The organism is Aminobacter sp. P4_D5 (assembly GCF_056401815.1).
This window is the reverse complement of sequence record NZ_JBFUIP010000004.1, coordinates 1-57,671: the sequence shown is the minus strand read 5'-3', so window position 1 is coordinate 57,671 and position 57,671 is coordinate 1. Positions and strand designations below refer to the sequence as shown.

Genomic DNA, 57,671 nt, shown 5'->3' with positions numbered 1-57,671 from the left:
GCTGTCGGCATCGGCATGCCTGCGGCGGGTGCAATTGCTGGAGCAGGAAGGCGTGATCCGTGGCTATACCGCGATCATCGGCAACGCCGCCGCCGACGAGGGCATCGCCGTCATCGTCCAGATCACGCTGGAGCGGCAGACCGAGGAATATTTCAACCGCTTCGAGCTTGCGGTGCGGCGCTATCCCGAGATCAAGGAGTGCTACCTGATGACCGGCGACTCTGATTATTTCTTGCGCGTAGAGGTGGCGAGTGCCGCCGATTTCGAGCGCGTGCACAAGGAGATTCTGTCGGCGCTGCCGGGGCTCGCTCGCATCCATTCGAGCTTTTCGATCCGCAACATCTTGCAGTCGAAGCGGCCGAAGACGTCGTGAAGAAAAGCCGACGCCCTTTTGGGCGCCGGCTTGAATGCCGCCTAGACGGCTGCCTGGGTCACGAATTTGGTGACCAGATAGGCCTCGAGCGCTTCCGATCCGCCTTCCGAGCCATAGCCGCTGTCCTTGATGCCGCCGAACGGCGTTTCCGGCAGCGCCAGGCCCAGATGATTGATCGTCAGCATGCCGGTCTCGATCTCGGCGCCGAGGTCCGTCACCGTCTTGTTCGACTTGGTGAAGGCATAGGCCGCAAGCCCGTAGGGCAGGCGGTTGGCCTCAGTCACGACATCGTCGAAGCTCTTGAACGGCACAACCAAAGCGACCGGGCCGAAGGGCTCCTCGTTCATSRYGCGCATGTCGGTGCGCAGGCCTGACAGCACCGTCGGCTCGAAATAGGAGCCTTTGTTGCCGATGCGCTTGCCGCCGGTCTCGATCTTGGCGCCGTCGGCGACGGCTTCATTGATCAGCTTTTCGACGGCTTCCAGACGGCGTTCGTTGACCAGCGGGCCCATGCGGCTGCTGGCGTCGAGACCATCGCCGACCTTCACCGCCTTGGCATGTTCGACGAACTTGCCGAGGAAGCGGTCGTAGGAGCCTTCCTGGATCAGGAAGCGCGTCGGCGACACGCAGACCTGGCCGCCATTGCGGAATTTCGAGGCGGCGAGCGTTGCTGCTGCGGCATCGATGTCGGCGTCGTCGAACACCATCGCCGGCGCATGGCCACCGAGTTCCATCGTCGCACGCTTCATATGCGTGCCGGCAAGGGCTGCCAGATGTTTGCCGACCGGCACCGAACCGGTGAACGACACCTTGCGGATCACCGGATGCGGCACGAGATACCCCGAAATTTCAGGCGGATTGCCATAGACAAGATTGAGCACGCCGTCGGGCAGGCCGGCATCCCTGAAGATGTCGCCGAGGCAAGCTGGCGAGGCAGGCGTTTCTTCCGGCGGCTTGACGATGATCGAGCAACCGGTGGCGAGAGCCGCGCCGATCTTGCGCACCGCCTGCGACACCGGGAAGTTCCACGGCGTGAACRCCGCCACCGGGCCGACAGGCTCTTTGACGACGAGCTGCTGGATACCCGGAGCGCGGGCCGGAATGACGCGGCCATAGGTGCGGCGGCCTTCTTCGGCGAACCAGTCGAACAGGTCGGCCGAGGACAGTATCTCCATCTTGGCTTCGCCGACCGGCTTGCCCTGTTCCTGCGTCATCAGCGCTGCGATCGCGTCGGCGCGTTCGCGCATCAGCTCTGCGGCGCGACGCAACACTTTGCTGCGCTCGAACGGCGAGACCTTGCGCCACACCTTGAAGCCGCGTTCGGCGGCGGCGAGTGCCCGGTCGAGGTCGCCCTTGCCGGCCGAAGCGACCTTGCCGATCACCTCGTTGGTCGCGGGATTATAGACGTCGATGGTCTTGCCGCCTTCAGCAGCCGTCCATTTGCCGTCGATGAACAGTTTCACTTCCGGGTACATTTTGTGTCCTTGCTGAGTCGTCGTGAGGATTGGGCGGGGGCTTGCGTCGGTGCTGGCCTAGACGCGAGTCTGGGAGGCTTGGCTAGAGATAGGTTGGCGCAAGTCTTTGTGCCACCAGTTCAGCGATCGCCAGCGACGAGGTCAGTCCCGGGCTTTCGATGCCGAACAGGTTGACCAGGTTTTTGACGCCATGGCTTTCCGGACCCTGGATGACGAAGTCGGCCGCAGGCTCGCCGGGGGCCGAGAGCTTGGGGCGGATTCCGCTATAGGTCGGGCTCAAGCTGCCGTCGGCGAGGTCGGGCCAGTATTTGCGGATCTCGCCATAGAAATGGTCGGCGCGACGAGGATTGACCGCGTAGTCCTTTTCTTCGATCCACTCGACGTCGGGGCCGAAGCGCATGCCACCATTGAGGTCGATTGTCAGGTGCACGCCAAGCCCGCCCGGCTCGGGCACCGGATAGATCAGCCTGGAAAAGGCTCGTTTGCCTGTGACCGAGAAATAATTGCCGCGCGCCATCAGAAGCTTTGGCACGAATTGCGGATTGAGGCCGTCGAGCCTGCTGGCGAGTGCGTTCGCGCCGAGCCCGGCTGCGTTGACGAAATGGCGAGCAGCGATCTCGTAGTCGCTGCCGGTGCTGCGGTCATGCGTTTGCAGCACGAAACGATCAGCTTCGACCCGTCCCGACACGATCTCGGTGTTGAGGCTCAGATATGAGCCACACTCCTCGGCCTCGCCGAGCAGCGCCAGCATCAACGCGTGGCTGTCGACGATGCCGGTCGAGGGCGACAGCACGGCGGCAGTGCACGTCAGCCTCGGCTCCATGGCAGTCGCTTCGGCAGCGCTCAGCATGACGAGGTCATCGACGCCGCACGCTTTGGCTTTGTCGATGATGCCTGCAAGCATCGCCACCTGCTCGGGCAGCGTCGCCACGATTAGCTTGCCACAACGCTTGTGCGGGATGTTGCGTTCGTCGGCATAGGCATAGAGCTTCGCCCGGCCTTCGACACAGAGCTTCGCCTTCAGGCTGCCGGCGGGGTAATAGATACCGGCGTGGATCACCTCCGAGTTGCGCGAGCTGGTCTCGGTGCCGATGGCATCTGCCGCCTCGATGATAACAGTTTCCATGCCAAGCCGGCTAAGTTCGCGCGCAACGGCAAGGCCGATGACTCCGGCGCCGGCGATGATGCAGTCTACCGTGTCCATCTCAGGCGGCACTCCCGGCCGGCTTCAGAGCGGCGAGCTGGTCGATGATGAATGAGCTTGCGCCCCTGATATCGTCGACGATGGCGCGTTCGGCCTTGTCGGCGTCGCGGGCTTCGATGGCGGCGAGGATCACATGATGCTGGTCGATCATCGCCCGTCCGCCGTGCTCGTACGACGCCGCGATCATCGGCCCCATCTGCAGCCACAGCCGGTTGAGGATGCCGCGCAGCACCGTCATGTTGGCGATCTGGGCAAGGGCGAAATGGAAGGTCTGGTTGAGTTCGAGCGCTGTCGCCCAGTCCTGGGAGGCGATTGCCTGTTCGTTGCGCATTATCAGGTCGCGCAGGCGGGCTATGTCCTTGGCCTCGGCCTTGAGTGCTGCCTCGCGGGCGGCCAACCCCTCGAGCTTCATCCTGATCTGGCGGATTTCGAGATAGCGCTCCAGCGTCATCACAGGCACGCGCACCTCGCGCGCCGATTTCTGCACAAGCGCCTCGTCCTGGATCAGCCGCAGGATGGCGTCGCGCACCGGTGTCACGGAGGTGCCGAGCGATTGCGCGAGATCGCGAATGGTCAGCCGGGCGTCTGGCGCAAAGCGCCCCTTGATCAGCGCGTCAGACAGCTGGGCGTAGACAATCTCGCCGAGATTGTCGTGTTCCACCACCTGTAGGCCGAAATTCTCGTTCATCGCTGCCCGATCCTGCCGACAGGCGTGGCCTGCTTGCGGGCCTGCGCTGGCCCTTGACAGTCCTGTGTCGGAAAAACATGATGCATCAAACAGCAAAATTCGGATTTTGCAAGAGCGGCCATGGACTGGCCGGATCGATTGAACGCGGATAGCAAGCACGCCCGCGAAAGCCACCCGAGCAGAGGAACTCATCATGGACAGCCAGCCCAATTCGCCCGAGGCGCGCGACAAGAAATACCACATGCACGCCTACACCAATGCCCGCCGGCATCAGGAAGTCGGCCCGCTGATCATCGAAAAAGGCGACGGCATCTATGTCGAGGACATTTCGGGCAAGCGCTACATCGAGGCGATGTCGGGCCTGTGGAGCGTCGGCGTCGGCTTCTCCGAGCAGCGCCTTGTCGATGCCGCAACCAAGCAGATGTCCAAGCTGCCCTTCTACCACAACTTCACCCACAAGGGTCACTCGCCACTGATCGACCTGGCTGAGAAGCTGGTCACCATGGCGCCGGTGCCGATGAGCAAGGCGTTCTTCACCAATTCCGGATCCGAGGCCAATGACACGGCCATGAAGATGATCTGGTTCCGCTCCAATGCGCTCGGCCAGCCGCAGCGCAAGAAGATCATCTCCCGCAAGCGTGCCTATCACGGCGTCACCATCGCTTCGGCCAGCCTCACCGGCCTGCCCAACAACCACCTGTCCTTCGACCTGCCGATCGCCAACGTGTTGCACACCTCGTCGCCGCACCACTGGCGCGAGGCGCTGCCAGGCGAAACGGAGCAGGAATTCTCGACGCGGTTGGCTGACGATCTCGAAAAGCTGATCCTGGCCGAAGGCCCCGAGACCATTGCCGCCTTCTTTGGCGAACCGGTCATGGGTGCGGGTGGCGTCGTCGTGCCGCCGGCCGGCTACTGGGAGAAGATCCAGGCCGTTCTGCAGAAATACGACATTCTGCTCGTCGCCGACGAAGTCATCTGCGGTTTCGGCCGCACCGGCAAGATGTTCGGCACCGAAACCTACGCCATGAAGCCCGACATCATGGTCATGTCGAAGCAGATCTCGTCGTCCTACCTGCCGATTTCGGCCATGCTGATCAATGACAAGGTGTTCGAGCCGATCGCCGACGAGAGCAACCGTATCGGCACTTTCGGCCATGGCTTCACCGCTGGCGGCCACCCAGTCGCTGCGGCCGTCGCGATCGAAAATATCAACATCATCGAAGAGCGCAACCTGGTCGACAACGCCCGCGAAGTCGGCGCCCACATGCAAAAGCGTCTGGGCGAACTGACCTCGCACGATCTCATCGGCGAAGTCCGCGGTGTCGCGCTGATCGGCGCCATCGAATTGGTCACCGACAAGGCGACCAAGGCGCCATGGGGCAACGCCGGCGCGCTCGGCGGCCTCGTCAACGGCATCCTGCAGCAGAACGGCGTCATCTCCCGCAACATGGGCGACGCGCTGGCCTTCTGCCCGCCGCTGATCATCAACGAAAAGCAGGTCGACACCATCTTTGATGCGGTCGAACTGTCGCTCGATCAGGCAGCCAAGCAGATCAAGGCCTGATCTCAGGCCACCAAATCAAAACGCCCGCCGGAGCGATCCGGCGGGCGTTTTCGTTCTGTCGGACTACAAAGTGCTCAGACGTGTTGGCCGCCATTGATGTGGATTTCGGAGCCGGTGACGTAGGACGCCTGGCCCGAGCACAAGAAATAGATGATGTCCGCGACCTCGGAGGTCAGGCCCAGCCGGCGCATCGGGATGGTCTCGACGATCTTGTCGGTGCCGGGTGACAGGATCGCTGTGTCGATCTCGCCGGGCGCGATCGCATTGACGCGGATGCCGTGCGGGCCGAAGTCGGCCGCCATCTCGCGCGTCAGCGCGCCAAGTGCCGCCTTGGACGTCGCATAGGCAGTGCCGGCGAAAGGATGAACGCGGGTTCCAGCGATCGAGGTCACGTTGACCACCGAACCTTTTGCCGCCGCCAGTTCCTTGAACAGGCCGCGCGCGAGCATGATCGGGGCCAGCAAATTGACCTGATACACGTCGCGCCAGACATGCATCGGCGTGTCTATCGAGTTCATCCGGCCGCCGCCCTGGTGCTTGGGCGAAATGCCGGCATTGTTGACCAATGCGTGCAGCATGCCGCCTTCTTTTTCCAGCCGCTGGCGGATTTCCGAAACAGCGCTGCCGACGTCGCCCTGGTCGGCGAGGTCGACCTTGATGTGATCGTCCGGGCCGGCTGGCCACGGGCAGTCGTCGGAAAATGCCTGGCGCGAGCAGGTGATGACGCGCCAGCCTTCGCGCGAAAAGCGCTTCACCGTCGCATGGCCGATACCGCGGCTGGCTCCGGTCAATACGATCGTCTTTCGCCCTTCGGTTTTCTCGGCCATCTCATCCTCATTCCAAGCTTGAAGCGTATGTAGCGGATGCATCCCCCCATTGCGAGGGGGCACGACGAATGGCGGCCGCTTTCAGCCGCGCTCGGCGGCTGCCTCGCGAATGGTCTTGAGCAGGATCGAAAACGCGGGCGAGGGCTGCGTGTCGGTGCGCATGGTCAGCCCCACCGGCCCGCGTGTCTCCGAGGTGTCGACCGGCAGCATCTTCAGCGTGCCGGCCTTGATGTCGTCGCTGACAACACCGTGCGAGATGATCCACACCGCGTCGCTCTGGCGTACGAAGGCGCGGCCGAAGGCGTCCGAAACCGTCTCGATCTCGGTTGGGATCGAGGCTACGCCATTGGTGATGAAGAAACGTTCGACAAAGGGCCGGATGATCGAGCCGCGTGTCGGCATCAAAAGCGGAAATTCGCTCAGCCGCTCGAACACGTCCTGGTCTGCCTTGAGCAGCGGGTGGCCGGCGCGCACCACAAACACCACCTGCTCGGAATAGAGGTGTTCGAAGAAAAAGCCGGTCATCTTCTCGGGTGCCGCCAGGCGTCCGACAACGAGGTCGAGTTCGCCGAGCCTGAGCTGTTCAAGCAGCACCGCGTTCTCGCCGGTGACGATCTTGATCGTGCCGCCGGTATTTTCGCTGAGGAAAAGGGTCATCGCGCGCGGCATGATATGCGCTGAAACCGTCGGCAGCGCGCCGATGCGGATCGGTGGAGCGCCTTCGGCGCGTGAATTGGCAACCGAATCGATGCCTTGCCTGAGCGCAGTGATCGCCATGCCGGCATGCTGCATGAACACTTCGCCCGAGCGGGTGATCTTGATGCCGCGTCCGTCGCGCTCGAACACCGAAACGCCGAGCGCTTCTTCCAGTTCGCGGATCGTCTTGGTCACCGCCGGCTGGCTGACATTCAAAAGCCCGGCCGCCTTGACCACGCTTTTCTGGCGCGCGACTTCTAGGAAAGTCTGGAGGTGGCGGAACCTGACACGGCTTTCGATCATGGCTTTTCATAACCCAGCAGTTAAGAGAAGGCCACAAAATATCATTTTACCAAACCAAACAACTCATTCACTGTCATCACGAGGAGAAATCGAGTGCAGTTCACAGACATCGGCGGCATCACGCTGCACCACCAGCTCATCGGCGGGCCCGCGGACAAGCCGGTCATCGTCTTCGCCAATTCGCTGGGCACTGATTTCCGCATCTGGCGCGACGTCATCGTCCGCCTTGCCGGCGATTTTCCCATCGTCACCTATGACAAGCGCGGCCATGGTCTATCCGACATCGGCACGGCTCCCTATTCGATGGACGACCATGTCGGCGATCTCGCTGGCCTGCTCGATCATCTCAAGGTCAAGAACGCCATCATCTGCGGCCTGTCGGTCGGCGGGCTGATCGCGCAGGGCCTTTATGCCAGGCGCCCCGATCTGGTGAGCGCGCTCATCCTTTGCGATACCGCCCACAAGATCGGCACGACCGAATCCTGGAACACCCGCATCGCCGCTGTCGAAAAGGACGGGATCGGCCCCATTGCCGATGGCGTCCTCAAGCTGTGGTTCACGCCGGAATTCCATGAAAAGCGTGGGGCTGACCTGACCGGCTACCGCAACATGCTGGTGCGCCAGCCGCTCGCCGGCTACGCCGGAACCTGTGCTGCGCTGCGCGACGCCGACTACACCGAAGCCGCCAAGGCGATATCGGTGCCGACCCTTTGCGTCGTCGGCGACCAGGACGGCTCGACGCCGCCGGCACTGGTGCGCTCGATGGCCGATCTCATCCCGGGTTCGCGTTTCAAGATCATCGACGGCGCCGGCCACATCCCTTGTGTCGAGCAGCCGGAAGCGCTGGTCGCCCTCATGCGGCGCTTCGTTGCCCGCCTTCCACTGGAGTGAACTGACAATGAACCCATCGGCGCCAGCCTCGACCAGGTATCGCGAAGGTCTCGCCGTTCGACGCTCCGTGCTCGGCGATGCCCATGTCGACCGCGCCGAAACGGCCTCGACCGATTTCGACCGGCCGTTCCAGGAGCTGATCACCGAGGCCGCCTGGGGCACGGTGTGGGCGCGCCCGACCTGGAGCAAACGCGAGCGCTCAATGGTCACGCTGGCGCTGCTGGCAGCGCTCGGCCATGACGAGGAGGTGGCGATGCATGTGCGCGCCACCGTCAACACCGGGGCGTCGCGCGAAGACATCTGTGAGGCCTTCCTGCACGTGGCGATCTACGCAGGCGTGCCGGCGGCCAATCGCGCCATCAAGATCGCCAAGCACGTCTTCGCCGAAATGGATGCAGGCAAGTCCGATGACCACTGATCCCAGTTCCCACCGCAAGCCCGAGACGGGCGCCTTTTTCCAGCGCGACCGCGACTGGCACCCGCCGGCCTTCACGCCGACCTACAAGACCTCGGTGCTGCGCTCGCCGCAAAAAGCGCTCCTGTCGCTCGACAACACCATTTCCGAGATCACCGGTCCGGTCTTCGGCCACAACATGCTGGGTGAACTCGACAACGACCTGATCCATAACTTCGCCAAAGCAGGTGAGAGCGCGATTGGCGAACGCATCATTGTTTATGGACGCGTGCTCGACGAGCGCGGCAAGGGGGTGCCGGGGGCGCTGCTCGAGTTCTGGCAGGCCAATGCCGGCGGCCGTTACCGCCACAAGAAGGAGGGCTACATCGCCGCCCTCGACCCGAATTTCGGTGGCTGCGGCCGCGCCATCACCGACGAGGACGGTTCCTACGCTTTCCGCACCATCAAGCCGGGACCCTATCCCTGGCCGAACGGTATCAACGACTGGCGCCCGGCGCACATCCACTTTTCGGTCTTCGGCCACGGCTTTGCCCAGCGCCTCATCACCCAGATGTATTTCGAGGGCGACCCGATGATCTGGCAGTGCCCGATCGTCAAGACGATCCCAGATCGCGCTGCGATCGAGATGCTGGTCGCAGCGCTGGACATGCAAGCCACAATCCCGATGGACGCGCGCGCCTACAAGTTCGACATCGTGCTGCGCGGCCGCCGTTCGTCGCTGTTTGAAAACCGCCTGGAGGGCAACTGATGGTTCAGGCTCTCAATCGGCTCAAGGAAAGCCCCTCGCAGACCGCAGGTCCATACGTCCATATCGGCCTGACGCCCAATTTCTGCGGCATACCGGGCGTCTTCGAAAAAGACCTCGGCACCGAAATGGTCAACGCCAAGACCAAGGGCGAGCGCATCACCGTGCGTGCCCGGGTGCTCGACGGCACCGGCACCCCGCTCAAGGACGCGTTGATCGAGATCTGGCAGGCCGATGCCGCTGGCCTCTACAACTCGCCGTCCGAGTTGCGCGGTGCCGCCGATCCCAATTTCACCAGTTGGGGCCGCAAGGCCCCCGACATGGTTTCGGGCGAATGCGTCTTCGAGACCATCAAGCCCGGCCGCGCCCCGTTCAAGGACGGCCGACTGATGGCCCCGCACATCAGCTTCTGGATTGTCGCACGCGGCATCAATCTGGGGCTCAACACGCGCATGTATTTTGCCGACGAAGAACAGGCCAATGCGGAGGATCCCGTGCTCGCCCGCATCGAGCACCGTCATCGCGTGGCGACCCTCATCGCCGCGCGCGAGGGCGATGCCTATGTCTTCGATATCCACCTCCAGGGCGACAAGGAAACGGTGTTCCTTGACATCTAAGCCATGACAGTATCGCCATTCGATCACCCCTATCTGTCCGGCCTGCTCGGCGACGAGCAGGTGACKCGCCAGTTTTCCGTGGAAGCGGAGTTGGCGGCGATGGTCGCGTTCGAGCGCGCCCTTGCCGAGGTGGAAGCGGCCGAAGGCGTGATCGGCAGCGATGCCGCTGAGGCCATCGTTTCGGCGCTGGCTTCGTTTGTTCCTGACGTGGCAGCGCTCAAGCAAGCCGTTGCTCGCGATGGCGTCGTCGTGCCCGAACTTGTGCGCCAGCTGCGTGCGGCAATTGGCAAGCCGCATGGCGACAAGCTGCATTTCGGCGCCACGAGCCAGGATGTCATCGACACGGCACTGGTGCTGCGCCTGAAGGTGATTGCCGACCGGTTCGACGCTCAGCTCGCAGGTGTCATCTCCAAGCTAACCGCACTCGAACAGCGTTTCGGCACCAATCCCCTGATGGGCCGCACGCGCATGCAGGCGGCGATCGAAATCAYTGCCGCCGACCGGATCAGCGCCTGGCGCGAACCGCTCGAACGCCATCGCGCTCGCCTCGCTACGATCCGCCCCGAGCTTTTGGTGGTCCAGTTTGGCGGTGCAGCCGGCACGCTGGAAAAGCTTGGGCCCAAGGCGGTCGCCGTGCGCGAGGCGCTGGCGCAAAAGCTCGGGCTTGGCGACGCCCCGCAATGGCACAGCCAGCGCGACCGGCTCGCCGATTTCGCAAGCCTGTTGTCGTTGATCACTGGCAGCCTCGGCAAGTTCGGCCAGGATGTCGCGCTGATGGCGCAGTCCGGCGACGAGATTGCGCTCAGCGGCGGCGGCGGCTCATCGGCCATGCCGCATAAGCAAAACCCGGTCGCAGCCGAAGTGCTGGTCACGCTCGCACGTTTCAATGCGACGCAGCTTTCGGGCATGCATCACGCTCTGGTGCATGAACAGGAACGCTCGGGCTCGGCCTGGACGCTGGAATGGCTGCTCCTGCCGCAGATGGCGGTGGCGACGGCGGCATCTCTGAGGCTTGCCGACACGCTCGCCGGACAGATCGAATCGATGGGCGCCAAGGCGGGCACCTAGCCCGAGGCGCAGGCAACCAAGCGCCCCGCCGATAGCTGGCCGAAACGGTCACGCAACGGATGGGCAGCGAGGCAAGAAGGACAACAAATGCGCACGCAAGTAGTCATCATCGGCTCCGGCCCTTCGGGTCTTCTGCTCGGGCAACTGCTCGCCAACAGCGGCATCGACAACGTCATCCTCGAGCGCGTCGACCGCGACTACGTGCTCGGTCGCGTCCGCGCCGGCGTATTGGAGCAGGGCATGGTCGATCTGCTCGACGAGGCGGGTGCCGGCGCGCGCATGCATGACGAGGGCTTGCCGCATGACGGCATCTCGCTTGCCTTCGACAGCCGTCTTCACCGCATCGATCTAGCGGCCCTCACCGGCGGCAAGCGTGTCATGGTCTATGGCCAGACCGAGGTGACGCACGACCTGATGGACAAGCGCCAGGCTGAAGGCCTGACCACCATCTATGATGCCAAGAACGTTACGCCGCAGGGTTTCGACACCGACGCGCCCTTCGTCACATACGAGAAGGATGGCGTCACCCATCGCATCGATTGCGACTTCATCGCCGGATGCGATGGCTTCCATGGCATCAGCCGCAAGTCGGTTCCCGAGGGCGCGATCAAGACCTATGAGCGCGCCTATCCGTTCGGCTGGCTCGGCATCCTGGCCGAGGTGCCGCCGGCCGATCACGAGCTGATCTACGCCAATCATCCCAGGGGGTTCGCGCTGTGCTCGATGCGCTCGACCCACCGCAGCCGCTACTATGTCCAGTGCCCGCTCGACGACAAGGTCGAGGACTGGAGCGACGACCGCTTCTGGGACGAGTTGCGCCTCCGCCTGCCACCGGAGGTCGCAGAACGCGTCGTCACTGGCCCGTCCTTCGAAAAGTCGATCGCGCCGCTGCGCTCCTTCGTCRCCGAGCCGATGCGCTTCGGCCGCATGTTCCTCGTCGGCGACGCTGCCCACATCGTCCCGCCCACCGGCGCCAAGGGCCTCAATCTCGCCGCCAGCGACGTGCGCTACCTCTATGATGGCCTGCGCGAGTTCTACCAGGACAAGTCGAGYGCCGGCATCGACGTCTACTCGGCGCGGGCCCTGTCGCGCGTCTGGAAGGCGGTGCGTTTCTCCTGGTGGATGACCACCATGCTGCACCGCTTTCCCGACACCGACGATTTCGGCCAGCGCATCCAGGAGGCCGAGTTGGACTATCTCGTACATTCGCAAGCGGCATCTGCCTCGCTCGCCGAAAACTACGTTGGTTTGCCCTACTGATGTACTGAGGAAACAAGCAGATCACATATCCGTCAGGTTATAGGATGTGCGTTTCTTTTCATTTTACATTACCGTTTCGAGCATGACACTTGGCACGATACGGAGAAACCGAGACTGGCGCGCCCGACAGTGCCGGCTCGACCACATGGAGGAAAAATTGAAGAAGTCTGTTTTGGCCGCTTTGGCGGTTTTGGCGCTTTCCAGCGCTGCCTTTGCCGACACCATCAAGGTTGGCGTCGTTGGTCCTTTCTCCGGCCCGTTCGCTATCCAGGGCAAGAATTTCAAGGCCGGCATCGACGCCTGGATGGCGCTGAACGGCACGAAGGTTGGCGACAACGACATCGAGATCGTCTACCGCGACCTGCCGGCCGCCGATCCGGCGCAGTCCAAGGCGCTGGCCCAGGAACTGGTCGTCAAGGAAGGCGTGCAGTATCTCGCCGGCTTCTACTTCACCCCTGACGCCATGGCTGTGACCCCGCTGCTCGAGCAGGCCAATGTGCCGCTGGTCGTCATGAACGCCGCCACTTCGGCGATCGTCACCAAGAGCCCGCTGATCGTGCGCACCTCCTTCACCACCTGGCAGACCTCGGCGCCAATGGCCAAGGTCGCCAAGGAGCGCGGCGTCAAGAAGGTCATCACCGTGGTCTCCGACTACGGCCCGGGCGTCGATTCCGAAAACGCCTTCAAGACCACCTTCACCGCCGAAGGCGGCGAGGTCGTCGATTCCATCCGCTTGCCGCTGTCGACCAACGACTTCAGCCCGATCATGCAGCGCGTGAAGGATTCCGGCGCCGATGCCGTGTTCGCCTTCCTGCCGTCGGGCCCGACCACACTCGGCTTCGTCAAGGCCTACAACGAAAACGGCCTGGCAAAGGCCGGCATCCAGTTCCTGGCACCCGGCGACCTGACCCAGGAGTCCGACCTGCCGGCACTCGGCCAGGCGGCCGAAGGCCTGCTGACGACCTTCCACTACGCCGTCTCGCATGACTCGGCCGAAAACAAGAAGTTCGTCGAGGCGGCCCACAAGGCGATCGGCAACCCGGCCGAACTGTCCTTCCCTTCGGTCGGCGCCTATGACGGCATGCACGTCATCTACAAGATGATCGAGGCGACCGGCGGCAAGCAGGACGCCCAGAAGGCGGTCGACGCCGTCAAGGGCCTTGCCTGGGAAAGCCCGCGCGGTCCGGTTTCCATCGATCCCGAGACCCGTCACATGACGCAGAACATCTATCTGCGCGAGGTCGCCAAGGCCGCTGACGGCACCTACTACAACAAGGAAATCGCGACCTTCGAAAAGCAGGGCGACCCCGGCCTTGCGGCTGCGAAGTAACAGCGTTACGCCAACGACAGAGCCCGGACGCCACCTTGGCTTCCGGGCTGCTGCTGGATAAAACGATGCAAACCGTTTTCAGTGTTGGGATCGACGCCCTTGCCTATGGCATGGTGCTGTTCGTCATCTCGATTGGACTTTCGGTGACCATGGGCTTGATGCGCGTGGTCAACCTCGCCCATGGCGCATTCGCCATGATCGGCGGCTATATCGCCTCTTATGCCACCCAAACGCTCGGCTTCGGCTATGGCGTGGCGATCCTTGTCGCGGTGGTCGGCACCATCATCATCGCCATACCTGTGGAGCGGTTCCTCTATCGCCGCATCTATGGCGCGCCTGAACTCACCCAGGTGCTGATGACCATCGGCATCACCTTTTGCGTCATCGGCATCGCCAACTATGTCTTCGGCCCGACGCTGAAGACAATTCCTTTGCCTGAGACGCTGCGCGGACCGGTCGATCTCGGTTTCCGCTCGATTGCCGCCCACAAGCTGTTCGCCATCGCATGCGGCGTGGCTGTTGCGGGTGCCCTGTGGTTCCTGATCGAAAAGACCTCCTTCGGCGTCAAGCTGCGCGCCTCGGTCGACAATGCCGCCATGGCCGCATCGCTGGGCGTGCGCACCAAGATCGTCTACGCGGTCAGCTTCGCAGTCGCTGTCGGCCTTGCCGCTTTCGGAGGGATCGTCGGTGCCGAGCTTCTGCCGATCGAGCCCTATTACGCGCTGCGCTACATGGTCACTTTCCTGGTCGTCGTTTCGGTTGGCGGTGCTGGCTCCATCCCCGGCGCGCTGCTTGCCTGCTTGCTGCTTGGCGCCATCGACACCACCGGCCGCTATCTTTTGCCGGAATATGGCGAGTTCTTCTTTTATCTCGCCGTCATCGCGATCGTCTGCGTCTTCCCGCGCGGCCTGTTGGGCAGGAGCAAGTAGATGGCTGCCATCGAAAACACCGCCACTGCCAAGGATGCCGCCGCGCGCCCGAACTGGCTCGTGCGCGACCTCATCGGCCTGGCCGTGATCCTGGCCGTGGCCGCCATCGGCTACTTCCTGTTTCCCAACAATCTGGCGCTGCTGACGCGCATCCTCGGCGTTGCCCTGCTGGTTCTGTCGATCGATCTCGTCACCGGCTTCTGCGGCGTCGCCACGCTTGGTCATGCCGCCCTGTTCGGCGCCGGCGCCTATGCCTCGGGCATTGCCGCCGTGCACTTCGGCATCACTGATCCGCTTTTGATGGTCGTCGTTGGCGCCATCGGTGGCGCGCTCGCCGGAATCGTCTCCGGTGCGGTCATCCTGCGTGGCCATGGGCTGGCGCAACTGGTGCTGTCGATCGCCGTCGTCCACCTGTTCCACGAGGCCGCCAACAAGGCCTCGGCCTATACCGGCGGCAGCGATGGCTTGTCCGGTATCTCGCCTGATCCGATCTTCGGCATGTTCGCCTTCGATCTCTGGGGCCGAACGGCCTATGGTTTCGCCGTCGCACTGGTGGTCATCGCTTTCATCGTGCTGCGCCTGATCACCCGCTCGCCTTTCGGCATGCTGTGCCGCGGTATCAAGGAAGACCCGATCCGCATTCGCGCCATGGGCGCATCGGTGCAGGGCACGCTGCTCAAGATGTATGTCATCTCGGGWGCGGTCGCCGGCGTCGGCGGCGCGCTCAACGCCATCTCCACCCAGGTCGTCGGTCTCGACTCGCTAAGCTTCACGCTGTCGGCCGAGGCGCTGGTCATGCTGGTGCTCGGCGGCACGGGGTCGCTCTACGGCGCGCTCATCGGCACCGTCAGCTTCATGTGGTTCGAGGACTTCGTCTCGGCGGCCAACCCGTTCCACTGKCTTACCATCGTCGGTGCCCTGCTGATCGCTGTCGTGCTGTTTGCGCCGCGCGGCCTCTACGGCACGGCACTCACGCTGCTCGATCGTTTCAAGGGTGCTGCCAAATGAGCCCCGTCTTCCAGGTCGAAAACCTGAAAAAATCCTTCGGCGGCCTCGCTGTCACGCAGGACGTCTCGATCACCATGAACCCCGGCGACCGCGTGGCGCTGATCGGCCCCAACGGTGCGGGCAAGACCACCTTCGTCAATCTGGTCACCGGCCATCTCGAACCTGATTCCGGCAAGGTCATGCTTGGCGGTAACGATGTCACGGTAGTTGGGCCGACACTGCGCGTCCGCCAGGGCCTCGTCCGCTCGTTCCAGGTCACGCGCCTGTTCCCCGACATGACGCCGGAAGAACACCTGGCACTGGGCGTCATGCAGCGCACTGGCCGCACTGGCCGCATCTTCGGCCATTTCCACTCGATGCCAGATGTCATGGCCGAGGTTGCCGAGCTGTTGCGCACGCTTGGTCTCGATCACATCGCCACCCGAAGGGTCAGCGAGATCGCCTATGGCCAGCAGCGCCTGCTGGAGATTGCGCTGGCGCTGGCGCTCAAGCCCAAGGTGCTGTTGCTCGACGAGCCGGCGGCAGGCGTTCCGCAAAGCGACACGCCGCGCATCGAGGCTGCCCTTGCCGGCCTGCCATCCGACCTTGCCGTGCTGATGATCGAGCACGACATGGATCTCGTTTTCCGCTTCGCCAAGCGTGTCATCGTCCTCGCCGCCGGCGCCATCATCTTCGACGGCTCGCCCGGGGATGTCACCAAGGATGCGCGTGTGCGCGAAGCCTATCTCGGAAGCTACGCCAATGACCGCAGCGCCGCTTGAAGTCAAAGACCTGAGCGCCGGCTACGGCCCGACGCGCGTGCTGGAGGACATCAGCTTCTCCGTGGCTGCCGGTTCGCGCCTTGCCGTGCTCGGCCGCAACGGCATGGGCAAGACGACGCTGCTCGCTACCATCGCCGGCCAGACCAAGCGCTATGGCGGCTCGATCCGCCTCGGCGGCACGGACATGAGCAGCCAGGAAAGCGCGGCGCGCGCCCGCAGCGGCCTCGGCTACGTGCCGCAGGCGCGCTGCATCTTTCCCTCGCTTACCGTCGAGGAAAACCTCTTCGTCGGGCTCAAGGGCCGCGACCGCTCGGCGATCGAAGAAGCCTATGACATGTTCCCGCGCCTCAAGGAGCGCCGCAAGAACCTCGGCTCCCAGCTTTCCGGCGGCGAGCAGCAGATGCTGTCGACCGCGCGCAGCATCCTCGGCAAGCCGAGCGTGCTGTTGCTCGACGAGCCGCTGGAAGGCCTGGCCCCGGTCATTTGCGAAGAGCTGATGGTGGTGTTTTCGAAGCTCGCCTCGGGCGGCGAAATGACGGTCGTTCTGGTCGAGCAGCGCATCCAGAGCGCGCTCGATTTCGCCGACCACGCCATCATCCTCGAGCGGGGCCGGATTGCCTGGTCGGGTACGCCCGTCGAGCTTGCCGCGCAGCCGGAAATTGTCGAGCGCCTGCTCGGCGTCGGGGGCCTGCACTGACCCATGCGGACGGGCCTATGCGGCCGGCACCACTGCGGGTTCTTGGTCCGGTGCGTTTTCCGTTGGTTCTTTTAGCCTGAACCAGGCGACATAGAGTGCTGGCAAAAACAGCAGCGTGATCGCCGTTCCCGCCAGGATGCCGCCCATCATCGCATAGGCCATCGGCGCCCAGAAAACCTCGCGCGCGATCGGGATCAGCGCCAAGCTGGCTGCGGCCGCCGTCAGCGCGATCGGCCGCATGCGGTGCTCCGATGCCTCGATCATCGCGTGCCACCGGTCGGTGCCCGTCGCGATCAGTTCCTCGATCTGCACGATCAGGATCACCGAATTGCGGATCAGGATGCCAATAAGGGCCAACACGCCCAGCACTGCCACGAAACCCAGGGGCTGCCCGGTCGGCAGCAGCGCCGCCACCACGCCGATGAGGCCGAGCGGTGCAACGGCCACGACCAGGAACAGCCGCTGGAAGCTTTGCAGCTGGATCATCAAGACGGTCGCCATGACAAACAGCATCAACGGAACAACGGCAATGATTGGCCCCTGGCTTTTGGCGCTTTCTTCAACCGTGCCGCCGGTGGCAACCGCATAGTTTGGAGGTAGCTTGGCGATGAATGCGTCGACCGTCGGTTTCAGTTCGGCAACGACGGTGTCGGGCAGCGTGTTGCCGACCAGCCCGGCTTTGACCGTGATCGTCGGCATGCGGCTGCGCCGCCAGACGGTCGGCTGTTCGATCTCGTAGTGGACGTCGGCGACGGTGGCGAGCGGGATCGCCTCGCCGTTTCCGGTCGGGATCTGCAGGTTGCGCAACGTCTCGATCGAGCCGCGCTCGGCCTCTTCGGCGCGCACCACGACATTGATCAGATAGGTTGCGTCGCGCACTTGAGTGATGGCCACACCACCGACAACGCTGTTCATCGCGCTGGCGATGTCCTGCGACGTGATGCCGAGCTGGCGCGCCTTGTCCTGCAGGACGTCGACTTTCAGCACGCGTGACGGCTCGTTCCAGTCGAAGCTCGGCGCCTGCAGCTTCGGATTGGTCGAGATCTGGGTGGCGAATTGCTGCGACAGCGTGCGTACCATCTGAATGTCGGGGCCGCTGACGCGATACTGCACCGGCCGTCCAACAGGCGGACCAAGCTCCAGGGTCTTCACGAAGGCATCAGTGCCGACAAATTGTTCGCGCAGGATCTTTTCGATCGCCGGCTGCACCCGGTGCCGCGCTTCGAGATCCTTTGTGACGATGACGGTCTGGCCGAAATAGGGATTGGCCGGCTGTACGTCATAGGCCAGCACGAAACGCACCGCTCCCTGGCCGATGTAGGAACTCCAGTGATCGACGTCGGCATTGCCCTTGAGCGCCATCTGTTCGAAGCGCTCCATCTGGGCGCGTGTCTCGGCGATCGAGCTGTTTTGCGGCAGGTTCCAGTCGACGATCAGTTCCGGACGATCCGACGGCGGGAAGAACTGCTGCTGCACGAATGTCAGCCCGAACACCGACACGGCAAACACCGCGATTGTGGCGAAGATGGTGATCCAGTGGCGGCGCACAGCCAGATGCAGGAGGTGCGAGAAGCCGGCAGCGACGCGCCCTGGCTTCTCGCTGTGTTTTTTCATCGTCGCCGGCAACAGCGTGACGCCGAGCAGCGGCGCAAACAACACCGCAACGATCCACGACAGCAGCAGCGCCGCGGCGATCACCACAAACAGCGTATAGGTGTATTCGCCGGCCTGGCTGGTGTTGAGCCCGATGGGGATGAAGCCCGCCACCGTGACCAGCGTGCCGGTCAGCATCGGAAAGGCGGTCGAGGTGTAGACATAGGTCGCGGCTTTTCGCAGTGAATCGCCGACCTCCAGCCGCGCCACCATCATCTCGACCGCGATCATGGCGTCATCGACCAAAAGCCCGAGCGCGATGATCAGGGCGCCGAGCGAAATGCGCTGCAGCGAAATGCCCATATAGGCCATGACCAGGAAGGTGATCGCCAGCACCAGAGGGATCGACAGCGCGACAACGAAACCGGCACGCATGCCGAGGCTGACGAAGGAGACGGCGAGCACGATCGCCACCGCCTCGAAAAGCGCGCGGGTGAAGCCCGAAACCGCTTCCTCGACAATCACCGGCTGGTCGGCAACGAGATGCACGCCGACCCCGATCGGTAGGTCGCCCGTCACCTCGTCCATCACCTTCGCCAACTCAGCGCCGAAATCCAGAAGGTTGGCGTTGGGCTTCATGCCGATGGCAAGTGCGATCGCCGGCTCGCCATTGACGCGAAACAGCGACGTCGGCGGATCGACATAGCCGCGGCTGATTGTGGCCACGTCGCTCAAGCGGAAAAAGCGGTCGTTGACCCTGAGGTTGATCGCCCTCAGGCTCTCCTCCGAGGTGAACTGGCCGCTGACACGCACCGCGATGCGCTCTGGCCCGGCCTGGATCACGCCAGACGGCGACACCGCGTTCTGCGCCTGCAGGCTTTCGATGACGGCCTGCTGGTCGAGGCCCAGCGCCGCGATCTGCCTGGTGGAGAATTCGAGGTAGATGACCTCGTCCTGTGCCCCGACAAGTTCGACCTTGCCGGCATTGGGGATGCTGAGGACGCGCGTGCGCACCGTCTCGACATAGTCGCGCAGCTGACGCATCGTCAGCCCGTCGGCGGTGAAGGCATAGATGTTGCCGAACACGTCGCCGAAACGGTCGTTGAAGAACGGCCCCTGCACCCCTTGCGGGAACTGCGACCTGATATCGTTGACCATGTTGCGCACTTCCACCCAGGTGGGGGTCACATCGCGCGCCTTGGTGGTCGGCTTGAGATTGACGAAGATGAGCGTCTGGCCCGCCGTGGTCACGCTACGGGTGTAGTCGAGGCTTTCAAGCTCCTCGAGTTTCTTTTCGATCCGGTCGGTCACCTGTTGGGTGGTTTCTTCGACCGAGGCGCCGGGCCAGTTGGCCTGGACAAGCATCGTCTTGATGGTGAAGCTGGGGTCTTCCTCGCGCCCCAGATGCAGATAGGCGAAAACGCCCGCGATCGTGAAGATCAGCATGAAGTACCAGACCAGGGATCGGTGGTTCAGCGCCCAGTCGGAAAGATTGAAACCCTTCACGCTATGCCCCTTCCGGAATTCTGACTTTCTGGCCTTCTGCAAGGCTGTTCACGCCTGCCGTCACGACCCGGGTCCCTGGCTCGATGCCGTTCAGCGTGAAGCTGACGCCATCCCTTGTCCGCMCTTCCACATCATGCAGGCTGACCGTCGACGCCGTGGGATCGACCACCCAGACAAAGTGCTTCCCGTCTTTTTCAAGCAGCGCCGAGAGCGGCAGGTCGATCGTCTCGTCCGCCCGGGACACTCTTGTTGCCGTCACCGTCGAGCCGAGCCGGAATGCCGTTGGTGGGTCGGCGAGCGCCAGCCGTACCCGTCGCGTCCGCGTCGCGGCGTCGGCCTGCGGCGCGATTTCGCGGATGTGGGCTGTCGTGCGCAGCGAAGACAGCGTCTGCAAGGCCACCTCGAACTCGTCGCCAGTGTTGAGCCTGCCGACAAGCTGGTCGGGGATGTCGACGACAGCTTCGCGCGCATCCGAGCGCGCCACGGTCACCACMATCTGTCCCGGCGAAACCGTCYGGCCAACCTCGGCGCCCGTTTCCGTCACGATACCGTCGAAGTCCGAAAAAAGCCTGGCATAGCCGAGTTGTTCGTCTGTCTTGGCAAGGGCCGCACGTGCGCGCTCGACATTGGCCGAGGCGGAATCGAGCGCCTGCTTGGCGGAATCGTAAACGGCTTGCGATGTGTTGGCCTCGGCGAGCAGCGCGCGCTGGCGCTCTTCGCTGGCGGCAGCGTTGGCGAATTGCGCTTCCGCTGTCGACAGGTCGGCACGCGCGGCTTGCGATGCCAGTTCGAGCGAAAGCGGGTCGATGGCGGCTAGGGTCGTTCCCTTGGTCACCTGATCGCCGACACTGACATCGCGTGCCACCAGCCGTCCGAGCAGGCGGAAAGCGAGATCAGCGGAAAACTGGGGCTGGATCGTGCCGACAAAACCTAGTGCTGTGTGTGCTTGCGGCTGGACCACCTGCGACAGCACTGGCCGGATGACCTCCTTGGGTGCCGGCTGCTCCTGGCTGCAGCCGGCCAATGCCAGCGCTGCCATGATGCCGAAGGACGTAACGGACTTCATGGCGCGACCTCCACGACCTGGCCGGGGCTCAACAGCTGGCCACCTTGCGCGACCACGGTCTGTCCGATTTCCAGTCCCTTGGCGACCACGACGATACCGGAAGCGAAAGACTTCACCTCGATGGGCACCATCGTCACCACCTTGGTCGCGGGATCGACGGTCCAGACCGCGGGCTGGCCACTGTCCGACATGAGCGACTGCCACGGCAGCACGATCGATGGTTCGGGTTCGGACACGATTGTGCCTGTGATCGCGGCTCCCAGCGGCATTTCGGCCGGCGTGTCGGGTACCGCCACCTTGACCCGGATCGAGCCTGAGGCAGGATCGACCGCTGGCGAGACCTCGCGCACCTGGCCTGCCGCCTCGATCTTGGGGTCGGAAATGAGCGCGATCCTCACCGCCGGTGCCACCGGGTTGCGCGCCACCAAAGCTTCATCGACGTTGAACACAGCGTCGCGGTCGCCATCCTCGGCGACGGTGAAAACCGTCTGGGCTGCCTGCACCACCTGGCCGACCTCGACAGTTCGTGCTGTCACCACGCCGTCGGCGCTCGACTTCAGGTCGGTGTAGGTAAGCCGGTCCTCAGCGTTGGCCAGCTGGCTTTGTGCCGCTTGCACGCCACCTTGGGCGACGCGCTGCGCCTGGTCGGCGAGATCGTAGTCGCGCCGCGTTGTGAAGCCTTGGGCGAGCAGGGTCTTTTGGCGGTCGAAGGCCGCCGTGGCCTGGCGCAGCTGCGCCTGCGCCGCATAAAGGCTCGCTTGCGCTGCCCTCACGTCCGACTGCTGCTCCTGCGGGTCGAGCCGAGCCAGCACCTCGCCCTTTGTCACGCGCTGGCCGATATCGACCCTGCGTTCGGCGACGCGACCACCGACCTGGAACGACAGGTTGTTGAGGGTACGCGCGGCAATGACGCCGGTCAGCGACGTCGCTGGCGCAAAATCGGACAGCTTGACCTCGACCGAGCGCACCAAGATCGGTTGCCGCTCTGCTGCCTCCTGCTTCTGGCAGGCGGCGAGGGTCAGACAAAGCGCAAGCATGGAGAGGAACGGGGGAGAAATGGCGTATGCCGGCGTTCTGCCAGGCGCGCCTGACGGGACCGGGTTCATGGGTCGCATGTACACCCCCAAATCGCTTCGACCCACGCTACGACGCCGAATACAATCCGGCAACGCCTAGTTGCTTTGTTGTCGGGCCGCAGACGCGTGTTTGGGGTCACGGTTTAAGGAATTAACACGGGTGTGATTTTTGACGGTGTGAGACAGGGAACCGGAGCAATTTCGGTGCGTTGAAAGGGGCATTGCAGAACATCCGACCCGAAGTGGGGAGCCGGTTGGGGAGATCGGATGCTCGAACGGAAAGATGCCGGAGACCATTATGGATCGCATGCTTTTTGACCATCCCGTCTCGGTTCGCATCGGGCCGGAAAGCACCCGGCGCGAGGTCACGACCGTCAAGGGTGCCTATGAGGCGCTGGTCGACTGGCCGCACGCCAAGCGCAGCGGCCCGCTCTATCGCGAGGCGGTGGCCACCGTCTCCGCCGCCCTTGCCGGCACCCGCACGCGCGAGGCGGCCAAGCGCGCTTTTGAGGCTGCGGCTGAAGAAATTGGCATCCTGACCTGACTTTTGGCGATGTAGCCGTGCATCGTTCGCAAAGGCGCAGCCGTCAACTCCTGCCGCGAGTAGGCCGTCAGCCCGTCGCGAGCTTGGTCGGGGCGGGCTTGCCCTGCTGGGCGCGCTGGCTGAGCCAGACGCTGCCAAGTACCACGACCATGCCGAATATCTGCGCTGCGCTGAGCGACTGGCCGAGCACCGACCAGCCGAGGATCACGGCGGTCATCGGGCTGAGGAAGCCGAGCGACGACACCACCGATGGCTCCAATCGCGAGATGCCACGGAACCACAGAATGTAAGCAAAAGCCGCACCGATCAGGCCAAGCCAGGCGAGGCCGAGCAGGTTGGCGGTTGTCAGTGAAGGCAGCGACGGTTCCAGCCAAAGCGCAGCCGGCAGCAGGAGCACGCCGCCGGCGGTCAGCTGCCATGCCGTGAAGGTCAGCGGTGAGACAGGCGGCTGCCAGCGGCGGCTCAGCACCGTGCCCGCGGCCATCGACACGGCACCGGCCAGACCGGCGACGATGCCGATCGGATCGAGCGCCGCATTCGGCGTCAGGATCAGCAGTGCCACGCCGCCCATGCCGGCAATCGCAGCCATGATGGACATCGGGCGAATGGCCGAGCCGAGCAGGGCGCGGGCGAGCAGAATGACGATCAGCGGCTGGATCGCGCCGACAGTCGCGGCAACGCCGCCGGGCAAGCGGTAGGCGGCGACAAATAGCAGCCACCAGAAGATCGAGAAATTGAGCGCGCCGAGCACCAGAACCCGGGCCCACCAGATGCCATGCGGCAGCTGCCGGACCACAAGCAGCAGCAACAGGCCGGCAGGCAGCGCCCGCAGCATGGCCACCGTCAGCGGATAACTGGCGGGCAGGAACTCGGTCGTCACCAGATAGGTGCTGCCCCAGATCGCCGGGGCGATGGCCGTCAAAAGCAGGTCGGTGTTGCGCGTCGTCATCGCTGCATCTCTCTTGAGATCAAATATCTTGATATCAAGGTAATATAGATTCTCTTGACGTCAAGATATTATTTCTCGATGGTGCGGCATGGATCGCGTTGATGACATTCTTGCCCAATGGAACCGGGAACGGCCCGACCTCGACGTTGCGCCGATGGGCCTGATCGGCCGGTTGACGCGGCTCTCGCAGCATCTCGGCCGCGAGATGGAAAAGACCTTCGCAGCGCACGGGCTGAACTATGCCAGCTTCGATGTGCTGGCAACGCTGCGCCGCTCGGGACCGCCTTATGCGCTGTCCCCCGGCGACCTCTCCGCCACCATGATGATCACCTCCGGCACCATGACCAACCGTGTCGACCAGCTGGAAAAGGCAGGGCTTGTCGCGCGCACGCTCAATCCCGGCGACCGCCGCAGCTTCATCGTCTCGCTGACCGAAAAGGGTTTTGCCACCATCGACGCGGCCGTGGCCGACCATGTGGCGACGCAGACGCGCATCGTTCAAATGCTATCCGCCCAGGAGCGGGCAGCGCTCGATGCGCTGCTGAGCAAGTTCCTGGTCGGTTTCGAGAGCGCCTGACGTAACAAGCAGACGATAGCGCCGCCCCTCATCCCCCTGCCGGGACCTTCTCCCCGTAAGTACGGAGGCTGGTCGCAACGCCGACGYCCCCCTCTCCCCGTTYTTCACGGGGAGAGGGTAAGGGTGAGGGGCGAGCGCAAGCCTCCCAGACGAGAGTAGAGGGGAAAATCACCCCGCCAGCGCTTGCTCAAGGTCGGCGATCAGATCGTCGCCATCCTCGATGCCGGCCGAYAGCCGCACCAGCGAATCCGAAATGCCGATTGCTGCGCGTTTTTCCGCCGGTATCGAGCCGTGCGTCATCAGTGCCGGATGCTCGATCAGGCTTTCAACACCGCCGAGGCTTTCGGCCAGCGTGAACAGCTGAGTCCGTTCGAGGAAACGCTTAGTCGCAGCGAGATCGCGGTCGAGTTCGACTGTGATCATGCCGCCGAAATGATACATCTGTGCCTTGGCAATGGCGTGCTGGGGATGGCTTTCGAGACCGGGATAGATCACCCGGCGCACATCCTTGCGGGCCTCCAGCCAGCGCGCGATCTTCGCCCCATTCTGCGAATGGCGCTCCATCCTGAGCGCCAGAGTCTTGATGCCGCGTAGAGCCAGAAAGCTGTCGAACGGTCCCGAGATCGCGCCGATTGCGTTCTGCAAAAACTTCAGCTGGTCGCGCAGATCCTTGTTGTCGCCAACGACGACACAGCCGCCGACCATGTCGGAATGGCCGTTGAGATATTTCGTCGTCGAATGCACCACGATATCGATGCCGAGTTCCAGCGGCCGCTGCAGATAGGGGCTGCAGAAGGTGTTGTCGGCGACCGTCAGCACGCCCTTGCGCCTGGCGAGTGCCGCAACGCCTTCGAGATCGACCACGCGCAGCAGCGGATTGGTCGGCGTCTCGACCCACAACATCTTGGTCTCGGGGCGGATAGCGGCTTCGACGGCGGCAAGATCGGTGAAGTCGACGAAGCTCACCTGCAGTCCGGCTGTACGCTTGCGCACCCGTTCCAGCAGCCGGAACGTGCCGCCATAGATGTCGTCGGTGGCAACGATATGCGCGCCTGAATCGAGCAGCTCGAAAACAGTGGCGATGGCCGCCAGCCCCGAGGCGAAGGCGAAGCCGGCGCTACCGCTTTCGAGATCGGCGATGGCGCGCTCGAAGGCAAAGCGCGTCGGGTTCTGGCTGCGGGCGTATTCAAACCCCTTGTGCACGCCGGGGCTCTGCTGGCCATAGGTGGAGGTCGCATAGATCGGCACCATCACAGCGCCGGTCGTCGGGTCATGGCTCTGGCCGCCATGGATGGTGCGTGTCGAAAAAGCCAGCCGGTTCTTCGCAGTGGTCATTTTGCCCGCCTGAGATGGTTGATGAGGTCGACGCGGGTGATCAGCCCGATGAAGTCTTCGCCGTCGAAGATGATTGCCACTTCGTTGCGGTCGAATATCGGCAGCAGCGCATCGAGCGTCTGATTGGCCTGCAGCGTGTGCAGGTCCTTGCTCATCGCGGTTGCGACCGGTGCGTTGAAGCGGTTCCAGCGGCTGTCATAGGGGCCCTCGACAACCGCCAGGATGTCGCTTTCGTCGACGATGCCGACCAGCTTGCCCTCGTCGAGCACCGGCAGTTGCGACACGTCCCCGCGCCGCATCCGGCCATAGGCGGTGAGCAAACTGTCGCCAGGGCTGACAAACACTGTGCCGCCTTCGCGGTGAGAACGCGCAACGAGGTCGCTCAAATCGCCATGTTGTTCGCGCTCATCGAGGCCCTGTTCGGCCAGCCAGAAATCGTCGAACACCTTGGACAGGTATTTGTTGCCGCTGTCGCAGACGAAGGTCACGACGCGCTTCGGCGTCTTCTGCTCGCGGCAGTAGCGCAGTGCCGCCGACAGCAGCGTGCCCGACGACGAGCCGGCCAAGATGCCTTCCTTGGCAAGCAGGTCGCGCACCGCCAGCATGCTCGCCTTGTCGGTCACCGAATAGGCCTTCTTGACCAGTGAAAGGTCGGCGTTCGGCGGTACGAAATCCTCACCGATGCCTTCCACCGTCCAGCTTCCCGCTTCTTCCATCTTGCCGGTCTTGATCAGCGGCGCCAGCACCGAGCCGACGGGATCGGCCAGCACCATTTCCGTCTTGGGAGAAACCTTGGCGAAGAAGCGCCCGAGCCCGGTCAGCGTGCCGCCTGAGCCGACACCGACCACAACCGCATCGACGTCGCCCTCAAGCTGCTCCCAGATTTCCGGTCCGGTCGTGGTCTCATGCGCCTCGGGGTTGGCCGGGTTGGCGAACTGGTTGACGTAAAACGAGCCGGGAATTTCGGCTGCGATCTTCTCGGCCATGTCCTGGTAATATTCGGCATGGCCCTTGCCGACGTCAGAGCGCGTCAGCCGAACTTCGGCGCCGAGCGCGCGCAGGTGCTGGATCTTTTCACGGCTCATCTTGTCGGGCACGACAAGGATGATGCGGTAGCCCTTGGGGATGCCGACCTGGGCGAGCCCGAGCCCGGTATTGCCGGCGGTCGCCTCGACGATGGTGCCGCCGCGCTTGAGCTTGCCCTCGCGCTCGGCCGCGGCGATCATCGACAGCGCGATGCGGTCCTTGATCGAGCCGCCGGGGTTCTGGCTTTCGAGCTTGATGAACAGCCGGCACGGCCCGGTGTCGAACTGCGTCAGCTCGACGACAGGTGTTTCGCCGATCAAATCGAGCACGGATTTGAAGGGTGGATTGAGACGGGCCATGGCGGCTTCTCCCTTCGCAGTCATCGAGCTTACCTCATGTCGGGCGGGCGGGCACCCGCCGTGCGGTTGATCCTCGGCCGCATCTGGCCAGCATCGGCGCATTTATCTGTGAGGGCCGGTTCTAACAAAGGTAGGGAATTTCAATTCGGCGGCCATCTTGAGAAGGAAAATCTCAGGTGGCCGTAGAAAATCCGCGCGACACGCAATCCATTTCGCGCGGGGGGTGTTGACCCTCAACTTGGTGAAGCGCCAAAAAGGGGCGGCATGGTCGACAAAATCTAGACCACAGGCGAAGTCGCCAAGCTCGGCGGCAGCTCGGTTCGAATGGCGCTGGATCAACGATGCCATGGCGGAACTTCCTGGTCCCGCAAAGACAAAGGGCCCGCACTCGGTGCGGGCCCTTTGTCATTTCAAAATCTCTTGATCTTACTCGAAGTCGCCGAGGTCGCGCACCGCGCCGCGATCTGCGGACGTTGYGAATGCCGCATAGGCCTTCAGCGCCTTGGTCACCTTGCGCTTGCGCACCTCCACCGGCTTCCAACCCTTGGCGTCCTGTTCGGCGCGGCGGCTTGCCAGTTCGGCCTCGTCGACGCGCAGGCTGATGGTGCGGTTGGGGATGTCGATGTCGATGATGTCGCCCTCGCGCACCAGCCCGATCGTGCCGCCATTCGCCGCTTCCGGCGAAACGTGGCCGATCGACAGGCCGGACGTGCCGCCGGAGAAGCGCCCGTCGGTGAGCAGCGCGCAGGCTTTGCCGAGGCCCTTCGACTTGAGGTAGCTGGTCGGATAGAGCATCTCCTGCATGCCGGGGCCGCCCTTTGGGCCCTCGTAGCGGATAACCACCACGTCGCCGGCCACGACTTCATTGCTGAGGATCGCCTTGACCGAAGCGTCCTGGCTTTCGAAGACGCGAGCGGGGCCAGAGAATTTCAGGATCGACTCGTCGACGCCGGCGGTCTTCACCACGCAGCCGTCGCGCGCGATGTTGCCCTTGAGTATGGCAAGGCCGCCGTCCTTGGAGAAGGCATGTTCGGCCGAGCGGATGACGCCCTTTTCGCGATCGAGGTCGAGCTCGTCCCAGCGTCGGTCCTGGCTGAAGGCTGTCTGTGTCGGCACGCCGCCGGGAGCAGCGAGATAGAAGTCGCGCACCGCCTGGCTCTTGGTCCGCGAGGTATCCCAATGATCGATGGCTTCGCCGATCGTTGCCGTGTGTACGGTCGGCAGGTCGCGGTTGAGCAGGCCGGCCTTGTCGAGCTGGCCGAGGATGGCAAAAATGCCGCCGGCGCGGTGCACGTCTTCCATGTGCACGTCGGCCTTGGCGGGCGCCACCTTGCACAGCACTGGCACCTTGCGCGACAGGCGGTCGATATCGTCCTGGTCGAAGTCGATCTCGCCTTCAATGGCGGCGGCAAGGATGTGCAGCACGGTGTTGGTCGACCCGCCCATGGCGATGTCGATGGCCATGGCGTTTTCGAACGCGCCCTTGGAGGCAATATTGCGCGGCAAAACGCTAGCGTCGTCCTGCTCGTAATAGCGCTGGGCGAGGTCGACGATCAGATGTCCGGCCTCGACAAACAGGCGCTTGCGGTCGGCGTGCGTCGCCAGCGTCGAGCCGTTGCCGGGCAGCGACAGGCCGAGCGCTTCCGTCAGGCAGTTCATCGAATTGGCGGTGAACATGCCCGAGCACGAGCCGCAGGTCGGGCAGGCCGAGCGCTCGATGACCTTGACGTCCTCGTCCGAAACCTTGTCGTCGGCGGCGGCTACCATGGCGTCGATCAGGTCGAGCGCGACGGTCTTGCCGGCGACCACCACCTTGCCGGCTTCCATAGGGCCGCCGGAGACGAACACGGCGGGGATGTTCAGGCGCATCGCAGCCATCAGCATTCCGGGCGTGATCTTGTCGCAATTGGAGATGCAGACCATSGCGTCGGCGCAGTGCGCGTTGACCATGTATTCGACGCTGTCGGCGATGAKCTCGCGGSTCGGCAGCGAATASAGCATGCCGTCATGGCCCATGGCGATGCCGTCATCGACSGCGATGGTGTTGAATTCCTTGGCCACGCCGCCGGCCGCCTCGATCTCGCGGGCGACCAGCTGGCCGAGATCCTTGAGATGCACGTGTCCCGGCACGAACTGGGTGAAGGAATTTACCACCGCAATGATCGGCTTGCCGAAATCGGTGTCCTTCATGCCGGTGGCGCGCCAAAGGCCACGGGCACCCGCCATGTTACGGCCGTGTGTGGTGGTGCGCGAACGATAAACAGGCATGGGGCTCTCTCATACAATAGATGGCTAACAGTGGGATTGAGCCACTATCGCCCTTGCGTCAACTATTTTTCGCCTGAGGGGCATTCTGGCATGACAACAGCGGGAAGCTGCCATGCACCGAGCGCAGCTCAACTGCTGGCTCAGCCCCTGGAATTGGCGGATTTCCTGCCCTTTCGGCCGCGCCTCAGTTCGGCGACGCCGACGGTCAGCCCCATCGCCAGCGCCATGGTCGCGGCCAGCGAGCGGAAGCCGCCGAAATCGGCTTCAGCCACCTCGAACCACACCTTGGCGAACTGCGCCAACGGCGAAAACGCGCTGTCGGTGATGGCGATGACCGGCACGTTGTTCGCCGACAGAATTCGCGCCTCCTCGATGGTCGCCGAGGCATAGGGCGAGAAGCTGATGGCGATCACCGCGTCCCTGGACGAGGCAAACGAGATGATCTCGGGGCTGAGGCCCGAGGCGGATTCGATCAGCTGGCTGCGCACCCCGAGCTTGCCCAGCGCATAGGCGATGTAGCTCGCGACCGGATAGGAGCGGCGGCGTGCCAGGATGTAGATCGTCTCGGCGCCGTTGAGGATATCGATGGCGCGGTCGAGGGTTTCGTCGTCGAGATTGCGCGACATCACGTCGAGCGACTTGCTGGCGGCAGCCAGGAAACCGTCGACGATGCGGCGGTTGGAGGTGCCTTCGTCGGCATCGCCGCGCACCACGGTCAGCCGTTCCTCGTAGGATGTCGTGCGCTCCCTCAGGCGCTCGCGAAAAACCTGCTGCAGGCTGGTGAAGCCGTCATAACCAAGATGCTGGGCGAAGCGGATCAGCGTTGAGGGCTGCACGCCCGCCGATGTCGCGATGCTGGCGGCAGTGCCGAAGGCGATCTCGTCGGGATTGTCGAGCGCGTAGGCAGCCACCTGCGCGATGCGCTTGGGCAGCGACTGGCGGCGATCGAGGATCAGCGCCCGCAAGGCCTCGAAATCGCGTGGCAGCGCCTCCGACATCGTCTCGTTCATCTGGTCCATTCCGTCTCCGCCCATTGCAACATATCGATGCCGCGGCCGCCTGTCCAAATAAAATGAACTGTATGTTCCATTTTCGACAAAATTCGACTATTCAGTCCGTCAACGGCAATGCCACTTCTATAAACCGGGAGAGCGTGAAGTGACAGGTGTAGGACTTATCGGAACCGGCTTCATGGGCAAGTGCCACGCGCTCGCCTGGAATTCCGTCAGCACCGTCTTCGGCGATGTACCTCGGGTTCGGCTCGCCCATCTTGGCGAAGCCAATGCCGATCTCGCGGCGAGCCGCGCCACCGAGCTCGGTTTCRCAAAATCCTCGGGCGACTGGCGCGCCGTGCTCGCCGATCCCGAGGTCGACATCGTCTCGTTGACCACGCCCAACCAGTTCCATCCGGAGATGGCCATCGCCATCCTTGAGGCCGGCAAGCATCTGTGGTGCGAAAAGCCGATGGCGCCCACCCTTGCCGAGGCCGAGGCCATGGCGGCTGCGGCCCGCAAGTCGGGCAAGGTGGCCGTGCTCGGCTACAATTACATTCAGAGCCCGACCATCCGGCACATCCGCAAGCTGCTCGACGAAAAGATCATCGGCGAGGTCAACCATCTCCGCGTCGAGATGGACGAGGACTTCATGGCCGACCCCGACGCGCCGTTCTTCTGGAAGCATGAGGCGACATCAGGCTACGGCGCGCTCGACGATTTCGCCGTCCACCCGCTGTCGCTGATTTCAGCCCTGTTCGGCCGCGTCGGCTCGGTGATGTGCGATATGGCCAAACCCTATCCGGACCGGCAGGTTACGGGTGGCGGGCGCCGCGCGGTCGAAACCTACGACATCGCCTCGAGCCTGATCCATCTTGAAAACGGCGTGTCGGGCACACTGCTGGTCAACCGCTCCGCCTGGGGCCGCAAGGGCCGCATCCAGGTCCAGATCTTCGGCTCCAAGGGTTCCATCGTCTTCGACCAGGAGCGCTTCAACGAAATCCAGCTCTACGTCACCTCCGACCGGCCGACCGAGCAGGGTTTTCGCACCATCCTCGCGGCACCCGTCCATGCGCCTTATGACAAGTTCATCCCAGCTCCCGGCCACGGCCTCGGCTTCAACGATTTGAAGACCATCGAGTGCCGCGAACTGCTGTCGCGGATCGCTGGCCAAGCCGCCCATGTCATCGACTTCGACGAAGGGCTGGAGATCGAGCGCACCGTGCACGCTATGGCTAAGTCATTCGCCGAGCAGAAGTGGGTGAAGGTGAGGTAGGGAAGGCTAAAGCGCTTCCGTAGCCCTCATGGTGAGCCTGTCGAACCACGAGGGCGCTGGGCACCATGTCCAGTTTGCCCCAAAACCCATGGTTCGACAGGCTCACCATGAGGGTTTCGGGGGAGCCCCGCCGCAGCCCAACCCATCTGCACCACATAAAACGCCAGCAATATCGCGGCGTTGAGTTCGAGCACTTCCTCGACGGCGGMGAACGCGCGCGATGATGCGGCGATGTCGATCACCTGCGCCAGCCCGATGAAGCCGACATGCAGGAAAAGCAGCACGTGGCCTGAGAGCCATGTCGACGCCCCGCTTATATTGCGCGCGATCTGGCGCAGGGCGAACAGCAGCAGTCCCGCCGATATTGCGAGCATCAGGCCAACCAGAATCCAGGCGAGATTTGGGCTGATGCCCAGTAAAAGCCGATAGGCCAGGATCAGCAAATCGTGGAAGCCGTCGAGTTGTCCGCCGCCATAAAGCGGCAAAGGCTGGAACCCGAACAACCGGGAGCCGAAGCTGGTTTCGTCCAGAAGCTCGGCAAGCCCGATCAGGCCCGCCAGCACCAGCGGCACGCGCATCCCGCGAAGCGCCGTTGCGACACTTGCTCCGATCACGGCGACGGCCAGGAAAACCACAGTTCCAGTCTCGACGATGCCGTCCTCTTGCAACAGCAGCGAGCGGATGCCGGGCGCAATGATTGCCGCCAGTGCCGAGGCGACGGTGACCGCCCCGACAAGCGCCACGGCACAGGCAAGGAACCGGAACTGTTCGCCCCGCCGAGACCCCACCGGCACGTCGCCAACCAAAGGATGCACCATCTGCGCCATGGACCCTCTCCTGTCGCAAAACTATCAGGGAGCCGTCACATATTGTCCGTTTCGGGCAGGGGAAGGGCGACCAGCTGCCGGATCGATCAATCCTCGCGACGTACCGTAAGACTAGGCTGCAGCCTGCCGACACGTCGGGTCGAAACTCAGACGGTGCAATGACCGCACGGCGCTTGGGTGTCGTCCCTTGTTGCCTCCTGCCTGCTTCCGCTGATATTCGACCGCAGACGACGCCCGGAACGATTTCATGACCAAGCTTCCCGACCTGCCGGTGACGGCGGTCCTGCCGCAACTTGCCGAGGCTCTAGCTTCCGGCAACAGCGCCGTGCTGGTCGCCCCGCCCGGCGCCGGCAAGACCACGCTCGTTCCCTTGGCATTGCTTGATGCGTCCTGGCGCGGCGATGGCAAGATCATCCTGCTCGAACCGCGCCGGTTAGCTGCCCGCGCCGCAGCACGACGCATGGCTTCGCTGCTCGGCGAAGAGCCGGGTGGAACGGTCGGCTATGCCATGCGCATGGAAAACAAGGTCAGCGCGAAGACAAAAATCCTCGTCGTCACCGAGGGCGTTCTGGCCCGCATGATCCTCGACGATCCCGAGCTTCCGGGCGTGGCCGCCGTGCTGTTCGACGAATTCCACGAGCGCTCGCTCGACGGCGATTTCGGACTTGCGCTGGCGCTCGACGTGCAAGGCGCGCTGCGTCCCGATCTCAGGCTCGTGGTGATGTCGGCGACGCTCGACGGGGCGCGTGTGTCCAGACTGCTCGACGGTGCGGCGGTCATCGAAAGCCAGGGCCGCAGCTTCCCCGTCGACATCCGCTACGACGAGCGCCCGGCAGGCGTTTCAGTCGAGGACGCGATGGCCAAGGCGATCCGCGACGCGCTCGCCGATGAGCCGGGAAGCGTGCTTGCCTTCCTGCCCGGCCAGCGCGAAATCGAGCGCACCACTGAGCGCCTCGCCGGTCGCGTTGGTGCAGACACTGACATCGTGCCGCTCTATGGCATGCTCGACGGCAAGGCGCAGGATGCCGCGATCAAGCCGGCGCCCGCCGGCCGCCGCAAGGTCGTGCTCGCCACCTCCATCGCCGAGACTTCGATCACCATCGACGGCGTCCGCGTCGTCGTCGATTCCGGCCTGTCGCGGTTGCCGAAATACGAGCCGGCGAGCGGGCTCACCCGGCTTGAAACCGTGCGCGCCTCGCGCGCAGCAGCCGACCAGCGCGCCGGTCGCGCCGGCCGCACCAGCCCCGGCGTTGCCGTGCGCCTCTGGCGCGCCGAGCAGACCGCCGCACTGCCTGCCTTCTCGCCACCCGAGATCCTTGAGGCTGACCTCTCCGGTTTTTTGCTCGACTGCGCCGCCTTTGGTGTCGCCGATCCGACCACGCTTGCCTTCCTCGACCCGCCGCCAGCACCGGCATTGGCCGAGGCGAAGGCACTCCTCATCGAGCTTGACGCCATCGACGCCGACGGTCGCCTGACGGCCGCTGGCCAGGCCATGAGAAAACTCGCTTTGCCGGTCCGTCTCGCCCACATGGTCGCCGAAGCGGCGCGCCAGGGTGCAGCCGTTGAGGCGGCACAGCTTGCCGTCTTGATGACCGAGCGCGGCCTGGGCGGCGACAGCGCCGACCTCGAACGCCGTCTGCAGCGCTTCCGCAACGAGCGCTCGCCGCGCGCCAACGCCGCCCGCCAGCTGGCGGAACGATTGGCGCGGGCTGCTGAAAAAGCCGCCCCTCACCCTTACCCTCTCCCCGTGAAGGACGGGGAGAGGGGGGCACAAGCGTTGCGGCCATCCTCCTTCTCCCCGTCCTTACGGGGAGAAGGTCCGTCAGGGGTTGAGGGGCAGCGCGAACCTGCGCGAGGAGCTGCGTCGGCCGAAACTCTCACCCCCGGCACGCTCCTTCTCCTTGCCTGGCCCGATCGGGTCGCCAAGGCGCGTGGCGAGCGTGGCCGCTTCGTGCTGGCCAATGGCAGCGGTGCCGCTGTCGACGCCGCCGACCCGCTGGCCGGCGAGCTCTATCTCGTCGTCGCCGATCTTCAGGGCAAGGCGCAGAACGCCCGCATTTCGTCAGCTGCCGCCGTCTCGGAAGCCGATATTCGCACCATCCTTTCTGCCCATCTGGAGAGGAAAACCGAAGCCAGCTTCGACAGGGAAAAGCGCTCGGTGCGCGTGCGCGAAACCGTCCGCATCGGCGCTGTCACCCTGTCGGAACGCATGCTGCCCGCACCCAAGGGCGAAGAGGCCGACTGCGCGATCCTTGAAGCGCTGCGCACCCACGGCCTCGACCTGCTCGACTGGGGCAAGGAGGCCGAGACCTTGCGCCAGCGCCTGTCCTGGCTGCATCGTGGTCTGGGCGATCCTTGGCCCGATATGTCCGACCAAGCCCTGCTCGACCGCCTCGAAGACTGGCTCTTGCCCTTCCTGCGTGGCGAGGCCTCCTTTGCCCGCATTGGCGCGGGCACACTTCACGATGGGCTGATGTCGCTTGTCCCGCACGACCTGCAGCGCAAGATCGGCACGCTTGCGCCCACCCATTTTACGGCGCCGTCAGGCAGCCATGTGCCGATCCGCTATGACGGTGAATGGCCGGTGCTGGCTGTGCGCGTGCAGGAGCTGTTCGGCATGTACAAACACCCCTCGATCGCGGGCGGGACGGTCGCGCTCACGCTCGAACTTCTGTCGCCGGCGCATCGCCCGATCCAGACGACGCGCGACCTGCCTGGTTTCTGGCGTGGTTCATGGGCCGACGTGCGTTCCGACATGCGCGGCCGCTATCCCCGCCACGTCTGGCCCGACAATCCGCTGGAGGCTCAGGCAACCGCCCGCGCCAAACCGCGCGGTACCTAGAGCATGATCCCGAACCGAAGGTCCGCGTAGCGAACCAGTGGAGGCCGGTTTTCGAACAAGATCATGCTCCAGCTAAAAACTAGGGGCTTCGTCCCGTTTCTTTCGGGACGAATGCCCTGGCTCTTGGCGGCGGGCCGCGTCCAGCGCATATAGCGCAGATGAACACGCGCACGCCCGACCTCCAGCACAGCCACCGGCTCCGCCTCAACACGCTGATCCGCCTGCGCTGGCTGGCGATCGTCGGCCAGAGCATCACGGTGATCTTCGTTGCGTACTGGCTCGAGTTCCCGCTGCCGGTCAGCCTGTGTTTTGCCCTTATTGCCAGTTCCGCCTGGCTCAACCTGTTCCTGGCCTTTCGCTATCCGGCCACGCATCGGCTCAATCCGTTCGCGGCCTTTGGCATCCTGGCCTTCGACAGCCTGCAGCTCGCCGGACTGCTCTACATGACGGGCGGCTTGACCAATCCGTTTTCGCTTTTGATGACGGTGCCGGTCGTCATCTCGGCGACGTCGCTGCCGCTGCGCCTCACCACCATCCTTGCTGGCCTTGTCATCGTCATCGTCAGCCTGCTCGCCTTCTTCCACCTGCCCTTGCCCTGGTATGACGGCATCGAGCTTGCCATGCCCTTCATCTACACATCGGGCATCTGGATCGCGGTGTGCTGCTCGATCGCCTTCACGGCCATGTATGCCTTCCGTGTCGCCGACGAGGCGCGCCTGCTTGCCAATGCGCTGGCTGCAACCGAACTGGTGCTCCAGCGCGAGCAGCATCTGTCGGCGCTCGATGGTCTCGCCGCCGCTGCCGCCCACGAACTCGGAACACCGCTTGCCACCATCACGCTGGTCGCCAAGGAAATGGAACGCGCGCTCGGCAACGATCCGAAATATGGCGAGGACGTCACCTTGCTGCGAAGCCAGAGCGAGCGCTGCCGCGAGATCTTGAAGCGTCTCACCAGCCTGTCGTCGGAGGGCGAACAGCATCTTGCCCGCCTGCCGCTGACCTCGCTGGTCGAAGAGGTCATCGCCCCGCACCGCGACTTCGGCATCTCGATCAAGCTCGACCCGGGCGAACGCATCGGCCCCGAACCTGTCGGACATCGCAACCCGGGCGTCATCTACGGTCTCGGCAATCTGGTGGAAAACGCCGTCGACTTCGCCCGTAGCCACGTGACGATCCGCTGGAGCTGGGACGCAGACGATGTCAGCTTCTCCATCATGGACGACGGCCCTGGCTTCCCGCCCGATATCATCGACCGCATCGGCGAGCCCTATATGTCGACCCGCCAGGGAGCCGAACCCGGCGGCGGTCTTGGCCTTGGCCTGTTCATTGCCAAGACCTTGCTCGAGCGTTCAGGTGCTGAAATCACCTTCACCAATTCGAGCGTGCCGGGCGAGGGGGCTGTGGTCGAGATCTCGTGGCCGCGCGCCGCTTTCCTCAGTCCGCTGCCGGCCGGGTCGACGATGTTCGACTCTGCCTGAGCCTTGCCTGAGCCTTGAATGACGCGCAAAGGACGCTGCACCAATTGAATTTGGGGCGTGATCCCTCCCGAAAATCGGTTTCAATTTTCGGGTCATGCACCCGGCCATTGGACATCGCGGCTTTGCACCTATATCTGCTTGTAAAACCATAAGAACGACTGGGATCAACGACAAAAAGGATCAAAGGCGATGACCACCCAGGACATTGCGGCCGGGTTGCCGGGCGAAGACCATTCATTGTTGCTTGTCGATGACGACAAGCCATTCGTGACGCGCCTGGCACGCGCCATGGAAAGCCGCGGCTTTGTCGTCGACACCGCCGAGAGCGTCGAGGAAGCGGTCGCTAAGGTGCGCGCCAGTCCACCCGCTTACGCTGTTGTCGACATGCGCCTGGGCGACGGCAACGGCCTCGATGTCGTGTTGGCCATCCGCGAGCGCCGCGAAGACACCCGCACCGTCATCCTGACCGGCTATGGCAACATCGCCACCGCCGTCACCGCCGTGAAGCTTGGTGCGATCGACTATCTGTCCAAGCCGGCAGATGCCGACGACGTCTATGCCGCGCTCACCAACGCCGCGGGCGAGYGTGCCGCCCCGCCGGAAAACCCGATGTCCGCCGATCGTGTCCGCTGGGAGCATATCCAGCGCGTCTACGAGATGTGCGAGCGCAATGTGTCGGAGACCGCGCGCCGGCTCAACATGCACCGCCGTACACTCCAGCGCATTCTCGCCAAGCGGGCGCCGCGCTGAGGAAGGGAGTAGGGGAATAGGGCAGTAAGGCAGTAAGGCAGTAAGGCAGTAAGGCAGCAAAGTCTGCCCAGCGGCTTTTCTTACTCCCCTACTGCCCTATTCCCCTACTGCCTTCTCTTACTCACTCTCCCCCTCCAGCGCCGGCACCGAAACGCCGGCGAGTTCGGCGGAGAGCAGGCGGGCGGCACCGGCGCGTGCGATGCGCAGCATCAGCGCCTTGCGGGTCGCAGCCACCATGCGATGCTCGGGTGCGTCGCGCATGATTTCCGCGCCATAGCCGTCTGAAAGGATGAATCCGCACTCCTCGGGGAAAATCTCGGCCGGCACGTCGGGATGGGTAGCAAAGAAGAAACGGTCGGAATGCAGCCGGTAATCTGGCCATTTGCGGTCGACGCGGAAATCCTCGATCGACGACTTGATCTCGATGATCCAGATGTCGCCCTGGCGCGTCAGCGCCACAAGGTCGGCGCGCCGACCGGTCGCCAGCGACAGTTCGGGCAGCACATGTGCGCCCATCTGCATGAGCAGGCGCTGCACGCCGCGGCGCACAAGCATGGCACGTTCGGATTGGCGACCGTCGATGAGCGGATTCGAAGCAAGTGGTGAGATGATCGGCATGGACCAATCATCGCATCATTTGTTCACGTTTTGAACCCGCTCGCTGGATTATTCCAGACCCATTTCCGCTCACGGATCCGTTACCGCTCCTCGTTGAATTTCATGCCTTTTCCCGCGATACGTGTTGCCGAAATGCCATATCGAGGCACTAACGTTTGTGCACGAATGGTTTATGCCCCTGCTTCCTCTTGGCAAGCAAAAGGCTGGGGCCTTAAGGATGGTGGCAAAAATGAGGCCGAATCGGCCCGGACGCCGCACCAGCTTGGGAACAGCATATGCGATTGAAGTCGTTTGCCATTGTCGCCGCCCTGGCGCTCACTACAGCGCTCGCGGGCTGCTCGACGGACGGCGTTTCGCGCATGTTTTCCAACGACTATGGCGGGCGCACGGATGCCGGCTATCAGTTGCCGACCATTCCGATCAACAAGGTCCCGAGCAAGTATCACCGTCAGCTGGTGCGCTACGAGACCGACCAGAAGCCGGGCACGATCGTCATCGATACCGGTGAGAAGTTCCTCTATCTCGTCGAACCGGACGGCAAGGCGATGCGCTACGGCATCGGCGTCGGCCGCGAAGGTTTCGAGTGGCAGGGCACCGCCCGCATCGCGCTCAAGCGTGAATGGCCGACCTGGACGCCTCCTGGCGAGATGATCCAGCGCCAGCCCGAGCTCGCCAAATATGCCCGTGGCATGGAGCCCGGCCTGAAGAACCCGCTCGGCGCGCGCGCGCTTTATCTCTTTAACAAGGGCGGCGATTCCGGCTACCGGCTGCACGGCACGCCCGAGTGGAACTCCATCGGCAAGGCGATGTCGTCGGGCTGTATCCGCTTGATGAACCAGGACATCATCGACCTCTACAACCGCGTCGAAGTCGGCGCCAAGGTCATCGTGAAATAAGCGCGAACCGTCCAGGCAACACGGACGTCGCAAACGAAAAACCGGGCACTTTGGCCCGGTTTTTTGTTATTTGGCGTTCTCACCGAGACCCTGTTGGGCATTCGTCCCGCAGTAGAATTGTCGGGCAGCCTCAGACCTGTTCGACCTGCTGAACCTCGGGCACGAAGTGGCGCAGCAGGTTCTGGATGCCGTGCTTGAGCGTCGCCGTCGACGACGGGCAGCCGGCGCAGGCGCCCTTCATGTGCAGGAACACGGTTCCGTTTTCGTAGCCACGGAAAGTGATGTCGCCGCCGTCCTGGGCAACGGCCGGGCGCACGCGCGTGTCGAGCAGTTCCTTGATCGTCACCACGATCTCGGCGTCGGCCTGGTCGAAGAATTCATTCTGGTCGTCGTGATGGCCACCACCACCGGCAGCCTGGCCGGCCATGACGGGCGCGCCCGACATGAAGTGTTCCATGATCGAGCCCAGGATCGCCGGCTTCAGGTGCTGCCAGTCGGGACCGTCCTTGGAAACGGTGATGAAGTCGTAGCCGAAGAAGACGCCGGTGACGCCGGGAATGTCGAACAGCCGGCCGGCAAGCGGGGACGCGGCACGTGCGCTGTCGGCATCGCGGAAATCGGCCGTGCCTTCGAGCAGGACTTCCTTGCCCGGCAGGAACTTCAGCGTCGCCGGATTGGGGGTCGCTTCGGTCTGGATGAACATGGCCGTGTCTCCGTGCCCGCGCGCGCGGGTTCTCAGTTTGGAATAGTTCTAATTAGGCTTTACACGGCCGACATTCAAGCCGCTGGCGCGCCTCCGCGCCAATATGTTGCGCCTGCTCGTCAGGCCAGGCTGTCGATCTCTTCGTCCGACAGGTTCTGCGGCACTACCGTCACCGGGATCGGGAAGGCGGCACCCTTGCCGGCGATCGAGGCGACCAATGGCCCAGGGCCTTCCTTGCCAGCACCGGCCGCCAGCACCAGGATAGCGATATCCTGGTCATCTTCAATCAGCTTGTGKATCTCGTCTGCGGGGCGGCCTTCGCGCACCACCAGTTCCGGCTCGATCCCCAGCGTCTCGCGCACTTTTGCCGCATGGGTGTCGAGCGCTCCGTTGGCAGCCGCCGTCGCTTCCTCGCGCATGATCTTCTCTACGCCCAGCCAATGCTGGAAGTCGTCGGGCTCGATGACGTAAAGCAGAACCAGGACGCCGCTTGTGCTCTTGGCGCGCTTGGAGGCATAGGCGACTGCGCGTTCGCATTCGGGCGTGTCGTCGATGATCGCCAGGAACTTGCGCCGGTGACCGGCTTCCTTGCTGAGACGTTTGGAGACCATTTCCTACCCKGATCCGCGCGCTATTTTGGCTAGCAATCTGCCACCGGCGCGAGCTGCCCGCAAGCAGCCTGCGCCGGTGTCTTTTTCAGTCGCCGAGCAGGCCGATGATGTTGCGCACATCCTTCATGGTGCGTTCGGCGATGACGCGCGCGCGGTCGGCGCCGTCACGCAGTACGGCATCGATATGGCCGGGATCGGCCATCAGGCGGCGCATCTCGCCGGCAATCGGCGCGAGCTTGTCGACCGCGAGGTCGGCGAGGGCGGGCTTGAACACCGAAAACTGCTGACCGGCAAACTGGCGCAGCACTTCTTCCTTGGAGATGTCGGCCAGGCCGGCATAGATGCCGACGAGGTTTTCCGCCTCGGGACGTTCCTTAAGGCCTTCGAGCTCGCTCGGCAGTGGCGCCGGATCGGTCTTGGCCTTGCGGATCTTCTTCGAGATCGTGTCGGCGTCGTCGGTCAGGTTGATGCGCGACAGGTCGGAGGGATCCGACTTCGACATCTTCTTTGAACCGTCGCGCAGCGACATGATGCGCGCCGCCGGCCCGCCGATGATCGGCTCGGTGATCGGGAAGTAGCCGTTGACCGTCTCTTCGCCCACCTGCATCTCCACGCCGATACCGAGATCGGCGATACGGGCGGAAAAATCGTTGTTGAACTTCTGSGCGATGTCGYKSGYCAGYTCCAGRTGCTGCTTCTGGTCGTCGCCGACCGGCACATGGGTGGCGCGGTAGACAAGGATGTCGGCCGCCATCAGGCTCGGATAGGCGAGCAGACCCAGCGAAGCGTTCTCGCGGTCCTTGCCGGCCTTGTCCTTGAACTGCGTCATSCGGTTCATCCAGCCGATGCGCGCCACGCAATTGAAGATCCATGCCAGCTCGGCATGCTGCAGCACGCGCGCCTGGTTGAAGACGATGTGTTTGGTGGGATCGATGCCGGCGGCCAGGAAGGCCGCGGTGATCGAGCGCGTCTGTCCCTGAAGATCGTCATGGACGAGCTGGGCGGTCAGCGAGTGCAGGTCAACGACGCAATAGATGCACTCGTTGGTTTCCTGCAGGGCGACGAACTTGCGGATGGCGCCGAGATAGTTGCCGAGGTGGAGATTTCCGGTTGGCTGGACGCCGGAGAAGATGAGCGGTTTGAAGGCGGTCATGATTGATCCCGTGGCTTGTGGAGGGCCGTTTCGCGCGCGGCGAAATTCGAGAGGCGCTTATGAACGATGGCGTTGGCCCGATCAAGAGGGGGCGTTGATGCGTATAACGTTATGCGTTATAAAGGCGAATGATATTGAGCTTTGCCGATGCCGAAACAGAGCGAATTTGGCATGGCCAGCGAAGCCAGAGGTTGCCCTCCGACATTCAGGACAAATGTCTGGTCAAACTGCGTATGCTCAACAGTGCGCGCAAGCTTGACGACCTGAAGGTTCCGCCCGGCAATCGGCTGGAGGCGTTGAAGGGAACCCGAAAAGGGCAATTCTCGATCAGGATCAACGACCAGTGGCGTGTCTGTTTCCGCTGGTCCGAAGGAGCGGCAACCGATGTCGAAATCGCAGACTATCACTGAAGAACTCCACAACCCGCACGCCGGCGAGATTCTGGCCGCCGAGTTCATGACGCCCCTCGGCTTGAGTCAGAACGCCTTGGCGCGTGCGATCAGTGTGGCCCCGCGCCGCATCAATGAGATCGTGCTCGGCAGGCGCGCTATTACAGCAGACACGGACCTGCGGCTTGCTCGCTATTTCGGAGTATCCGAGGGCTTCTTTCTCGGCCTCCAGATGGATTTCGAGTTGCTTGAACGCAAGCGCACGCTCGGTGACGAACTAGAGAAGATTACGCCTCGTGCCGCCTGAACAGGCAGCCGCAGTTCGTTCCAAATCCTCGGTCAGGCAATCCTGCAGCGGTGGCCAGCTACAGCCTCTCTCCAGCCACGCGCTTCTTCCTGTCCGCTTGACCTACAAGCGTCCGGTACGGCGCGGGCAACCCGCAGCAATGATTGCAAAGACCAATTTCACTCAGGCTCGACAGCCGTGGCGGCAGGACTTTCGCGCCCGCGCCTGATGTTGCGCCTGATCATGCCTGTGTCGGCGCCGCCGATGCCGAAGGCTATGCCGAAATAGACGATCATCGCACCGGTCACCAAAACGGCCAGCGCTGCGGCCTGGGTGTAGAAAGGTGCCGCCGAACCGAGCCATTGATCGGCCTCGCGGGCGGCGAACCACAGGCCTGCGGCCATCACGGCGGCGGCGATGATGAGGCGCGGGATGCGCTTCAACAGGGCGGCGTCGCGGTCCCACTGTCCGCGCCAGATCAAGGTTCCCAGCAGCATCGCTGCATTGACCCAGCCGGCGACCGCGGAGGCCGCGGCAATGCCGGGCGCGCCCCAGGAGGGGAATAGCGTCAGCGCTACCGAAATATTGACCGCCACGGATATGGCAGCGAAATACATCGGGGTGCGCGTGTCCTCTCGGGCGAAGAAGCCCGGCGTGAACGCCTTGATCAGCACGAAGGCCGGCAGGCCAAGGCCGAATATGGCAAGGATCGCCGACACCACTGGTGTGCTGTTGGAAGCGGCGAACGCGCCGCGCTCGTAGAGCACGCGCACGATCGGTTCGGAGATGACCAGCAGTGCTGCCGCCGCCGGCAGCGTCAGGAACAAGGTGAACTCGACCGAGCGGTTCTGCAGATTGGCGGCTTCGATGAGATTGCCCGATTTCAGCGCCCGCGACAGTTCCGGCAACAAGACGATGGCGACAGCCACGCCGACAACGCCCAGCGGCAGCTGGTAGACCCGGTCGGCGAGGTTGAGCGAGGACACGGCACTTTCCTGACCCGAGGCGATGGCCGTGCCGATCAGCGTGTTGATCTGGGTGATGCCGCCGGTGATCGCCGCCGGCAGCGCGAGCCACAGAAGACGCTTGACGTTCGGCGTCAGCTTGGGCCTGCGGAAGCCGATGGCAATGCCGGCATGGCGCACGGCGATCCACACGATGACGAGTTGCACGAGCCCGGCCGCCAGCACGCCCCAGGCAAGCGCATAGCCCACCGCCAGCCCGTCATGGCCGCGATACCAGGCATTGGCCAGCACGCCGACAAGGATGATGTTGAGGAACACCGGCGCGATCGCCGCCGCGAAATAGCGGCGCAGCGAATTCAGCATGCCGCTCATCATCGCCGCCAGCGACATGCAGATCAGATAAGGGAACATGATGGTCGCCAGTGCAACCGTCAGGTCGTATTTCTCCGGGTTGTCGATGAAACCTGGGGCCACGATGAAACGCACGATCAGCGGCATCGCCAGTTCCATGGCGATTGTCAGCACCAGAAGTGCCGAGAATAGAACGCCGAACACTTCCTCCGAAAAGCGCTTGGCGCCCTCGACGCCGTTGGCCTCGATCTCCTTGGCGAACAAAGGCACGAAGGCCGCGTTGAACGCGCCTTCGGCAAACAGCCTACGGAAGGTGTTGGGAAACTGGAACGCGGCATAAAAGGCGTCGGCCACCGGCCCGGTGCCGAGCGCTGCCGCCATCAGCATCTCGCGGGCAAAACCCAGCACGCGGCTCATCAGCGTGCCCGACGCAACGGTCGCGAATTTCTTGATCAGTGACATGGGGTGCGACGATGCCTTGCGGATTTGGGCGGGACAATGGCCGTCATCATTCGGCTGCTGCCGCCTTGGCCTTGATACGCTCGGCGGGACCATCGAGCGTGGCGATCAGCCTTGTGCGGATGTTTTCGAGCCGGGTCGGGTTTTCGATCTTCTGGCCGGTCAGGTCGGTGACGTAGAAAGTGTCGATGACCTTTTCGCCAAAAGTGGTGATGTGCGCCGAGGCGATATCGAGCGAAAGGTCCGACAGCGCGCCGGTGATTTCCGACAGGAAGCCGGGACGGTCGAGACCCTCGACCTCGATCACCGAAAATCGGTTCGACAAGGTGTTGCGGATCTCGGCGCGCGGCTGGATGCGGAAGGTCTTTTGGCCGCGCTTGGGCTTGGCGCGCTTGGCGATCATCTCCGGCAGCCAGGCCCGGCCCGACAGCACGTCCTCGATCAGCTGGCCAACACGCTCGGCGCGCCTGCGCTCGTCCTCGTCGCGGTCGAATTCGCGGCTGATCAGGATGATGTCGAGCGCACGCCCGTCGGCGGTGGTGAAGATCTGCGCGTCGACGATGTTGCCGCCAGCGGCAGCACAGGCACCCGCGATCACCGACAGCAGGCGGGGATGGTCCTGCGCCAGCACGGTGATCTCGGTCACCGCTTCGAATTCGCGTGTCCGCACCATGGTCGACAGCTGCTTGCCGGCCTCGTCGGCGGCGCGGATGAATTCGGCGTGGCGTTTCTGGTCTTCGAAATCGACAGTCAGCAGATAGGCGTCATAGTGCAGCTTGACGTATTTCTGGCGCAGCTCGTCGGGCCAGTCGGCAAGTGCTGTCGCCAACGTCTCGCGCGCCGCAGCCGTGCGCTCGGCCCGCGACAATTCGGAAAAGCCGCCGGTCAGAAAAAGCTCGGTTTCGTAATAGAGCGTGCGCAAAAGCTGGCCCTTCCAGCCGTTCCACACGCCGGGACCAACGCCGCGAATGTCGCACACGGTCAGGATCAGCAGCAATTTTAGCCGCTCGACCGATTGCACCACGGTTGCGAAATCGTCGATCGTCTTGCGGTCATTGAGGTCGCGCGTCTGCGCCGTCATCGACATGACCAGATGGTTCTCGACCAGCCAGGCAACCGTCTCGGTATCGGTGGGTGACAGGCCCATATGCGGGCAGACCCGCCGCGCGATCTTGGCGCCGGCTTCGGAATGGTCCTCCGGCCGGCCCTTGGCGATGTCGTGCAAAAGCACCGCGACATAAAGCGCCTCGCGCTGCTTCTTGATGCCGCCGATCAGCGAGTGGCTGAGCGGGTGGATCTTGGYGCCGTCGCCATGCTCGATCTCCGACAAGACGCCGATGCAGCGCAGCAGATGCTCGTCCACCGTATAGTGGTGGTACATCGAAAACTGCATCATCGCGACGATCTTGCCGAAATCGGGGATCAGCCGCCCAAGCAGCCCCGCTTCGTTCATCCGCCTGAGGTTGAGCTCGGGGTTGCGATCCGAGGTCAGCACGTCGAGGAACAGCCGGTTGGCCTCGGCATTGCGCCTGAGGCCGCGATCGACAAGCCCGAGCGAGCGGGTCAGAAGCTTCAGTGCGTTGGGATGCAGCTCCAGCCCGTGCCTGTCGGCGAACCAGAAGAAACGCACCATGTTGACCGGATCGCGTTCGAACACCTTGTCGTCGGCGACGGTGATGCGATGGTTGTCGATGATGAAGTCGCTGGTGCCGGCAAGCTTGCGCCGGCGCCGTGAAAAGCCCTGCAGGAACCGGTTGAAGCCGGGCACGTCCTTGACCTGCTCTTCTTCGAGCGCGGCGCAGAAGATGCGAGTCAGGTCGCCGACTTCCTTGGCGACGAGGAAGTAGTCCTTCATGAAACGTTCGACCGCCGAGAGCCCCGGCTGGTTGGTGTAGCCCAGCCGCTCGGCGATCTCGCGCTGGATGTCGAAATGCAGCCGCTCTTCCGGCTTGCCGGTCAAAAAATGCATGTGGCAGCGCACCGCCCACAAGAAATCCTCGGCCTCGACGAACTGGCCATATTCGCCTTCGGTAAACACGCCCTTGTCGATCAGCTCGGCGCCGGTGCGCACGCGGTAGTAATATTTGCCGATCCAAAACAGCGTGTGCAGGTCGCGCAGGCCGCCCTTGCCGTCCTTGATGTTCGGCTCGACAAGGTAGCGGCTCTCGCCTGCCTTGGCGTGGCGGGCGTCGCGCTCGGCGAGCTTGGCCTGGACAAATTCGGCACCGGTATCCTTCACCAGCTCACGGTCGAAGCGCTCGATCAGCTCGTTGCAGAGCGGTTCTTCGCCCCAAAGGAAACGCGCCTCGAGGATCGCCGTGCGGATGGTGATGTCGCCGCGCGCAAGCCTGAGGCACTCGTCGATATTGCGGGTGGCGTGGCCGACCTTCAGCCCCATGTCCCACAGCATGTAGAGCATGTATTCGACGATCTGCTCGCCCCACGGCGTCTGCTTGTAGGGCAGCAAAAACAGCAGGTCGATGTCGGACCCCGGCGCAAGCGTGCCACGGCCATAGCCGCCGACGGCCACCACCGCCATGCGTTCGGCCGAAGACGGGTTCTTGGCCCGGTAAACATGGGTGACGGCGAAATCGTAGAGGACGCGGATGATCTCATCCATCAGGTGCGAGATGCGCGTCGCGCAGGCGGTGCCGCTGCTGTCGTCCATCAGCATCTTTTCGGCGACGTTCTTGCCTGCGGCGATCTTTTCCTTGAACAGCAGCAAGGCCTTGGCGCGAAGGGCCGGATCGGCGCCRTCGCCACCCGTGGCGCTGGTCAACGCCGTCAGATGGCGGCGCAGTTCGTCAGCGTCGATCAGCTGTTCGAGCTTGAGCGGGATTTTCGTCATCTGCCTCGGCTGGCCTTGCCCTTGTGGCGGCGTCTATAGCGCGAATTTTTTGCCATGGGTATGGCGCTGAGAAGTGCTGCATCTGCCGGAGGCGGTTCGCATTGACCTTCCACGTACTGGAACCTGTATTCTGATTCGTCCGAGCAGCGTGGAATTTTACCAATGAACGATGAGCACGCCCACCATCATCACCCGGCAAAGACGTCCGCCACGGCGGAAACAGTCGTTCGCGATCCTGTTTGCGGCATGATCGTCGACCCGGCCGCCGGCAAGCCGACGCTCGAACATAAGGGCCATCTGTTTCATTTCTGCAGCGCGTCTTGCCGCGACAAATTCGCCAAGGAGCCGGAAAAATACATCAGCGCCGCCGATCCGGTCTGCGGCATGGACGTCGCCCGCGACAGCGCCAGACATTTCCTCAAGCACGAGGGCGCAGGCTACTATTTCTGCTCCTCGAACTGCGAGGGCAAATTCACTGCCGAGCCGGCCAAGTATCTGAGCGGCAAGCCGGCCGTGGCACCCGCGCCCAAAGCCGCGCAATACACCTGCCCGATGCATCCCGAGATCATCCGCGACAAACCCGGCTCGTGCCCGATCTGCGGCATGGCGCTGGAACCTGTCATGCCGACCGGCGACGAGGGCCCAAGCCCCGAACTCGTCGATTTCACCCGCCGCTTCTGGGTCAGCGCGGTCATGTCGATCCCGCTCTTGATTATCGCCATGGGGCCGATGCTCGGCCTGCCGGTTCGCGACTGGATCGGCGAGAGAACTGCCGCCTGGCTCGAACTTGTGCTCGCAACACCTGTGGTGCTGTGGGCGGCGCTGCCCTTCTTTCATCGCGGTTGGGACTCGGTTCTCAACCGCAGTCCCAACATGTGGACGCTGATCTCGCTCGGTGTCGGCGCTGCCTACATCTACAGCGTTGTCGCCACGCTCTTCCCCGATCTGTTCCCGCATCAGTTCCGCGGCCATGGCGGCTCGGTGCCGGTCTATTTCGAGGCGGCGGCAGTCATCATCGCATTGGTCTTCCTCGGCCAGGTTCTGGAGTTGCGCGCCCGCGAGCGCACCGGTTCGGCCATCCGCGCTCTGCTCGATCTCGCTCCCAAGACGGCGCGGCGTATCGCCGATGACGGTTCTGAAAGCGAAGTGCCGCTGGAAGAAGTCGTCAGCGGCGATCGCCTGCGCATCCGCCCCGGCGATGCGATCCCCGTCGACGGCATCGTTCTCGAAGGCCGATCTTCGGTCAACGAATCGATGATATCGGGCGAACCGGTCCCGGTCGAAAAGGTCGAAGGCGAAAGGCTGACCGGCGGCACGCTCAACAAGAACGGTTCGCTGATCATGCGCGCCGACAAGGTCGGCGCCGACACGGTGCTGTCGCAGATCGTCGAGATGGTCGCCAAGGCCCAGCGCAGCCGCGCGCCGATCCAGGGCCTCGCCGACCGCGTCTCTTTCTATTTCGTGCCGACGGTGGTGCTGATCGCTATCGTTTCGTTCATCGTCTGGGCGATGTTCGGCCCCGAGCCGAGCATGGTTTTCGCTATCGTCTCTGCCGTGTCGGTGCTGATCATCGCCTGTCCCTGTGCGCTTGGCCTTGCCACCCCGATGTCGGTGATGACCGCCACCGGGCGTGGCGCCCAGGCCGGCGTGCTGATCAAGGATGCCGAGGCTCTGGAGCGTTTCTCCAAGGTCACCACCCTCATTGTCGACAAGACCGGCACGCTGACCGAGGGCCGGCCTCAGTTGACCGACGTGGTCGCCGCCAAGGGCATCGCGGAGGATGAACTGCTGTCGCTCGCCGCTGGCCTCGAAAAGGGCTCCGAGCACCCCCTCGCCGAAGCCATCGTCGAGGGAGCGGCCAGGCGCGGCGTGACCGTGCCTGACGCAAAGGACTTTGAATCCATCACCGGCAAGGGTGTGTCAGGCACCGTCTCCGGTCGCAAGGTCGCGCTCGGCAATGCCGCGATGATGGCCGATCTCGGCCTAGACACGGCGGAGCTTGCAGCCAGCGCCGATGCCCTGCGCGGCGATGGCAAGACCGCGATGTTTGTCGCCGTTGATGGCAAGCCGGCCGGCATCGTTGCTGTCGCCGATCCGATCAAGGCAACGGCTGCCGAGGCGATCCGCACCCTGCACGGTCTCGGCCTTAGGATCATCATGGCGACCGGCGACAACGAGCGCACCGCCAAGGCGGTGGCCCAGAAGCTCGGCATCGACGAGGTCCGCGCCGATATGTTGCCGGAGAGCAAGAAGGCGCTGGTCGACGAGCTGCGTGCCAAGGGCGAGGGCGTCGCCATGGCCGGCGACGGCGTCAACGACGCACCAGCACTTGCCGCTGCCGAKGTCGGCATCGCCATGGGCACAGGTGCTGACGTGGCGATGGAAAGTGCCGGCATCACGCTGCTCAAGGGCGATTTGGGCGGCATTGTCCGCGCCCGCAAGCTGGCTCAGGCGACCATCGGCAACATCAAGCAGAACCTGTTCTTCGCCTTCATCTACAACGTCCTGGGTGTTCCTGTGGCCGCCGGCGTCCTATATCCGGTGCTCGGCACGCTTCTGTCGCCGATGATTGCCGCCGCCGCGATGAGTCTGTCGTCGGTGTCGGTGATTGCCAACGCGCTGCGGCTCAGGGCCTTAAAGCTCTGAAGCCCGGCACCGAAAAAGGACTTTTGGATGAACTGGATGAGGAAGATTGTGCTCGGCCTGATGGCGGCCGGCATGCTGGTAGCGGTGCTGCTCGAAACTGCACCGGCCTAAACCACCGATCGCAGCGCATATGGCGGCACCTGTCGCCAACAGCACTGCCACCGGGGGCCGCGATCAAGCAGATGCAAGCCTGGCTGGCCGCGAACCCGGCGAAGTGAGATAACGGCTCAAACCGGATCGGAGCCCCGCCATGCCGTCGACTCCCAGAACAACGACACTTCCTTCCGGCGAGGTCGTTCCCGTGCTCGGCCAGGGCACCTGGATGATGGGCGAGGCAGCACAGCCGACGAGGTTGCGGCACTGAGGCTCGGGCTCGATCTGGGCGTGACGCTGATCGACACCGCCGAGATGTATGGTAGCGGCGGCGCCGAAAAGGTGGTGGGGGAGGCCATCGCCGGGCGTCGAGACGAGGTTTTCCTCGTTTCCAAGGTGCTGCCGTCCAACGCGTCGCGTAACGGCGTCGTCAGGGCTTGCGAGGCAAGCCTCAAGCGCCTGCACACCGACCGCATCGACCTCTATCTGCTGCACTGGCGCGGCGGCGTGCCGTTGTCGGAAACCATCGCCGTGTTCGAGGAACTGCGCCAGTCAGGCAAGATCCGCCACTGGGGCGTCAGCAATTTCGATACCGACGACATGGAGGAAATCGGCCGCCTGCATGCGGGCCAGAACGCCCAGACCAATCAGGTGCTCTACAATCTGACGCGTCGTGGCATCGAGTACGACCTCATGCCGTTGTGCCGCGAAGGCGGCGTGCCAATCATGGCCTATTCGCCTGTCGAACAGGGCGCATTGGCCAACAACAAGGGCCTTGCCGCCATCGCCTCCCGCCACGATGCCACTGCGGCGCAGATCGCCCTTGCCTGGGTCATGGCGCAGTCTGGTGTCATCGCCATCCCCAAGGCAACCAGGCTCGATCATGTCAGGCAGAACGCTGCCGCGCGCGACATCAGCCTTGCTGCTGATGATCTCGCTGAGCTCGACCGCCTCTTTCCGCCGCCGGCCCGCAAGGGCCCGCTGGAAATGATCTGAGTTACAGCTGGCAGCGCTGCGAGCGGTGTCTCAGTGTTCCTTGACCGTGCAGATGCCGTTCGCGCCACCCTTGCCCGTATAGGATACGGCAGCCGAGCCATCCGGGTTGATGCTGAGCGAGATCGTCACCCCGCTGCCCTTGGCCTCGTAGTAGTTGTTGTTGAATTTCTTCAGCTTGCCTTCCTTGCCATTGATGTAGATCGGACCACCCTTGTCGGCGTGTACTTCGATCTTGCCCGGGCAGGTGGCGTTCACCATTGGGATCGATGCACTGGCTTCCCAGGCAATTGAGGCAGTTGTGAAGAAAACAGCCGCACCAACGAAAAGTTTTCCCATATCGACCTCCAGAACAGCATTGCTTAATACTTGCATTTTCGCGCAGTGCGCGTGCGTCTGCAAGGTGCCATCATATGGTTCCAAGCAGAAGTCGCTCGCCTACCATCACCACGTCGGCCTATTTGACTGGCGTCACCTGTCGTGTGACCTCATCCGAGGACGAGGGTCTTCCAGACTTGCTGATGATTTGGCGATTTTTTAGGCATCCTAAGACGCCAATTTTGAGCGATTGGGAAGGCGTTTACGTTCGGCGCAGGCGTGAGGCAATTTAGCATCACTTCTTGCAATTCGGGTGTGCCCCTCTCGCACGACGCGGCTGTCTATGTGTAATCTCCCGGAGTGCTTCGTTCGGCAGAGTGCAGGCTGAACGCAGGACAGGGGGACACCATCGTAGCAGTAGGTGCCGCGTGCCAAAGACCGGTTCTGCCCTTCGGAACGGTTGCCAATTACATTAACGCTCGTTCCGGAGGATGGGAATGAAAGCTGGTTTTGTCTGGACCCTCGTTTTCGGTGGCCTTCTCACCGTTCCCGCAGTCGCTGCCGACATTGTTTCCCCGGTTAGTCCGGTAGCGACGCCGATCGTCGAGCAGGGGTGGACGTTTTCGGTTACGCCTTATTTCTGGGCGGCCGGGCTCTCAGGTGACACGGCGCAGTTTGGCTCGCCTGAAGTCCATATCAATGCGAGTTTTGGCGATATCCTCGATGAACTCGACTTTGCCGCGATGGCGATCGCGGAAGCGCGGAATGGGCCCTTCAGCATCTTTGGCGATCTCATCTATTCGAAGATATCGTCCGGCCGCGGCACTCCGCGAGAACGCCTTGCGGACAGTGTGGATCTGACATCAACGACTTTTGCCGGCTTTCTTGGCGCGGGCTACTCCGTCTTCGAAAGCGACGCCGGGCGGTTCGATATCGTCGGCGGCATGCGGGTCTGGTCGGTCGATACCGAGATTTCTTTCAGTGGCGGCATTCTGGGCGGCAGGTCGAGAAGCGACGGCGCGACCTGGGTCGATGGCCTTGTCGGCGTCCGCGGCGACTACTCCTTCACATCAAAGGTCTTCTTTACGGGATGGGGATTGGTCGGAGCCGGCGGCGCGGACCTCGACTGGGATGTTGCCGCAGCCCTTGGCTATCGTTTCAACGATCGCTTCTCCGCCATCGCGGGGTATCGGGCGCTTGGCGTCAATTACGAAAACGACGGCTTTGTCTTCGACGTCGTCCAGCAAGGCCCGATCTTCGGCCTGACGATGCATTTCTAGCACGGGCCAGGGCGGAGCAACGGACTCGACGCCAGCGGTTCATTGCAATCGTCAGGTCTTGGTCGAAACAACCAGCCGCTCCGGCGGCTGGTTTGCCGGTCAGCGGCCCGAAAGCCCCTTGAGCTTGTAAAGTGCGTCGAGTGCCTCGCGCGGCGTCATCTCGTCGGGGCTCAGCCCTTCCAGCGCCTTGGTCAGCGCGTCGTTGGCGACGGGTTTAGCCGCTTCGCGTTTCACGGCAACCGAAAACAGCGGCAGGTCGTCGACAAGCCGGTTGGCTTTCCCCGAGGTTTCGCCCTCTTCAAGCTGGTGCAGCACTTCCTTGGCACGTGCCACGACGGCGTCGGGCAAGCCGGCGAGACGGGCCACCTGCACGCCGTAGGAGCGGTCGGCGGCGCCCTTGCCGACCTCGTGCAGGAACACCACTTCGCCTTCCCATTCCTTCACCCGCATCGTCACATTGTGCAGGCGTTCGAGTTTGCCCGAGAGTGCCGTCAGCTCATGGAAATGGGTGGCGAAAACCGCGCGGCAGCGGTTCTTTTCGTGCAGATATTCGACCGCCGCCCAGGCGATCGACAGGCCGTCGAAGGTTGCGGTGCCGCGACCGATCTCGTCGAGGATGACCAGCGAGCGTTCGCTCGCCTGGTTGAGGATGGCGGCCGTCTCGACCATCTCGACCATGAAGGTCGAGCGCCCCCGCGCCAGATCGTCGGAGGCGCCGACACGCGAAAACAGCCGGTCGACGACGCCGACATGCGCACTTTCCGCCGGCACGAACGAACCCATCTGGGCAAGGATGGCAATCAGCGCGTTCTGGCGCAGGAAGGTCGACTTACCCCCCATGTTCGGGCCGGTCAGCAGCCAGATCGCGCCGTTGCGGCCATTCTCGGCCGGCGACAGGTCACAGTCATTGGCAACGAAGGGCGCAGATGCCGTTCGCCTGAGCGACTGTTCGACGACGGGATGGCGTCCGCCGGTGACCTCGAAGGCGAGGCTCAGGTCGACCTGCGGCCGGCACCAGGCTTCGGAAGCTGCCAGCACGGCAAGCGCCGACGACACATCGAGCACCGACAACGCATTGGCCCCGGCACGAATCGCGTCGGCATTCGTTACTGCCTCCGCCACCAGCGCGTCGAAGGCGGCAAGCTCTATGGTCAGCGCCCGATCGGCGGCGTTGGCGATCTTGGTCTCGAGGCCGGCGAGTTCGGTGGTGGTGAAGCGCATCGCGCTCGCCATGGTCTGGCGGTGGATGAAGCGCGCCTTGGCCTCGTCGGTTCCGTTGAGTACCGCCTGGTTGTTGGCCGTCACCTCGATGTAATAGCCGAGCACGTTGTTGTGGCGGATCTTCAGCGACCTTATCCCGGTCTCCTCGATCAGGTCGCGCTCCATGCCGGCGATCACCCGCCTCGACTGGTCGCGCAGCGCCCGCATCTCGTCGAGCTCGGCGTGATAGCTCGCGCGGACAAAGCCGCCGTCGCGCTTGAGCAGCGGCAGCTCCTCGCCAAGTGCCGCATCGATGTGGTCGGCGAAGTCGGCCGGCAGCGCTGAAATCGCTGCCATTGCCCTTTGCAGATCCACCGGCAGCGGCGCGGTCCCAAACAACCCGGCAATGGTGCGCGCGGCCGAAAAGCCCGAGCGCAGGGCACCCAGATCGCGCGGGCCGCCACGGTTGAGCGCGAGGCGCGACAGCGCGCGCGGCATGTCGGCGACGCCCTTGAGGCTCAAACGAAGCGCCTCGGTCAATCTCGTCTCCGAAAGGAAGAACGACACCGCATCGAGCCTGCCGGTGATCGCCTCCGGATCGGTCAGCGGCGACATCAGCCGGTCGGCGAGCAGTCGCGCGCCGCCACCAGTCACCGTGCGGTCGATGGCGCGGAACAGCGAGCCGTCGCGGCCGCCCGAAAGCGTGCGCAGCAATTCGAGATTGGCCCGCGTCGCTGGATCGATGAACAGCGTCGAGCCTTCCTGCTCGCGCTCGGGATGGGCCAGCGGCGGGCGCTCGGCCTTCTGGGTCTTTTCGACATAAGCGATCGCGCCCGAAATCGCCGAAAGTTCGGCGCGGGAGAAAGCGCCAAAGCTGTCCGGCGTCGCCACCTCGTAGAAGCGCGCGATGCGTCCCGGCGCCGATGTCGAGTCGAACAGGGAAGGCGGCTGCGGGTTGACGATGCGCCCGATCAGGTCGAACGTCGGCTTGAGCTCCTCGTCATGGAACGCGGGCTCGGCGACGATCAGCTCGCGCGGGTCGATGCGGAAGATGTCGGCGGCGAGCCTGTCGGGCGTCGTCTCCGAAACGCGAAACACACCCGTCGAGATCTCGATCCAGGCGAGCGCGAGGCTCGCTTCGCCCGCCCCCTTGACCCGCCCCAGCGCCATCAGGAAGCTCGATTCCTGCGGCGCAAGCAGCTTGTCTTCGGTGATCGTGCCCGGCGTGACGAGACGCACCACGTCGCGCTTGACCACCGATTTCGAGCCGCGCTTCTTGGCTTCCGCCGGGTCCTCGATCTGCTCGCACACGGCAACGCGAAAACCCTGGCCGATCAGCTTTTGCAGATAGTCGTCGGCCGCATGGATCGRCACCCCGCACATCGGGATGTCCTGGCCCTGATGCTTGYCGCGCTTGGTCAAAACGATGCCGAGCGCGCGCGACGCCTTCTCGGCGTCGTCGAAGAACAGCTCGTAGAAATCGCCCATGCGGTAAAACAGCAGCGAGTCCGGATTCGCCGCCTTGATCTCGATATACTGCTCCATCATCGGCGTCGGCGCGGCGTGCACCGGCGTTTCCGCTGATATTGTCGGTCGATCGTTCACGCCTGAGCTTTCAAAAAAGGAATTCTGCTATTCTGCTTGGCGGTTTACAGCGCCGATGTGTAGCCTTAATCCAAAACGCTCCACAAAAAGAATATTTCAAGGGTAGGATCGCTTCGCACCATGGCCTCGAACAAGAAAACCGACAATTCCGGCCCCTCCGTTTCTGCCGAGGAGGCGCTCGAATTCCACGCCATGGGCCGCCCGGGCAAGCTGGAGATCGTGCCGACCAAGCCGATGGCCACCCAGCGCGACCTCAGCCTCGCCTATTCGCCCGGGGTCGCGGTTCCCGTCAAAGCCATCGCCGAGGATCCTTCCCGCGCCTACGACTACACCGCCAGGGGCAACATGGTCGCCGTCATCTCCAACGGCACCGCGATCCTGGGGCTCGGCAATCTCGGCGCGCTCGCCTCCAAGCCGGTCATGGAAGGCAAGGCGGTGCTGTTCAAGCGCTTCGCCGACGTTGATTCCATCGACCTCGAGGTCGACACCGAAGACGCCGAGGAATTCATCAACTGCGTGCGTTACCTCGGCCCCTCCTTCGGCGGCATCAACCTCGAAGACATCAAGGCGCCCGAGTGCTTCATCATCGAGCAGCGCCTGCGCGAGCTGATGGACATCCCSGTYTTCCACGACGACCAGCACGGCACCGCCATCATCGCCGCCGCTGGCCTCATCAACGCGCTTGAAATCACCGGCCGCGACATGAAGACGGCCAAGCTCGTCTGCAATGGTGCCGGTTCCGCCGGCATCGCCTGCATCGAGCTCATCAAGTCGATGGGCTTCACCCCCGACAACGTCATCTTGTGCGACACCAAGGGCGTGGTCTACCAGGGCCGCACCGAAGGCATGAACCAGTGGAAGTCGGCGCACGCCGTCAAGACCGAGGCGCGCACGCTTGCCGACGCCATGGACGGCGCCGACATCGTCTTCGGCCTCTCCGCCAAGGGCGCGCTGACGCCCGCCATGATCCAGTCCATGGCCAAGAACCCGATCATCTTCGCCATGGCCAATCCCGATCCGGAGATCACGCCCGAGGAGGTCGCCGAGATCCGCACCGACGCCATCATGGCGACCGGCCGTTCGGACTATCCGAACCAGGTCAACAACGTGCTCGGCTTCCCCTACATCTTCCGCGGCGCGCTCGATGTCCGCGCGACAACCATCAACGACGCCATGAAGGTCGCCGCCGCCCAGGCGCTCGCCGATCTCGCCCGCCAGGACGTGCCCGACGACGTCGCCGCCGCCTATCAGGGCAACCGGCCGAAATTCGGCCCCAACTACATCATCCCGGTGCCGTTCGACCCGCGCCTGATCTCGGCGATCCCGATCGCGGTCGCAAAGGCTGCCATGGAATCGGGCGTCGCCGGCCGGCCGATCCTCGATCTCGACAAATACGCCAACGAGCTCTCCGCCCGCCGCGACCCGATCGCGTCGACCTTGCAGCGCATCTACGACCGCGTCCGGCGCCAGCCCAAGCGCATCGTCTTCGCCGAGGGCGAGGAGGAGCAGGTGATGCGCGCCGCCGTTTCCTACGTCAACCAGAAGCTCGGCACCGCCATTCTTCTCGGCCGCGACGACGTCATCAAGGAAAACGCCCGGCATGCCGGCATCGACCTCAACAAGCCGGGCCTCGAGATCATCAATGCGCGCCTGTCGCGCCGCAACGCCATCTACGCCGACTTCCTCTACGAGCGCATGCAGCGCAAGGGCTACCTGCTGCGCGACTGCCAGCGCCTGATCAACAACGACCGCAACCACTTCGCCGCCTGCATGGTCGCCCTTGGCGATGCCGACGGCGTGGTCACGGGCGTCACCCGCAACTACTCGACAGTGCTCGACGACGTCCGCCGCGTCATCGACGAAAAACCCGGCCACCGCGTCATCGGCGTGTCGATCGTGCTGGCGCGCGGCCGCACCGTCATTGTCGCCGACACCGCCGTCCACGACATGCCCAACGCCGAGCAGATCGCCGACATCGCCGAGGAGGCAGCCCACTTTGCCCGCAAGATGGGCTACGAGCCGCGCGTGGCCCTGCTTGCCTACTCGACCTTCGGCAACCCGCCCGGCGAGCGTTCCGAGCGTGTCCAGGAAGCGGTCAAGATCCTCGACAAGCGCCGCGTCGATTTCGAATATGACGGCGAAATGGCCGCCGACGTCGCCCTCAACCACCGCCTGATGCAGCAGCAATACCCCTTCTGCCGCCTCTCGGGCGCTGCCAACGTCCTGGTCATGCCGGCATTCCACTCCGCCGCCATCTCGACCAAGATGCTGCAGGAACTCGGCGGCTCCACCGTCATCGGCCCGCTTCTGGTCGGCCTCAACAAGCCGGTGCAGATCGTCTCGCTCAACGCCAAGGACAGCGATATCGTCAACATGGCGGCGATTGCTGCGTATAACGCGGGGACTTGAGGGGCGGTTCGCGTTAGCGAACGAAAAGCCCCCAAATGGGCTTTTCGAGCGACTCAAGGCCCTGAGCCATAGCGAAGGGCTTAGCGCTGCCGCTTTCTTCACTCCGGCAGACGGTTGGGCGCGACGCCGAAGCTGCTGATCTCCCCACCTGAGGGGGAGATGCCCGGCAGGGCAGAGGGGGGTGGGAAGGATCGCGACGCTTCCGCCGTTCCTCGCCCCCCACGAAAGTGGGGGAGAGGTACCACTCGCGCAGCGAGGCGGTGAGGGGGCGCCAACAATGCGCGTCATCGTAGGCTTGCTGGCGCGTCTAGAGCATCGGACTTTCAGATTGAATCGAGAGGGATTCCCGTGAGGTGGGGTTCATGATTCACTTCCGTGCGGAGGTGATTTGCCATGCCCAAGCCCTATTCGCTCGATTTGCGTGAACGTGTTGTGCGGTTTGTCGAGGCTGGCCACTCACGGCATGCGGCGGCGGCACATTTTGGGGTGTCGGTTTCGTTCGTCGTGATCCTGATGAGGAACTATCGAAAGAC

At 63.6% G+C, this 57,671-nt stretch carries 49 protein-coding genes and 1 pseudogene (1 of these 50 running past the window's edge); 27 read left to right on the top strand and 23 right to left on the bottom strand.

Annotated elements, in window-relative coordinates; genetic code table 11:
• On the top strand, nt 1–373 hold the 3' portion of the coding sequence (locus tag AC1DWF_RS02065; RefSeq protein WP_476784874.1) for an Lrp/AsnC family transcriptional regulator. It extends 92 nt beyond the left edge of the window; 373 of the gene's 465 nt are visible here — the last part of the coding sequence; the start codon falls outside the window, past its left edge; it ends in the stop codon at nt 371–373.
• Between the two features lie 41 nt (nt 374–414).
• On the opposite strand, the gene AC1DWF_RS02060 is transcribed toward AC1DWF_RS02065, so the two are convergent.
• From AC1DWF_RS02060 to AC1DWF_RS02050, 3 genes are all read right to left on the bottom strand, one after another.
• On the bottom strand, nt 415–1,848 hold the full coding sequence (locus AC1DWF_RS02060; RefSeq protein ID WP_476841412.1) for an NAD-dependent succinate-semialdehyde dehydrogenase: 1,434 nt from the start codon (nt 1,846–1,848) through the stop codon (nt 415–417).
• A gap of 82 nt (nt 1,849–1,930) precedes the next feature.
• Nucleotides 1,931–3,052, bottom strand: coding sequence for an NAD(P)/FAD-dependent oxidoreductase (locus AC1DWF_RS02055; RefSeq protein WP_476788796.1), 1,122 nt, complete (start codon nt 3,050–3,052; stop codon nt 1,931–1,933).
• 1 nt (nt 3,053) lies between these two features.
• The gene (locus AC1DWF_RS02050; RefSeq protein WP_476785330.1) at nt 3,054–3,740 is read right to left on the bottom strand and encodes a GntR family transcriptional regulator; all 687 of its coding nucleotides are present in this window, start codon (nt 3,738–3,740) and stop codon (nt 3,054–3,056) included.
• A gap of 193 nt (nt 3,741–3,933) precedes the next feature.
• Between AC1DWF_RS02050 and AC1DWF_RS02045 the strand changes: the two genes are divergently transcribed.
• Complete coding sequence (locus AC1DWF_RS02045; protein WP_476785329.1) at nt 3,934–5,304, top strand: aspartate aminotransferase family protein; 1,371 nt, start codon at nt 3,934–3,936, stop codon at nt 5,302–5,304.
• A 74-nt stretch (nt 5,305–5,378) separates the two neighbouring features.
• Here AC1DWF_RS02045 and AC1DWF_RS02040 read toward each other — a convergent pair whose 3' ends face one another.
• Complete coding sequence (locus AC1DWF_RS02040) at nt 5,379–6,131, bottom strand: SDR family NAD(P)-dependent oxidoreductase (protein ID WP_476785328.1); 753 nt, start codon at nt 6,129–6,131, stop codon at nt 5,379–5,381.
• 81 nt (nt 6,132–6,212) lie between these two features.
• Nucleotides 6,213–7,130: a pca operon transcription factor PcaQ gene (gene pcaQ / locus AC1DWF_RS02035; RefSeq protein ID WP_476785327.1), complete on the bottom strand. Its 918-nt coding sequence runs from the start codon at nt 7,128–7,130 to the stop codon at nt 6,213–6,215.
• Between the two features lie 93 nt (nt 7,131–7,223).
• Between pcaQ and pcaD the strand changes: the two genes are divergently transcribed.
• The 11 genes from pcaD (at nt 7,224) to AC1DWF_RS01980 (ending at nt 16,851) form a co-directional block, all read left to right on the top strand.
• Nucleotides 7,224–8,021: a 3-oxoadipate enol-lactonase gene (gene pcaD / locus AC1DWF_RS02030; protein WP_476785326.1), complete on the top strand. Its 798-nt coding sequence runs from the start codon at nt 7,224–7,226 to the stop codon at nt 8,019–8,021.
• 7 nt (nt 8,022–8,028) lie between these two features.
• Entirely contained in the window at nt 8,029–8,439 is a 411-nt protein-coding gene (gene pcaC, locus AC1DWF_RS02025) for a 4-carboxymuconolactone decarboxylase (protein WP_476785325.1), read from the top strand.
• Entirely contained in the window at nt 8,429–9,184 is a 756-nt protein-coding gene (gene pcaH / locus AC1DWF_RS02020) for a protocatechuate 3,4-dioxygenase subunit beta (RefSeq protein WP_476804373.1), read from the top strand. Before pcaC ends, pcaH begins: the two co-directional genes overlap by 11 nt.
• Nucleotides 9,184–9,798 carry a protocatechuate 3,4-dioxygenase subunit alpha gene (pcaG, locus tag AC1DWF_RS02015; protein ID WP_476788798.1) on the top strand — a complete coding sequence of 205 codons (615 nt, stop codon included), beginning with the start codon at nt 9,184–9,186 and terminating at the stop codon, nt 9,796–9,798. The genes pcaH and pcaG overlap by 1 nt, the downstream gene beginning before the upstream one ends.
• 3 nt (nt 9,799–9,801) lie before the next feature.
• Nucleotides 9,802–10,866, top strand: coding sequence for a 3-carboxy-cis,cis-muconate cycloisomerase (locus tag AC1DWF_RS02010; RefSeq protein WP_476841411.1), 1,065 nt, complete (start codon nt 9,802–9,804; stop codon nt 10,864–10,866).
• An 87-nt stretch (nt 10,867–10,953) separates the two neighbouring features.
• Nucleotides 10,954–12,126, top strand: a complete 1,173-nt coding sequence (gene pobA / locus AC1DWF_RS02005; protein ID WP_476841410.1) for a 4-hydroxybenzoate 3-monooxygenase — start codon at nt 10,954–10,956, stop codon at nt 12,124–12,126.
• Between the two features lie 157 nt (nt 12,127–12,283).
• On the top strand, nt 12,284–13,456 hold the full coding sequence (locus tag AC1DWF_RS02000; protein WP_476784092.1) for an ABC transporter substrate-binding protein: 1,173 nt from the start codon (nt 12,284–12,286) through the stop codon (nt 13,454–13,456).
• A gap of 65 nt (nt 13,457–13,521) precedes the next feature.
• Entirely contained in the window at nt 13,522–14,385 is an 864-nt protein-coding gene (locus AC1DWF_RS01995) for a branched-chain amino acid ABC transporter permease (RefSeq protein WP_476784091.1), read from the top strand.
• Nucleotides 14,386–15,393, top strand: coding sequence for a branched-chain amino acid ABC transporter permease (locus tag AC1DWF_RS01990; RefSeq protein WP_476841409.1), 1,008 nt, complete (start codon nt 14,386–14,388; stop codon nt 15,391–15,393).
• Nucleotides 15,390–16,154: an ABC transporter ATP-binding protein gene (locus AC1DWF_RS01985; RefSeq protein ID WP_476784089.1), complete on the top strand. Its 765-nt coding sequence runs from the start codon at nt 15,390–15,392 to the stop codon at nt 16,152–16,154. Before AC1DWF_RS01990 ends, AC1DWF_RS01985 begins: the two co-directional genes overlap by 4 nt.
• Complete coding sequence (locus tag AC1DWF_RS01980; RefSeq protein ID WP_476784088.1) at nt 16,135–16,851, top strand: ABC transporter ATP-binding protein; 717 nt, start codon at nt 16,135–16,137, stop codon at nt 16,849–16,851. The genes AC1DWF_RS01985 and AC1DWF_RS01980 overlap by 20 nt, the downstream gene beginning before the upstream one ends.
• Nucleotides 16,852–16,866: 15 nt before the next feature.
• Here the strand turns inward: AC1DWF_RS01980 and AC1DWF_RS01975 are convergent, their stop codons facing one another.
• Genes AC1DWF_RS01975 through AC1DWF_RS01965 form a run of 3 tightly spaced genes read right to left on the bottom strand, consistent with a single transcriptional unit; the run spans nt 16,867 to nt 22,131 of the window.
• Nucleotides 16,867–19,950 (bottom strand): efflux RND transporter permease subunit, encoded by a 3,084-nt coding sequence (locus AC1DWF_RS01975; RefSeq protein ID WP_476788801.1) that lies wholly within the window; start codon nt 19,948–19,950, stop codon nt 16,867–16,869.
• A 1-nt stretch (nt 19,951) separates the two neighbouring features.
• Complete coding sequence (locus tag AC1DWF_RS01970; protein WP_476841408.1) at nt 19,952–21,016, bottom strand: efflux RND transporter periplasmic adaptor subunit; 1,065 nt, start codon at nt 21,014–21,016, stop codon at nt 19,952–19,954.
• Entirely contained in the window at nt 21,013–22,131 is a 1,119-nt protein-coding gene (locus AC1DWF_RS01965; protein WP_476788802.1) for an efflux RND transporter periplasmic adaptor subunit, read from the bottom strand. The genes AC1DWF_RS01970 and AC1DWF_RS01965 overlap by 4 nt, the downstream gene beginning before the upstream one ends.
• Nucleotides 22,132–22,390: 259 nt before the next feature.
• Here AC1DWF_RS01965 and AC1DWF_RS01960 point away from each other — a divergent pair, with 259 nt between their 5' ends.
• Nucleotides 22,391–22,636 (top strand): DUF982 domain-containing protein, encoded by a 246-nt coding sequence (locus tag AC1DWF_RS01960; protein ID WP_476785854.1) that lies wholly within the window; start codon nt 22,391–22,393, stop codon nt 22,634–22,636.
• Between the two features lie 67 nt (nt 22,637–22,703).
• Here the strand turns inward: AC1DWF_RS01960 and AC1DWF_RS01955 are convergent, their stop codons facing one another.
• A complete protein-coding gene (locus AC1DWF_RS01955; protein WP_476788803.1) occupies nt 22,704–23,585 on the bottom strand; it encodes an EamA family transporter in 882 nt (293 codons plus the stop codon).
• 88 nt (nt 23,586–23,673) lie between these two features.
• Here AC1DWF_RS01955 and AC1DWF_RS01950 point away from each other — a divergent pair, with 88 nt between their 5' ends.
• Entirely contained in the window at nt 23,674–24,162 is a 489-nt protein-coding gene (locus tag AC1DWF_RS01950; protein ID WP_476782918.1) for a MarR family winged helix-turn-helix transcriptional regulator, read from the top strand.
• A gap of 168 nt (nt 24,163–24,330) precedes the next feature.
• On the opposite strand, the gene AC1DWF_RS01945 is transcribed toward AC1DWF_RS01950, so the two are convergent.
• The 5 genes from AC1DWF_RS01945 to AC1DWF_RS01925 form a co-directional block, all read right to left on the bottom strand.
• Nucleotides 24,331–25,497, bottom strand: coding sequence for a cystathionine gamma-synthase (locus AC1DWF_RS01945; protein ID WP_476782919.1), 1,167 nt, complete (start codon nt 25,495–25,497; stop codon nt 24,331–24,333).
• A complete protein-coding gene (locus tag AC1DWF_RS01940; RefSeq protein ID WP_476782930.1) occupies nt 25,494–26,882 on the bottom strand; it encodes a pyridoxal-phosphate dependent enzyme in 1,389 nt (462 codons plus the stop codon). Before AC1DWF_RS01940 ends, AC1DWF_RS01945 begins: the two co-directional genes overlap by 4 nt.
• A 102-nt stretch (nt 26,883–26,984) precedes the next feature.
• The gene (locus AC1DWF_RS01935; protein WP_476782920.1) at nt 26,985–27,230 is read right to left on the bottom strand and encodes a hypothetical protein; all 246 of its coding nucleotides are present in this window, start codon (nt 27,228–27,230) and stop codon (nt 26,985–26,987) included.
• Between the two features lie 78 nt (nt 27,231–27,308).
• Nucleotides 27,309–29,150, bottom strand: coding sequence for a dihydroxy-acid dehydratase (gene ilvD, locus AC1DWF_RS01930; RefSeq protein ID WP_476841407.1), 1,842 nt, complete (start codon nt 29,148–29,150; stop codon nt 27,309–27,311).
• A gap of 140 nt (nt 29,151–29,290) precedes the next feature.
• On the bottom strand, nt 29,291–30,148 hold the full coding sequence (locus AC1DWF_RS01925; RefSeq protein ID WP_476782931.1) for a MurR/RpiR family transcriptional regulator: 858 nt from the start codon (nt 30,146–30,148) through the stop codon (nt 29,291–29,293).
• Nucleotides 30,149–30,308: 160 nt separating this feature from the next.
• Here AC1DWF_RS01925 and AC1DWF_RS01920 point away from each other — a divergent pair, with 160 nt between their 5' ends.
• The gene (locus tag AC1DWF_RS01920; protein ID WP_476841406.1) at nt 30,309–31,418 is read left to right on the top strand and encodes a Gfo/Idh/MocA family protein; all 1,110 of its coding nucleotides are present in this window, start codon (nt 30,309–30,311) and stop codon (nt 31,416–31,418) included.
• A gap of 26 nt (nt 31,419–31,444) precedes the next feature.
• Here the strand turns inward: AC1DWF_RS01920 and AC1DWF_RS01915 are convergent, their stop codons facing one another.
• Nucleotides 31,445–32,245 carry a hypothetical protein gene (locus AC1DWF_RS01915; RefSeq protein WP_476841405.1) on the bottom strand — a complete coding sequence of 267 codons (801 nt, stop codon included), beginning with the start codon at nt 32,243–32,245 and terminating at the stop codon, nt 31,445–31,447.
• A gap of 247 nt (nt 32,246–32,492) precedes the next feature.
• On the opposite strand from AC1DWF_RS01915, the gene hrpB reads away from it, so the two are divergent.
• The 3 genes from hrpB (at nt 32,493) to AC1DWF_RS01900 (ending at nt 37,315) form a co-directional block, all read left to right on the top strand.
• Complete coding sequence (gene hrpB, locus AC1DWF_RS01910) at nt 32,493–35,087, top strand: ATP-dependent helicase HrpB (RefSeq protein WP_476788805.1); 2,595 nt, start codon at nt 32,493–32,495, stop codon at nt 35,085–35,087.
• 158 nt (nt 35,088–35,245) lie between these two features.
• A complete protein-coding gene (locus AC1DWF_RS01905) occupies nt 35,246–36,565 on the top strand; it encodes an ActS/PrrB/RegB family redox-sensitive histidine kinase (protein ID WP_476788806.1) in 1,320 nt (439 codons plus the stop codon).
• Between the two features lie 189 nt (nt 36,566–36,754).
• Nucleotides 36,755–37,315 carry an ActR/PrrA/RegA family redox response regulator transcription factor gene (locus tag AC1DWF_RS01900; RefSeq protein WP_476841404.1) on the top strand — a complete coding sequence of 187 codons (561 nt, stop codon included), beginning with the start codon at nt 36,755–36,757 and terminating at the stop codon, nt 37,313–37,315.
• A 117-nt stretch (nt 37,316–37,432) separates the two neighbouring features.
• Here the strand turns inward: AC1DWF_RS01900 and AC1DWF_RS01895 are convergent, their stop codons facing one another.
• Complete coding sequence (locus AC1DWF_RS01895; RefSeq protein ID WP_476782927.1) at nt 37,433–37,933, bottom strand: MmcB family DNA repair protein; 501 nt, start codon at nt 37,931–37,933, stop codon at nt 37,433–37,435.
• A 275-nt stretch (nt 37,934–38,208) separates the two neighbouring features.
• On the opposite strand from AC1DWF_RS01895, the gene AC1DWF_RS01890 reads away from it, so the two are divergent.
• A complete protein-coding gene (locus AC1DWF_RS01890; protein ID WP_476782928.1) occupies nt 38,209–38,829 on the top strand; it encodes a L,D-transpeptidase in 621 nt (206 codons plus the stop codon).
• A gap of 130 nt (nt 38,830–38,959) precedes the next feature.
• On the opposite strand, the gene AC1DWF_RS01885 is transcribed toward AC1DWF_RS01890, so the two are convergent.
• The 3 genes from AC1DWF_RS01885 to trpS form a co-directional block, all read right to left on the bottom strand.
• The gene (locus tag AC1DWF_RS01885) at nt 38,960–39,532 is read right to left on the bottom strand and encodes a NifU family protein (protein ID WP_109578126.1); all 573 of its coding nucleotides are present in this window, start codon (nt 39,530–39,532) and stop codon (nt 38,960–38,962) included.
• A 119-nt stretch (nt 39,533–39,651) separates the two neighbouring features.
• Nucleotides 39,652–40,143 (bottom strand): universal stress protein, encoded by a 492-nt coding sequence (locus tag AC1DWF_RS01880; protein WP_476782437.1) that lies wholly within the window; start codon nt 40,141–40,143, stop codon nt 39,652–39,654.
• Between the two features lie 85 nt (nt 40,144–40,228).
• Nucleotides 40,229–41,296 (bottom strand): tryptophan--tRNA ligase, encoded by a 1,068-nt coding sequence (gene trpS / locus AC1DWF_RS01875; protein WP_476841403.1) that lies wholly within the window; start codon nt 41,294–41,296, stop codon nt 40,229–40,231.
• Between the two features lie 128 nt (nt 41,297–41,424).
• Here trpS and AC1DWF_RS01870 point away from each other — a divergent pair, with 128 nt between their 5' ends.
• Together AC1DWF_RS01870 and AC1DWF_RS01865 are read left to right on the top strand one after the other, a co-directional pair.
• Nucleotides 41,425–41,706, top strand: a complete 282-nt coding sequence (locus AC1DWF_RS01870; protein WP_476782435.1) for a type II toxin-antitoxin system RelE/ParE family toxin — start codon at nt 41,425–41,427, stop codon at nt 41,704–41,706.
• Nucleotides 41,681–41,992 (top strand): HigA family addiction module antitoxin, encoded by a 312-nt coding sequence (locus AC1DWF_RS01865; protein WP_476782434.1) that lies wholly within the window; start codon nt 41,681–41,683, stop codon nt 41,990–41,992. Before AC1DWF_RS01870 ends, AC1DWF_RS01865 begins: the two co-directional genes overlap by 26 nt.
• 158 nt (nt 41,993–42,150) lie before the next feature.
• Here AC1DWF_RS01865 and murJ read toward each other — a convergent pair whose 3' ends face one another.
• Both murJ and AC1DWF_RS01855 read right to left on the bottom strand, forming a co-directional pair.
• Entirely contained in the window at nt 42,151–43,749 is a 1,599-nt protein-coding gene (gene murJ, locus AC1DWF_RS01860) for a murein biosynthesis integral membrane protein MurJ (RefSeq protein ID WP_476788809.1), read from the bottom strand.
• Nucleotides 43,750–43,795: 46 nt separating this feature from the next.
• Nucleotides 43,796–46,594, bottom strand: coding sequence for a [protein-PII] uridylyltransferase (locus tag AC1DWF_RS01855; protein ID WP_476841402.1), 2,799 nt, complete (start codon nt 46,592–46,594; stop codon nt 43,796–43,798).
• A 162-nt stretch (nt 46,595–46,756) separates the two neighbouring features.
• On the opposite strand from AC1DWF_RS01855, the gene AC1DWF_RS01850 reads away from it, so the two are divergent.
• On the top strand, nt 46,757–49,240 hold the full coding sequence (locus AC1DWF_RS01850) for a heavy metal translocating P-type ATPase (protein ID WP_476841401.1): 2,484 nt from the start codon (nt 46,757–46,759) through the stop codon (nt 49,238–49,240).
• Between the two features lie 250 nt (nt 49,241–49,490).
• Nucleotides 49,491–50,329: pseudogene (locus AC1DWF_RS01845) on the top strand (aldo/keto reductase).
• Between the two features lie 30 nt (nt 50,330–50,359).
• Here the strand turns inward: AC1DWF_RS01845 and AC1DWF_RS01840 are convergent.
• Nucleotides 50,360–50,665, bottom strand: coding sequence for a hypothetical protein (locus AC1DWF_RS01840; protein ID WP_476782430.1), 306 nt, complete (start codon nt 50,663–50,665; stop codon nt 50,360–50,362).
• Between the two features lie 476 nt (nt 50,666–51,141).
• On the opposite strand from AC1DWF_RS01840, the gene AC1DWF_RS01835 reads away from it, so the two are divergent.
• A complete protein-coding gene (locus tag AC1DWF_RS01835; RefSeq protein WP_476782429.1) occupies nt 51,142–51,924 on the top strand; it encodes a hypothetical protein in 783 nt (260 codons plus the stop codon).
• Nucleotides 51,925–52,023: 99 nt separating this feature from the next.
• On the opposite strand, the gene mutS is transcribed toward AC1DWF_RS01835, so the two are convergent.
• Entirely contained in the window at nt 52,024–54,672 is a 2,649-nt protein-coding gene (gene mutS, locus AC1DWF_RS01830; RefSeq protein ID WP_476841420.1) for a DNA mismatch repair protein MutS, read from the bottom strand.
• A gap of 177 nt (nt 54,673–54,849) precedes the next feature.
• Here mutS and AC1DWF_RS01825 point away from each other — a divergent pair, with 177 nt between their 5' ends.
• Both AC1DWF_RS01825 and AC1DWF_RS01820 read left to right on the top strand, forming a co-directional pair.
• Complete coding sequence (locus tag AC1DWF_RS01825; protein ID WP_476804372.1) at nt 54,850–57,138, top strand: NADP-dependent malic enzyme; 2,289 nt, start codon at nt 54,850–54,852, stop codon at nt 57,136–57,138.
• 393 nt (nt 57,139–57,531) lie between these two features.
• Nucleotides 57,532–57,671 (top strand): helix-turn-helix domain-containing protein (locus AC1DWF_RS01820; protein ID WP_476841419.1); only part of this gene is annotated, 140 nt, incomplete at its 3' end.

Bases quoted from the DNA above. Each gene is read 5' to 3' on its own strand.
- AC1DWF_RS02040 (WP_476785328.1), bottom strand. From the start codon at position 6,131: ATGGCCGAGAAAACCGAAGGGCGAAAGACGATCGTATTGACCGGAGCC.
- AC1DWF_RS01925 (WP_476782931.1), bottom strand. From the start codon at position 30,148: ATGTCGGAGGCGCTGCCACGCGATTTCGAGGCCTTGCGGGCGCTGATC.
- pcaH (WP_476804373.1), top strand. From the start codon at position 8,429: ATGACCACTGATCCCAGTTCCCACCGCAAGCCCGAGACGGGCGCCTTT.
- AC1DWF_RS01885 (WP_109578126.1), bottom strand. From the start codon at position 39,532: ATGTTCATCCAGACCGAAGCGACCCCCAATCCGGCGACGCTGAAGTTC.
- hrpB (WP_476788805.1), top strand. From the start codon at position 32,493: ATGACCAAGCTTCCCGACCTGCCGGTGACGGCGGTCCTGCCGCAACTT.
- AC1DWF_RS01840 (WP_476782430.1), bottom strand. From the start codon at position 50,665: ATGGGAAAACTTTTCGTTGGTGCGGCTGTTTTCTTCACAACTGCCTCA.
- AC1DWF_RS01835 (WP_476782429.1), top strand. From the start codon at position 51,142: ATGAAAGCTGGTTTTGTCTGGACCCTCGTTTTCGGTGGCCTTCTCACC.
- AC1DWF_RS02045 (WP_476785329.1), top strand. From the start codon at position 3,934: ATGGACAGCCAGCCCAATTCGCCCGAGGCGCGCGACAAGAAATACCAC.
- AC1DWF_RS01870 (WP_476782435.1), top strand. From the start codon at position 41,425: ATGATATTGAGCTTTGCCGATGCCGAAACAGAGCGAATTTGGCATGGC.
- AC1DWF_RS01980 (WP_476784088.1), top strand. From the start codon at position 16,135: ATGACCGCAGCGCCGCTTGAAGTCAAAGACCTGAGCGCCGGCTACGGC.
- AC1DWF_RS01905 (WP_476788806.1), top strand. From the start codon at position 35,246: ATGAACACGCGCACGCCCGACCTCCAGCACAGCCACCGGCTCCGCCTC.
- AC1DWF_RS01890 (WP_476782928.1), top strand. From the start codon at position 38,209: ATGCGATTGAAGTCGTTTGCCATTGTCGCCGCCCTGGCGCTCACTACA.
- pcaG (WP_476788798.1), top strand. From the start codon at position 9,184: ATGGTTCAGGCTCTCAATCGGCTCAAGGAAAGCCCCTCGCAGACCGCA.
- AC1DWF_RS01985 (WP_476784089.1), top strand. From the start codon at position 15,390: ATGAGCCCCGTCTTCCAGGTCGAAAACCTGAAAAAATCCTTCGGCGGC.
- AC1DWF_RS02050 (WP_476785330.1), bottom strand. From the start codon at position 3,740: ATGAACGAGAATTTCGGCCTACAGGTGGTGGAACACGACAATCTCGGC.
- AC1DWF_RS01865 (WP_476782434.1), top strand. From the start codon at position 41,681: ATGTCGAAATCGCAGACTATCACTGAAGAACTCCACAACCCGCACGCC.
- AC1DWF_RS01995 (WP_476784091.1), top strand. From the start codon at position 13,522: ATGCAAACCGTTTTCAGTGTTGGGATCGACGCCCTTGCCTATGGCATG.
- AC1DWF_RS01895 (WP_476782927.1), bottom strand. From the start codon at position 37,933: ATGCCGATCATCTCACCACTTGCTTCGAATCCGCTCATCGACGGTCGC.
- AC1DWF_RS01960 (WP_476785854.1), top strand. From the start codon at position 22,391: ATGGATCGCATGCTTTTTGACCATCCCGTCTCGGTTCGCATCGGGCCG.
- AC1DWF_RS01955 (WP_476788803.1), bottom strand. From the start codon at position 23,585: ATGACGACGCGCAACACCGACCTGCTTTTGACGGCCATCGCCCCGGCG.
- AC1DWF_RS02055 (WP_476788796.1), bottom strand. From the start codon at position 3,052: ATGGACACGGTAGACTGCATCATCGCCGGCGCCGGAGTCATCGGCCTT.
- AC1DWF_RS01965 (WP_476788802.1), bottom strand. From the start codon at position 22,131: ATGCGACCCATGAACCCGGTCCCGTCAGGCGCGCCTGGCAGAACGCCG.
- murJ (WP_476788809.1), bottom strand. From the start codon at position 43,749: ATGTCACTGATCAAGAAATTCGCGACCGTTGCGTCGGGCACGCTGATG.
- pcaQ (WP_476785327.1), bottom strand. From the start codon at position 7,130: ATGATCGAAAGCCGTGTCAGGTTCCGCCACCTCCAGACTTTCCTAGAA.
- AC1DWF_RS01935 (WP_476782920.1), bottom strand. From the start codon at position 27,230: ATGGCATCGTTGATCCAGCGCCATTCGAACCGAGCTGCCGCCGAGCTT.
- pcaC (WP_476785325.1), top strand. From the start codon at position 8,029: ATGAACCCATCGGCGCCAGCCTCGACCAGGTATCGCGAAGGTCTCGCC.
- AC1DWF_RS01940 (WP_476782930.1), bottom strand. From the start codon at position 26,882: ATGGCCCGTCTCAATCCACCCTTCAAATCCGTGCTCGATTTGATCGGC.
- AC1DWF_RS01950 (WP_476782918.1), top strand. From the start codon at position 23,674: ATGGATCGCGTTGATGACATTCTTGCCCAATGGAACCGGGAACGGCCC.